The organism is Acidobacteriota bacterium, assembly GCA_016715115.1.
GTDB lineage: Bacteria > Acidobacteriota > Blastocatellia > Pyrinomonadales > Pyrinomonadaceae > JAFDVJ01.
The window spans coordinates 1095758-1153428 of record JADKBM010000011.1 but is presented as its reverse complement, the minus strand read 5'-3'; the positions used below and the strand labels follow the sequence as shown (position 1 = coordinate 1153428).

47 protein-coding genes and 1 pseudogene (2 of these 48 running past the window's edge) are annotated in these 57671 nt (G+C 55.1%); 34 read left to right on the top strand and 14 right to left on the bottom strand.

Annotated elements, in window-relative coordinates; genetic code table 11:
* From hflX to IPN69_13665, 3 genes are all read right to left on the bottom strand, one after another.
* On the bottom strand, window positions 1-660 hold the 5' end (the start) of the coding sequence (gene hflX / locus IPN69_13675) for a GTPase HflX (protein ID MBK8811766.1). Its footprint begins 1029 nt before the window's first position; only the first 660 of its 1689 coding nucleotides appear in the window; the start codon lies at window positions 658-660; its stop codon lies off the left edge, out of view.
* Between the two features lie 144 nt (window positions 661-804).
* Window positions 805-2874: a VCBS repeat-containing protein gene (locus IPN69_13670; protein ID MBK8811765.1), complete on the bottom strand. Its 2070-nt coding sequence runs from the start codon at window positions 2872-2874 to the stop codon at window positions 805-807.
* Between the two features lie 294 nt (window positions 2875-3168).
* Window positions 3169-3819: a methyltransferase domain-containing protein gene (locus IPN69_13665; protein ID MBK8811764.1), complete on the bottom strand. Its 651-nt coding sequence runs from the start codon at window positions 3817-3819 to the stop codon at window positions 3169-3171.
* Window positions 3820-4348: 529 nt separating this feature from the next.
* Between IPN69_13665 and IPN69_13660 the strand changes: the two genes are divergently transcribed.
* On the top strand, window positions 4349-4771 hold the full coding sequence (locus tag IPN69_13660; GenBank protein ID MBK8811763.1) for a hypothetical protein: 423 nt from the start codon (window positions 4349-4351) through the stop codon (window positions 4769-4771).
* A gap of 148 nt (window positions 4772-4919) precedes the next feature.
* Here the strand turns inward: IPN69_13660 and ybeY are convergent, their stop codons facing one another.
* Together ybeY and IPN69_13650 are read right to left on the bottom strand one after the other, a co-directional pair.
* A complete protein-coding gene (gene ybeY / locus IPN69_13655; GenBank protein MBK8811762.1) occupies window positions 4920-5342 on the bottom strand; it encodes an rRNA maturation RNase YbeY in 423 nt (140 codons plus the stop codon).
* Window positions 5323-6321 carry a PhoH family protein gene (locus IPN69_13650; protein ID MBK8811761.1) on the bottom strand — a complete coding sequence of 333 codons (999 nt, stop codon included), beginning with the start codon at window positions 6319-6321 and terminating at the stop codon, window positions 5323-5325. Before IPN69_13650 ends, ybeY begins: the two co-directional genes overlap by 20 nt.
* 209 nt (window positions 6322-6530) lie before the next feature.
* Here IPN69_13650 and atpD point away from each other — a divergent pair, with 209 nt between their 5' ends.
* Window positions 6531-8045 carry a F0F1 ATP synthase subunit beta gene (atpD, locus tag IPN69_13645; protein MBK8811760.1) on the top strand — a complete coding sequence of 505 codons (1515 nt, stop codon included), beginning with the start codon at window positions 6531-6533 and terminating at the stop codon, window positions 8043-8045.
* A gap of 82 nt (window positions 8046-8127) precedes the next feature.
* On the top strand, window positions 8128-8526 hold the full coding sequence (locus IPN69_13640; protein ID MBK8811759.1) for a F0F1 ATP synthase subunit epsilon: 399 nt from the start codon (window positions 8128-8130) through the stop codon (window positions 8524-8526).
* 230 nt (window positions 8527-8756) lie between these two features.
* Here the strand turns inward: IPN69_13640 and aroF are convergent, their stop codons facing one another.
* The 3 genes from aroF to argS all read right to left on the bottom strand — a co-directional run bounded on the left by aroF (window position 8757) and on the right by argS (window position 12529).
* Window positions 8757-9788: a 3-deoxy-7-phosphoheptulonate synthase gene (gene aroF / locus IPN69_13635; protein ID MBK8811758.1), complete on the bottom strand. Its 1032-nt coding sequence runs from the start codon at window positions 9786-9788 to the stop codon at window positions 8757-8759.
* Window positions 9789-9793: 5 nt separating this feature from the next.
* The gene (locus IPN69_13630; GenBank protein MBK8811757.1) at window positions 9794-10318 is read right to left on the bottom strand and encodes a ferritin-like domain-containing protein; all 525 of its coding nucleotides are present in this window, start codon (window positions 10316-10318) and stop codon (window positions 9794-9796) included.
* Window positions 10319-10540: 222 nt separating this feature from the next.
* Window positions 10541-12529 (bottom strand): arginine--tRNA ligase, encoded by a 1989-nt coding sequence (gene argS, locus IPN69_13625; protein ID MBK8811756.1) that lies wholly within the window; start codon window positions 12527-12529, stop codon window positions 10541-10543.
* Between the two features lie 631 nt (window positions 12530-13160).
* On the opposite strand from argS, the gene IPN69_13620 reads away from it, so the two are divergent.
* From IPN69_13620 to IPN69_13485, 28 genes are all read left to right on the top strand, one after another.
* Window positions 13161-13976: an RHS repeat protein gene (locus tag IPN69_13620; GenBank protein MBK8811755.1), complete on the top strand. Its 816-nt coding sequence runs from the start codon at window positions 13161-13163 to the stop codon at window positions 13974-13976.
* Window positions 13973-15604 carry a hypothetical protein gene (locus IPN69_13615; protein ID MBK8811754.1) on the top strand — a complete coding sequence of 544 codons (1632 nt, stop codon included), beginning with the start codon at window positions 13973-13975 and terminating at the stop codon, window positions 15602-15604. The genes IPN69_13620 and IPN69_13615 overlap by 4 nt, the downstream gene beginning before the upstream one ends.
* A gap of 350 nt (window positions 15605-15954) precedes the next feature.
* A complete protein-coding gene (locus IPN69_13610; GenBank protein MBK8811753.1) occupies window positions 15955-17760 on the top strand; it encodes a hypothetical protein in 1806 nt (601 codons plus the stop codon).
* Window positions 17761-18346: 586 nt separating this feature from the next.
* Window positions 18347-19369, top strand: a complete 1023-nt coding sequence (locus tag IPN69_13605; protein ID MBK8811752.1) for a hypothetical protein — start codon at window positions 18347-18349, stop codon at window positions 19367-19369.
* Window positions 19370-19399: 30 nt separating this feature from the next.
* Complete coding sequence (locus tag IPN69_13600) at window positions 19400-20014, top strand: hypothetical protein (GenBank protein ID MBK8811751.1); 615 nt, start codon at window positions 19400-19402, stop codon at window positions 20012-20014.
* Window positions 19992-21263 carry a hypothetical protein gene (locus IPN69_13595; protein ID MBK8811750.1) on the top strand — a complete coding sequence of 424 codons (1272 nt, stop codon included), beginning with the start codon at window positions 19992-19994 and terminating at the stop codon, window positions 21261-21263. The genes IPN69_13600 and IPN69_13595 overlap by 23 nt, the downstream gene beginning before the upstream one ends.
* Complete coding sequence (locus IPN69_13590; protein ID MBK8811749.1) at window positions 21254-21799, top strand: hypothetical protein; 546 nt, start codon at window positions 21254-21256, stop codon at window positions 21797-21799. Before IPN69_13595 ends, IPN69_13590 begins: the two co-directional genes overlap by 10 nt.
* Before the next feature lie 105 nt (window positions 21800-21904).
* Window positions 21905-22948 carry a hypothetical protein gene (locus IPN69_13585; GenBank protein MBK8811748.1) on the top strand — a complete coding sequence of 348 codons (1044 nt, stop codon included), beginning with the start codon at window positions 21905-21907 and terminating at the stop codon, window positions 22946-22948.
* Between the two features lie 576 nt (window positions 22949-23524).
* Window positions 23525-24058 carry a hypothetical protein gene (locus IPN69_13580; GenBank protein ID MBK8811747.1) on the top strand — a complete coding sequence of 178 codons (534 nt, stop codon included), beginning with the start codon at window positions 23525-23527 and terminating at the stop codon, window positions 24056-24058.
* Window positions 24059-24148: 90 nt separating this feature from the next.
* The gene (locus tag IPN69_13575) at window positions 24149-24982 is read left to right on the top strand and encodes a hypothetical protein (GenBank protein ID MBK8811746.1); all 834 of its coding nucleotides are present in this window, start codon (window positions 24149-24151) and stop codon (window positions 24980-24982) included.
* A 1381-nt stretch (window positions 24983-26363) separates the two neighbouring features.
* Window positions 26364-27716 carry an HK97 family phage prohead protease gene (locus IPN69_13570; protein ID MBK8811745.1) on the top strand — a complete coding sequence of 451 codons (1353 nt, stop codon included), beginning with the start codon at window positions 26364-26366 and terminating at the stop codon, window positions 27714-27716.
* Window positions 27717-28463: 747 nt separating this feature from the next.
* Window positions 28464-28823, top strand: a complete 360-nt coding sequence (locus tag IPN69_13565; protein MBK8811744.1) for a hypothetical protein — start codon at window positions 28464-28466, stop codon at window positions 28821-28823.
* A 1448-nt stretch (window positions 28824-30271) separates the two neighbouring features.
* Window positions 30272-30412 carry a hypothetical protein gene (locus IPN69_13560; protein ID MBK8811743.1) on the top strand — a complete coding sequence of 47 codons (141 nt, stop codon included), beginning with the start codon at window positions 30272-30274 and terminating at the stop codon, window positions 30410-30412.
* Window positions 30413-31237: 825 nt separating this feature from the next.
* Window positions 31238-32029 (top strand): NAD-dependent deacylase, encoded by a 792-nt coding sequence (locus IPN69_13555; GenBank protein MBK8811742.1) that lies wholly within the window; start codon window positions 31238-31240, stop codon window positions 32027-32029.
* Window positions 32030-32033: 4 nt separating this feature from the next.
* On the top strand, window positions 32034-33218 hold the full coding sequence (gene larC / locus IPN69_13550) for a nickel pincer cofactor biosynthesis protein LarC (GenBank protein MBK8811741.1): 1185 nt from the start codon (window positions 32034-32036) through the stop codon (window positions 33216-33218).
* Window positions 33219-33258: 40 nt separating this feature from the next.
* Window positions 33259-33900: a methyltransferase domain-containing protein gene (locus tag IPN69_13545; GenBank protein MBK8811740.1), complete on the top strand. Its 642-nt coding sequence runs from the start codon at window positions 33259-33261 to the stop codon at window positions 33898-33900.
* A 26-nt stretch (window positions 33901-33926) separates the two neighbouring features.
* Window positions 33927-34505: a GTP cyclohydrolase I FolE gene (gene folE / locus IPN69_13540; protein ID MBK8811739.1), complete on the top strand. Its 579-nt coding sequence runs from the start codon at window positions 33927-33929 to the stop codon at window positions 34503-34505.
* Window positions 34506-34719: 214 nt separating this feature from the next.
* Window positions 34720-36375 (top strand): M28 family peptidase, encoded by a 1656-nt coding sequence (locus tag IPN69_13535; GenBank protein MBK8811738.1) that lies wholly within the window; start codon window positions 34720-34722, stop codon window positions 36373-36375.
* Between the two features lie 221 nt (window positions 36376-36596).
* A complete protein-coding gene (metG, locus tag IPN69_13530) occupies window positions 36597-38630 on the top strand; it encodes a methionine--tRNA ligase (protein MBK8811737.1) in 2034 nt (677 codons plus the stop codon).
* Between the two features lie 5 nt (window positions 38631-38635).
* Window positions 38636-39898, top strand: coding sequence for a hypothetical protein (locus tag IPN69_13525; protein ID MBK8811736.1), 1263 nt, complete (start codon window positions 38636-38638; stop codon window positions 39896-39898).
* Window positions 39899-40714, top strand: coding sequence for a TatD family hydrolase (locus tag IPN69_13520; GenBank protein ID MBK8811735.1), 816 nt, complete (start codon window positions 39899-39901; stop codon window positions 40712-40714).
* 362 nt (window positions 40715-41076) lie between these two features.
* On the top strand, window positions 41077-41574 hold the full coding sequence (locus tag IPN69_13515) for a YajQ family cyclic di-GMP-binding protein (GenBank protein MBK8811734.1): 498 nt from the start codon (window positions 41077-41079) through the stop codon (window positions 41572-41574).
* The gene (gene lepB, locus IPN69_13510; protein ID MBK8811733.1) at window positions 41574-42035 is read left to right on the top strand and encodes a signal peptidase I; all 462 of its coding nucleotides are present in this window, start codon (window positions 41574-41576) and stop codon (window positions 42033-42035) included. The genes IPN69_13515 and lepB overlap by 1 nt, the downstream gene beginning before the upstream one ends.
* 37 nt (window positions 42036-42072) lie before the next feature.
* Window positions 42073-43497: a hypothetical protein gene (locus IPN69_13505; protein ID MBK8811732.1), complete on the top strand. Its 1425-nt coding sequence runs from the start codon at window positions 42073-42075 to the stop codon at window positions 43495-43497.
* A gap of 25 nt (window positions 43498-43522) precedes the next feature.
* Window positions 43523-44542, top strand: coding sequence for a polyprenyl synthetase family protein (locus tag IPN69_13500; protein MBK8811731.1), 1020 nt, complete (start codon window positions 43523-43525; stop codon window positions 44540-44542).
* A 26-nt stretch (window positions 44543-44568) separates the two neighbouring features.
* Entirely contained in the window at window positions 44569-45216 is a 648-nt protein-coding gene (locus IPN69_13495) for a hypothetical protein (GenBank protein ID MBK8811730.1), read from the top strand.
* Window positions 45217-45218: 2 nt separating this feature from the next.
* The gene (locus tag IPN69_13490) at window positions 45219-45590 is read left to right on the top strand and encodes a gamma-glutamylcyclotransferase (GenBank protein MBK8811729.1); all 372 of its coding nucleotides are present in this window, start codon (window positions 45219-45221) and stop codon (window positions 45588-45590) included.
* 13 nt (window positions 45591-45603) lie between these two features.
* A complete protein-coding gene (locus IPN69_13485) occupies window positions 45604-46518 on the top strand; it encodes a hypothetical protein (protein ID MBK8811728.1) in 915 nt (304 codons plus the stop codon).
* Window positions 46519-46806: 288 nt separating this feature from the next.
* On the opposite strand, the gene IPN69_13480 is transcribed toward IPN69_13485, so the two are convergent.
* Genes IPN69_13480 through IPN69_13465 form a run of 4 tightly spaced genes read right to left on the bottom strand, consistent with a single transcriptional unit; the run spans window position 46807 to window position 50589 of the window.
* Window positions 46807-47775 (bottom strand): TonB family protein, encoded by a 969-nt coding sequence (locus tag IPN69_13480; protein ID MBK8811727.1) that lies wholly within the window; start codon window positions 47773-47775, stop codon window positions 46807-46809.
* Window positions 47776-47778: 3 nt separating this feature from the next.
* Complete coding sequence (gene argB / locus IPN69_13475; protein ID MBK8811726.1) at window positions 47779-48669, bottom strand: acetylglutamate kinase; 891 nt, start codon at window positions 48667-48669, stop codon at window positions 47779-47781.
* 1 nt (window position 48670) lies between these two features.
* Window positions 48671-49669 carry an N-acetylornithine carbamoyltransferase gene (locus tag IPN69_13470; GenBank protein MBK8811725.1) on the bottom strand — a complete coding sequence of 333 codons (999 nt, stop codon included), beginning with the start codon at window positions 49667-49669 and terminating at the stop codon, window positions 48671-48673.
* The gene (locus tag IPN69_13465) at window positions 49666-50589 is read right to left on the bottom strand and encodes a homoserine kinase (protein MBK8811724.1); all 924 of its coding nucleotides are present in this window, start codon (window positions 50587-50589) and stop codon (window positions 49666-49668) included. The genes IPN69_13470 and IPN69_13465 overlap by 4 nt, the downstream gene beginning before the upstream one ends.
* 319 nt (window positions 50590-50908) lie before the next feature.
* Here IPN69_13465 and thrC point away from each other — a divergent pair, with 319 nt between their 5' ends.
* The 3 genes and pseudogenes from thrC to IPN69_13450 all read left to right on the top strand — a co-directional run bounded on the left by thrC (window position 50909) and on the right by IPN69_13450 (window position 56254).
* Complete coding sequence (thrC, locus tag IPN69_13460) at window positions 50909-52210, top strand: threonine synthase (GenBank protein ID MBK8811723.1); 1302 nt, start codon at window positions 50909-50911, stop codon at window positions 52208-52210.
* A gap of 22 nt (window positions 52211-52232) precedes the next feature.
* Window positions 52233-54681: pseudogene (thrA, locus tag IPN69_13455) on the top strand (bifunctional aspartate kinase/homoserine dehydrogenase I).
* Window positions 54682-55657: 976 nt separating this feature from the next.
* Entirely contained in the window at window positions 55658-56254 is a 597-nt protein-coding gene (locus tag IPN69_13450) for a hypothetical protein (protein ID MBK8811722.1), read from the top strand.
* 164 nt (window positions 56255-56418) lie between these two features.
* On the opposite strand, the gene IPN69_13445 is transcribed toward IPN69_13450, so the two are convergent.
* Window positions 56419-56991: a hypothetical protein gene (locus tag IPN69_13445; GenBank protein MBK8811721.1), complete on the bottom strand. Its 573-nt coding sequence runs from the start codon at window positions 56989-56991 to the stop codon at window positions 56419-56421.
* A 73-nt stretch (window positions 56992-57064) separates the two neighbouring features.
* Window positions 57065-57671, bottom strand: the 3' portion of a protein-coding gene (locus IPN69_13440) for an aminotransferase class III-fold pyridoxal phosphate-dependent enzyme (GenBank protein MBK8811720.1). Its footprint extends 557 nt past the window's final position; the window shows 607 of its 1164 coding nt (coding positions 558-1164); its start codon lies off the right edge, out of view — the gene reads right to left on this strand; its stop codon occupies window positions 57065-57067.

Here is a 57671-nt window from a genome sequence, read left to right as displayed (position 1 = left end):
CTCGGCGATCGACTCTTCGGCGTCCGAAACATAGCCGGTGGTGACGCCGACAAGGATCACGCGGTCGCGGTTGGTCTGCTTGCTTCGCGCCGTCAGACGGCCGCGCGCCATCTCGTTTTCGAGCGAGTTTATCAGCGCGAGAAAGTTCGCATCGAGTTGCGACGGAATATCCGGTTCGAGGAATTCATATGGCAGCGACTGCGCTTCGGTCTCGAGTTTTTCGGCAGTCGAAGGTACGAGATGTGCCGAGTAAACCAGATCGGGAAGTCCCGTGAGGGAATTGACCTGGATCGCCGACATCAGGTCGAGCCGGAGAAGCGCAAGATCGGTCAGGTCATCCGGCGTCAGTTTCTCGCCGTTGAGATGGGTGTGCACGCATCGCAGGCCGCGAAAACGATCCGCCGAAACGCGCGCGCGTCCGAAATCCGGCATTTCGATCTGCTTCGCGTTGCCGACCATAACGTACTCGACCTGTCCCTTGCGATTCAGGAGAACGCCGATCTGACGTCCCGTTTCGTGCGAGATCTCGGTCATCTGGCGGGCGAGTTCGGGTGAGACGATCTGCTCGGGAGCGACCCGTCGCGTGGCGAGCCGTTCGATACGGCGCAATTGGTTGTGCTTCAGGCCTTTGGTAAATCCGTGAACGTTGCTGATAGAAATACTCCTCCGAATTTCGAATTCTACCACAACGAATTTCTCAGACAACCAACTTGGGGCTGACGTCGCGCGCGAAGGCGACCGGGATTTGCGAATTGGAAGCCGCGGAGCGAACGCGAATCGGATTGCGTTAACTCCGCGAGACTGTTAGGGAACAAATGCTGCCGGCGTCGGCCGGTCTCCGGTCGCGCCGAACTGTTGGATCAGCAAACCTTGGCTCGATCGCGAAACGTACCAGGTGCCGCTGCTTCCACGAAAGACAGCGGCATCGAAAAGTCCGTCACCATCGTAGTCGGCCGGCGACGGAATGTCGCCGTTCGCGCCGAACGGAAAGCTGTAGAACGAGTAGTTCTCGCTTCGAAGAATGAACCACTCGCCGCTCGATGCGCGCCAAATCGCGATGTCGGACTTGCCGTCGCCCGTAAAGTCGCCCGGCACAGGCTTGTCGGTCGAATTGCCGAACGTCACCGCGATCACGCCGGCGCCCGAGCGCATCAGCCACCATTGGCCGAGGCTTGGACGGAAGATCGCGATGTCGGCCTTGCCGTCGCCGTCATAATCGGCCGGAACAGGAAGGTCGGTCGCTGCGCCGAAACCCTGGATCGTCGTTCCGCCGGAAGATCGCTGGATATACCACGTCGCGTTGGACGGTCGAAACACCGCCGCGTCCGTTCTGCCGTCGCCGTCATAATCGGCCGGGACCGGCACGTCGGTCGAGAGGCCGAATGGGAAACTGTAGAAAGAGTAATCCTCGCTCCGCAGGACGAACCACTCGCCATTTGAGGGACGGAACATCGCAACGTCCGACTTGCCGTCGCCGGTGAAATCGGCCGGGATGATCCTGTCCGAGGAGTTTCCGAAAGTGTGGGCGATAACCCCTGCCGTCGATCTGCTGAGCCACCATTGCCCGTTCGAAGGACGAAAGATCGAAATATCGCTTTTCCCGTCGCCGTCGTAATCGAAGATCGGCTTTAAGATCGCGTTCTTGTATCTTGCGACGACAAACTGGTTGTTTGACGTTCCACCGACGACGATTTTTCCGTCGGGTTGGAGTTTGACTGAACGCGCGTAGTCTATTCCGGCGAGCGCAGTCGTCACGAATCCGCCGGTTCCGAAGAGGCTTGCACCCGTCGCCGCTATCGCCGCGCTGTCCAGTGAGCCGTTCGCATTGTATCTCGCGAGCGCAAAATCGTCGTTTGTCCCGTTGTTCGAGGATCCGGCGAGAAGGATCTTTCCATTTGGTTGGATAGCGATCGAATGGGCCATATCCGAGCCGGAACCGATCGGCGTAATCGCCTTTCCGTCCGTATCGAACGATGTATCGAGACCGCCGTCGGAGTTGTACCGGATCAGTGTAAAGTCATTGTCCGTCGAGGCCCGCGAGAATCCGCCAAGCAGGATCTTCCCGTCCGGCTGAACTGCCACGGCGTAGGCCTCGCAATTGACTCCGATTGATGTGGTAACCTTGCCGTCGCCGTCGAATGCCGTGTCAAGGCTGCCGTTGGAGTTGTATCTAACGACGGCCATCGCATTCGGGCCGACGAGCCAGCCGCCGACGATGATCTTGCCGTCGGTTTGAACCGCGACAGAATGAGCCTCGTCGGTGCTTGTGCCAATTGGTGTGGTGACCTTGCCGTCGGTGTCGAACGAGGTGTCCAGATTGCCGTCCGAGTTATACCGTACGACGGCAAAGTCGTCGTCGGAGCCGCTGTGCGAGAAACCGGCGACGACGATCTTCCCATCCGTTTGCAGGGCTATGGCGCGAGCCTGATCGTCGGCCTGAATCGTTCCGATGTTGGTCGTCACTTTACCGTCGGTATGGAATGTCGTGTCCAGGTTTCCGTTTGAATTGTAACGGGCGACCGCGAAGTCGATGCTGCCGCCGGCAACGTTGGTCCAACCCGCGACCAGGATTTTGCCGTCGTTTTGTATTGCGACTCCGAAGGCGAAGTCGTTGGAACCTGAGGCAAAAGCGGTCGTCAGTTTGCCGCCGGTGCCGAATGACGAATCGAGGCTTCCGTCGGCGTTGTATCGGACCAATGCAAAATCATAATCGGTCCCGGAGTAAGTGTCGCCTGCGGCGACGATCTTTCCGTCCGTTTGAACCGCGATCTGCTTGACGTAAGCAGTGTTGCCGATCGGAACAAATCTGAAGCCGACAAAGTTGAATGTCGTATCGAGGTCCCCATCAGCGCCCGATACGTTGACTGAAATCACAACGGTCGCAAAAACAACCAAAAAAAATCGAAATAATCCAGTTAGTTTCATTTCACACCTCCACAAGGTGAATGATCCGGTTTTTCAAACAGCGGTGATCGCAAAACAAACTCACAAGCAGAGCATCTGCTTATATTTAGATGATAGTCCTGCGAGAACGTATTCTCAAGTTTCTCCGGGCGTCGCCACTTGTTCGCCGGACATCGCCGCGGGTTGCCTGTTGTGCCGGCCGTTCGGGTTGGGATCGTGCTCAAATACCTCACCGTCGGGCGGTCTAACGAGGATTTTGGAACCTTACAACTCGTAAAGATATTCTTCCGGCGTCGGGGCGAGTTTTTCGCCGAAGAGACGGGTGTTCATATATGCTTTCATCAGCGCCGAAGGGGTTTCGGGCGTGAAGATCCGGACCGGGAATTCGTAATCGGTGGCGATCACGTCAAAACCCATTTTCGTTCCGAAAAGCGCTGCAAGTGCGTCGCGCGAAAATCGATAATAGTCGTTTGGAACGCCGTGGATCGGATACGACTGATGGGTTTGAATGAACAGAAGTCCGCCGATCTTGAGGGTTTTCATTATCTCGTGCGCCGCGAGTTGGGGGTATTTGAAATGCTCGAACGACGAACAGGAGATAACGACATCGTACGTTTCAGCGCCGACGATCTCGCTGAGCCGGTGGACGTCGCCGACGATATCGGCGTCGATGCCTTCCTGGATGTCAAAGCCGTCGAACCGTTCGGCGTTCGGCAACCAATCGTCGTGTTTCGTTTTGACGGACTCGATCATCCGTTTTGTCCCGAGTTCAAGGACTTTCGGGCGCTCAAGCGCCGTTGCGCGCTCAATGAAGCGCTCGAAGAGCTCGTTTCCGGACGGATGACTCGGGCCGCTTCGCACGAGCAATGCGGTTGAAACGACACGGGTCACGAATTTTGCAATTGCAAGAAGCATTGGATTCCTCGGTATCAAGATCGTCGGCCGGCACCGTCGATTCGGAAAAATATACCACACGTTTTGTGGTCAATCCCGCGCGATCCGGCCGAATGCAACCGCCGCCAAAACCCGAGAACAACATTTTGCGCGAGATCACACCTCGCGGGCCGGAAATCGAAAGTCGCGAAATACTCCCGGGACCGACTTGCCGTTGCGGTTCGATTGACGCCGGAGAGGCGCACAAAACCTTCCCGTGTTTCCCAAGCGATGCGCTACAAACATTTGTAAACACAAAATTTAGTCTCCCGGTATGAATCCGGTTCAAAAAACGGCGATTTATTTTCACTCTGTGATGCCCCTTTTTTCAGACGAAACTCGTTTTACCCGGATGAGCGGTCAAGAATTGCCATTTTGACAATATGTTGCTGGAGACTTTGCGATATGAAATTTGACAGATACGGTTTGGGAATCGCACCATAGGCAGTTCAATGACCTAACGATTGATGTCAACAGCAGAAATCTATTAATGAAACGTCAGGAGAAAAAAATGAATAAGCTAGTAAATAACTTCTTGCGCAGCGCGATGGCGTTAGCGTTGTTCAGCGGAATGGTCTTTGTACTGCCAGCGAATTTGCAGGCGAAACCGAAGGGAAGTGTCAAGGTTGACGTTACCGTTACGGTCCACGGTTCGGACATCGGTGTATCGACCGATGTGATGGAAGAATCAGTTGAAAAACTGCTCGAAGCCGCCGAAGTGATCATCGTTCCGGAAGGTGACGGCGAAGGCATCATCGAATTGGAGATCGATATCTACAAGAACGACGACGGCGGATTCCGGGTTGATTGCGACTGGGACGACGATGACGAAACCGAAGCCCAGCAGATGGCCGATACTCAGGATGAGATCGACAACATCGTTGAAGGAATCGTTGATTCGTTCATCGACTTCATCGGATCGATCAAAGGTTGATCCTCAGGTATGAGGAGTCAGCACGAAATGGTTCGGCTAGACTCTCGCGCCTTCAGAAAGAGCCGATTGATTTAACGAAAAGAGACCGGGCGTTGGCAAAGCCGCCCGGTCTCTTTTTTTCAGTCAAGGTCTTAAGGTTCAGATCGGTTCAGATACCAAACATCTCCCGCAATCCCAATTCCCGCGAATTCATCTCGCCGTCGTCGGTTTCGTGGTCGTACCCGCAAAGATGAAGCACGCCGTGCAGGATCAGTTGCTTGATCTCGGATTCAAGGTCAAGTCCGTTCTCAGTCGCTTGCCGCGCCGCCTGTTCAACCGAGATCACGATGTCGCCGAGATTGTCGCCGGAATCGAATTCATCGGGTTCGAAAGGGAAGGAAAGAACGTCGGTCGTCGCGTCCTTGCCGCGAAAATCACGGTTGAGTCCGCGCATCTTGCGGTCGGAGACAAGCGCGATCACGGCCGATCTCGTCCGCGTTTCTTCGATCGAGTCAAAGATCGACTCAAGAAACTTCTCGAACGCCCGCCGCGACACCTTAACTTTCCTTTGATTATTGTAGATCTCGTGCATTGCGGTGCGGAGTGTCTTCGTCCCGGATTTGCGGCGCCTCGTTCTCGTAAGCCTCGACGATCAATTGCACCAACCGGTGGCGGACGACGTCCCGTTTGTCGAAATAAACGAATTCGATTTCGTCGATGTTCTGCAGAACCCGTTCCGCCTCCTTGAGACCGCTGCGCTGGCCGCGCGGGAGATCGATCTGCGTGACGTCGCCGGTGACGACGACCTTGGAACCGAATCCGATGCGCGTCAAAAACATCTTCATCTGCTCGCCGGTCGTATTCTGCGCTTCGTCGAGAATGATGAACGAATCGTTGAGCGAGCGCCCGCGCATAAATGCGAGCGGAGCGATCTCGATGATCCGTTTTTCAAGCATCTTGGTAACCTTCTCGGCGTCAACAAGATCAAAAAGCGCGTCGTACAGGGGACGAAGGTAAGGGTCGACCTTGTCCTGAAGATCTCCCGGAAGAAAACCGAGTTTCTCGCCCGCTTCGACCGCCGGACGGGTCAGGATGATCCGCGAAACCTGTTTCGTGAACAGCGCTTGGACGGCCATCGCGACCGAAAGATAGGATTTTCCCGTTCCCGCCGGTCCGATGCCGAACGTCAGATCGTGATCCTGGATCGCTTCAATGTACTTGCGTTGATTCGCGGTCTTCGGACCGACCTGCTTCTTGCCGGACGGATTGAAGCGCGATCGCGTGAAATAGTCCTTCAGCGAAAACGCCCGATCTTCCGCGATCTGCTTGAAAGCGTCGCGCAATTCCTTGTCGGTGAAATGATTGCCTTCGTCGAAAAGCTCGGCAAAGTCGCGCAGGATCCGCTCGACGGCGGCGATGTCCTGCGGGTCGCCGTCGAGGATGATCTCATTGCCGCGAGCACCGATCGAGATGTCGAGCAGCGTTTCAAGATATTTTATGTTTTGATCCTGAACGCCGAAAAGGGTCTTGAGACCAGCCGGCGGAAGTTCGATCTTTCTTAAATTGCTCAATACGCAAAGTCCTTGTCTGAAATTCTAAAGCGAGGCTACTAAATGGTCATTCGACTGTCAATCAAATCTACCGGATGATCAGCATTTCCGCGGGTGAAAGGGAAGTATTTCACAAGCGATCTTTGCGTTTCATCTGAGCGATATGATAATCTTTTTCCTTTGTTATACGAACGTTTTTCTTTTCTATCAAAGGAGCAGAACTTAATAAAATGGCTAAGAATGACACCCTACAGATCGGACAGGTAGTTCAGGTTATCGGACCGGTCGTGGACGTAGAGTTTTCAAACAATTATTTACCGCCGATCTATCAGGCGCTTCGCATCACCAGCGACGGTTTCGACGTTGAGTCGACGATCGACGTCATTGCGGAAGTTCAGCAGCATCTTGGCGAAGGCCGCGTCCGCGCGGTTTCGATGCTTCCGACCGACGGTATGGTCCGCGGAATGAAGGTCATCGACCAGGGCGGACCGATCACGGTTCCGGTCGGCGCGGCGACGCTCGGCCGCGTGATGAACGTTATCGGCGATCCGGTCGACGAACTCGGCGACGTCGTCAGCGACACGCGCGCCTCGATCCATCGTCACGCCCCGGCGTTTGACGAGCAGTCGACGGTTCTTGAGATGTTCGAAACGGGCATCAAGGTCATCGACCTCATCCAACCGTTCCTTCGTGGCGGAAAGATCGGCCTTTTCGGCGGTGCGGGCGTTGGCAAGACGGTTCTCATTATGGAACTCATCAACAACGTCGCCAAAGGCCGTGACGGTTATTCGGTGTTTGCCGGAGTTGGTGAGCGAACACGCGAAGGAAACGATCTTCTGCGCGAAATGGTCGAGTCCGAGGTCATCACGTACGGTCCGGAGTTTATGAAGAACTTCAAGGAGAACCACGCTTTTGATCTGACAAAGGTCGATCATGAATCGATCAAGGGGTCTAAGGTGGCGCTTGTTTACGGACAGATGACGGAACCGCCGGGAGCGCGCCTTCGGGTCGCGTTGTCGGGTCTGACCGTCGCCGAGTATTTCCGTGATCAGGGCAACGACGTGCTTTTCTTCGTCGACAACATCTTCCGTTTCACGCAGGCCGGTTCGGAAGTGTCCGCGCTTCTCGGGCGTATGCCTTCGGCGGTCGGTTACCAGCCGAACCTCGCGTCCGAAATGGGCGAAATGCAGGAGCGCATCACGTCGACGAAAACGGGCGCGATCACGTCGATCCAGGCCGTTTACGTCCCGGCCGACGATTACACCGATCCGGCGCCGGCGACGACCTTCGCGCACCTTGACGCCGTCACCGCTCTGTCCCGCCAGATCGTCGAACTCGGGATCTATCCGGCCGTCGATCCGCTGGCTTCTAACTCGCGCATCCTTGATCCGCAGATCGTCGGTGACGAACACTACAACGTCGCGCAGTCGGTCAAGAAGATCCTGCAGCGCTACAAAGACCTTCAGGACATCATCGCGATCCTCGGTCTCGACGAATTGTCGGAAGACGACAAACTGACCGTTTCGCGGGCCCGCAAGATCCAGCGCTTCTTCTCGCAGCCGTTCACGGTCGGTGAACAGTTCACGGGGCTCAAGGGCGAATACGTCAAGGTTCCGGACACGATCAAGGGCTTCAAGGCGATCCTCGACGGCGAATGCGACGATATGCCGGAACAGGCCTTCTATATGGTCGGAACGATCGAACAGGCGCGCGAAAAGGCCAAGAAGATGGCGGCGGCAGCTTAGCAATGTGTGATTGGGGATTTGCGATTTCGGAATACCGGGGCTGCAAATCCGCAATCACAAATCACAATTCCCAAATTGAGATATGTTGAATTTAGAAATCGTAACACCTGAAAAAAAGGTCCTTGACGCGACGGTCGATTCGGTGACGATTCCGACCGCTTCGGGCGATGTTGGAATTATGACGAATCACGCGCCGTTGATCTCTGCTCTTCGTTCGGGCGTTTTGAGTTACACCAAAGGCGGGCAGTCGGAAAAGATGGTGATTGCCGGCGGTTTTGTCGAGATCAGCAACAACAAGGTTTCGATTCTCGCCGATTTTGCCGAAACGACGGATGATATCGACGCCGAAAATGCCAAACAGTCTCTCGATGCGGCCGGAAGGGCTCTCTCCGGTTGGCAGGGAACGGCTGAGGAATACGAAAGCCACAAGGACAATCTCGACCGGGCTCAGGCGCGTGCGCAACTCGCTGCCGGCAAATAGAGATTGGTTCAAATCGAAAAAAGGGGTTGCCCGACGGCAACCCCTTTTTTCGTGCGATCACCCCGTATGCGTAACCCGTTTGAGTAACCGGTATGAGTAACCCGTATGAGTAACCCGTTTGAGTAACGCCTTTAGGCGTGACAGCGACAGTGGTCTGAAACCGCGATGATTCGACGAAACCGTTGGCTTAGCGCTGCGGATCACGCCTGAAGGCGTTACTCGTACGAGCGTTACGCTTCGGCGACCGCGAACGACGGCGCCGAAACAACCGTATGGATCGCCTGAACCTGCTCATAGAGTTCGGCATATTGATCGAGCGTCAAAGCCTGTGCGCCGTCGCAGAGCGCCTCTTCGGGACACGGATGGATCTCGATGATCAAACCGTCGGCGCCGACGGCAACGCCGGCACGCGCCAGGGGATTCACCATATAATTGCGACCCGTGCCGTGTGACGGATCGATGATTATCGGCAGATGCGTCAGGCGTTGGACGGCGGGAACGATCGATAGGTCCATCGTGTTGCGCGCGTGGTCCGCAAACGTGCGGATCCCGCGTTCGCAAAGTATGACGTCGTAGTTTCCTTCAGCCATAATGTACTCGGCGGCAAGCAGAAATTCATCGAGCGTCGCCGAAAGACCGCGTTTGAGCAGGATCGGTTTGCGGGTCCGTCCGACGTACTTGAGCAGCGAGAAGTTTTGCATATTGCGCGCCCCGATCTGGATGCAATCGCCGTATTTCTCGACGAGATCGACGCCGCGTTCGTCCATTGCTTCCGTCACGATGTTCAGCCCGTAACGCTCGCGCACTTCGGCAAGGATCTTCAAACCATCCTCGCCCTTGCCCTGAAAGGCATACGGAGAGGTTCGCGGCTTGAAGGCGCCGCCGCGGAAGAACTTCGCGCCGCTCTTCGCGACCGCTTCGGCCGCCGCGAAGACCTGCTCGACGGTTTCGACCGCGCAGGGTCCCGCGATCACCGCCAGTTCGCTGCCGCCGATGGTTGCGTTTCCGACCTTGACGATCGATTTTTCAGGCCGCAGATCACGCGAGATCAGCTTGTACTGCTTCGTGACGCGGATCGCATCGGCGACGCCCGGCAAATTCTCGAAATGCGCCGGATCGACCGCGCCCTGGTTGCCGGTGATCCCGATCGCCGTCCGCGACGCTCCCGGCATCGCGTGCGGGCGAAATCCAAGATGTTCGATGATTTCAAGGACGCGTTTGACCTGCTCGGCCGACGCATCCGGTTTCATTACAATAAGCATAAAATTCAATTCAACGCGATCTTTTTCGAGGCTTCAACCGACTTACCCCAGCCGAAGACGGCGGCGAAAAAAAGAAGCAACGGGTGTCCGTCGATCATTTCCTTGAGAACCCGTTCGTGTTCCGCCTCGGTCCGTTCCATTTCCCGGAACTCGTTCGCGAGTTCAGCCAGTCCCAGCGTTTCAGCGAGCCGCGCCGCCTCTTTGTACTCACAGACATTGACGCTCTCCAGAACGCCGGCGAAATAGGTCGCCTGAAAACGTCCGCAAAAACGGCATCCTAACGCGATGAACGTTCCGACCGCTTTGAAAACGAGTTCGCGTAACGCAAGCGGCCGGCAGCCGAACGCCGCAAGAATTCTCGACAACTGCCGCCGGTGCCGCCATTCGTCATTCTCGATCCGCTTCACCGCGGCGATCTCTTCCGGACGCGTAAGCGCCCTGATATGGCCGCGATATGCCAACGCCGCCGCACGCTCGCCGGCGTGAGCCTTCTGTGCCAGCCGGATCAGTCTCTGTTTCGCTTCGTCCATTTGCGTTTTGCGAATCCGTTTTCGCACTTTACCCAAGAAACATATGCCGCGATGCCGGTTTGGGCTGAAAATTCAGCGTCCACGTTTGCCACCGCAATTCGCTTGCCACGCAAAATAAACCCACATACGCATTGAAATCGTTCTCCCGCGAAAGACGCGAAATACGCGAAAACAAAATCGCATCGATTCGCGGGCAAATCTTTGCCATCGCCCGGATAAGAACTACATTCGCTCGGGAACTTCGATTCCCATCGTCGCCAACCCGGCCGTCAGAGCGCGGCGCGTGACGTCGGCGACGACCACCAGCACGGCACGTTTCACCGCGTTCTCCTCGGCGATGATCCGGTGGTTGTGATAGAAGAGATTAAAAGACTTCGCGAGACTGAAACAATATTTCGCGAGAATCGCGGGTTCGGCCGCCGTCACCGCGCCGGCGATCGCTTCTTCGATCCGCGACGCTGCCGCCGCCATCGACCAGATATCGTTTCCGATCTCGGAACCGAACAATTCCGAAACCTCGGCACGATTCGTCCGCAAAAGCGCGCGGGCGGCATCAAGATCGCCGGACTGCAGTTTGCGGAAGATGGAATTCGTGCGGACGGCGGTGTACTGGCAGTAAACACCAGTTTCGCCCTCGAACGACAGCGCTTCCTTGAAATCGAATACGACAACCGTGTTCTTCGTGAATTTCAGCAGAAAATATCGCAGCGCACCGACCGCGATCTGGCGGGCGATCAGCGCTTTTTCATCGTCCGAGACGTCGGGATGGCGCGATTCGACCTCGCCCCTGGCGTTCGCTTCGAGGCGGTCGATCATATCGTCGGCCTTGACGCCGAGCCCTTTGCGGCCCGACATTTCGATAAAGCTTTTGGCGCGGTCCTCATCGGAAAGCCTGAAACCGAGTTCTTCCGCCGCCGCCGGACTAAGCGCGACCATTTCGTAATTGAGGTGCACGCTCGCCGCCTCGCCTTTTTCCGGGAAGATCGTCGCGACGCCTTTTTTGACGACTTCCTGCGGATACGACTGCCGCGTGTCGATGACGTTGTAAACCGTGTCGCTATGGCCGAATGCGGGGACGCCCGAAGCGTCGGTTGCTTCGCCCGACGTGATCCAGACCTGCTTGCCGTCGGCGTAGGTCTGAAAAAGCTTGTAATTGAAATCGAGTCCGAGCAGCCCGAGCTTCCACATCTGATACGCGATGTCCTTGCCGGTATAGGTCACTGTCCCGTTCGAACGCACAAGGATCTTGTCGCTGTCGTGCTCGTCCGTCCCTTCGTGCGAATCGAACGGCATCACCCAACAGCCTTTGTTCTTGCCCTCGGTCTCGAGCCGGATGACGTCGCGTTCCTTCATCAACTCGAAAGCCTTTGCCCAGAAATTCAAATGTAGAATTTCCGACTCGCGCGGCAGCAGGTCGTAACGGATGCCGAGACGCTCCATCGTTTTGAGGATGCATTCGACGTTTCGCGTCGCGATCCAGTCGGCCAATTCGTAGATCTCTCCCGACCCGCGCTCGAGTTCGTGCAGCACTTCGGCCCGAAGTTGTTTGTTTTCTTCGGCTTCGGCGTAGAAACGGCCGACCTCGGTGTAGAGGTCCCAACAATAATAGTCGAAGGGTATCGCAAGTTCGGCGGCAAGTCGCCTGATCGCCGGAAGATCGAGTTTTCGCAAATGGACGAAACCGACGACGACGTCCGCCACCTGCACGCCGGTATTGTCGATGTAATTTTGGACTTCGACGGAGCGGCCGCCGGCGCGCAGGATCCGAACAAAGGTGTCGCCGAGAACCGAATTTCGAACGTGCCCGATATGCGCGGCTTTGTTTGGGTTCACCGACGTATGTTCGACGCACACTTTCGGGCCGGATTCGGTGCTTCGCAGAAAGTCGCGGTCGGAATTTTCGGCGAGCCATTTCGCGCGGTCGTAGAACACGTTCAAATATCCGGCGCCGGCAACTTCGACCTTGCCGACGAAGTCGAACGATTCGAGCGCCGCCTTCAGAGTCTCCGCGATCTCGCGTGGGTTGCGCTTTTCGCCCGTTGCCTGCTTGATCCGTTTCGCGAGTTCGAACGAGACGGGGAAGGCGAGGTCGCCGAGTTCCGTGCGCGGCGGAACCTCGCACGGGACGCTTTCGAGTTCGACGCCGAAATTCTTCAGAGCGCTCGCCGCGATCGCGGTGCGCAATATGTCTTGCAGTGCTAAAAAGCTCATATAAAGAAAAAGGAAAGTATATCGAATAAAGACCGAAGAACAAACCCCGCCCGTTCCGCGCGAAAACCGCCCGGAACGGGCCTGCGACAACCCGACAACGAAGTATTTCGAAATTTCCACGCTCTCAGCCATCGGCCCGCGCGCCGTTGAAGACAGTTTCAGAGAAAGCGGCTCGACCGGACGCCACCCTCGCTAATCCACCGCTGATTCGATCTACGGCCCCGATGAGCGTCCGGCAGGAATCGGTTCGGAAATCCGCCACGGCAACCGATTCCTTTTGACAGATAAAACGGGCTTGTCAATACATTATGAGAAAGTAGCTGACTTTGTTCGGGGGAGGGTACACAGTGGCTTTAGTTCCGACAAAATCCGGAGACGCCGAATGGCTATCCGATGAGCCTTGGGATGACCAAGACGATACAAATTGACGCAGGGCGCGGATTGCGGATGACCGCGCAGGATTTGTCTTGACGGCTCGCGAGGGTTGTCGATGAAACGTTTGCTCGGAATTGAAATGCCTGACTCCCAATAGTTCACGAATCCCGCAGGACGGGAACGAAAATGAGACGATCCGGACGGCCTTAAGAAAACGTGGGTACTTTCGACCGATCCGGCCGGAAAACAGCGCCGGATGCTGTACGACGCACTCGGCCGCGCGGTCCGCGTCGACGAACCGAATGCGTCGGGCGCGCTCGGTTCGGTCGCATCACCCAACCTACCGACCCATTATGAATATGATGCGAACGATAATCTTTCGAAGGTCACCCAGTCGGACGGAACCGTCACGCAGGAACGCCTGTTCAAATACGATTCGCTCTCGCGCCTGACGCACGAGCGGCAGGTCGAGGCGAATGCGACGCTCAACGACGCCGGGACGAAGGTCACCACGGGCGGTCTGTGGACGAAAGTCCTCACTTACAACGAAGACGGTCTTCTGACCGACGCGTACGACGCCAACGGAGTCCATACCGCGATGCAGTACGACGGTCTGAACAGGCTGAAGAAAGTGACTTACGAGGGAGAATCGGGCTACGAAACGCCCGACGTCGATTACTACTACGATCAGGCGCGTTCCGGATTCCACAATATCGGCGCGCTGACGAAGGTTACCACCGCCGCCGGAACCGGCACGCAGGCGACGCCCGCGACCGAGACGCTCTATGATTTCGATCTGATGGGACGGCTCGTGAAACACGTCCAGACGATCGGCGACCAGAGTTATCAGCTCGAATACGGTTACAATCTGGCGGGACAGCTCACCTCCCAGAAATATCCGTCGGGCCGCGTCGTCACGACCGGTTACGATTCAAAAGGACGGTTTTCGACCGTGGCGGACGCGCAGAGGACCTTCCTCGCTTCGGTCGGGTTCGGATCGGACACGCTTCCGTCGCTACTGACATACGGAAATTCGACGGTTCCTTCGATTTCAACGAACGGCTTCAGATGAAGTCGCAGGAACTGAAACGCGGCTCCGAGGTGCTTCAGAAATACGCATACACCTTCGGAGAGGTCACTTCGCAGGGCTTGGAGAACAACGGCAAGCTTGAAAGCGTTTCAAGCTGGATCGGAACCGCCCAGCAATGGACGCAGAAGTTCCAGTATGATTCTGTCGGGCGTTTGACGGAAGCCAAGGAACTGAAGGGCGATCCGACGACGAGCACGGTCAGTTACAAGCAGATTTTCGAGTACGATCGGTTCGGAAATCTTTTCCGGAAGGCGACGTCGAACCCGACGTCCGGACAGGACACGCCGATCGTCTTCACGCCGATCGAACCCGGCGACATCGACCCGGCGAAAAACCGCTTCACAACCGCCTCGGGAACGGCGTACAATGACAACGGACAGGTCGTCGCGGACGGCAAGTTCCGCAATCTCGGTTACGGGTACGACGCGAACGGACGAATGGTCCGGGCATCGCAGACGAACCAGCCCGATGCGGTTTCGGTTTACGACGCGATCGGGAACCGGGTTGCCGAGAAGGTGAATGATGTTTGGCAATTCGTGATCTATGACGCTTTCGGGAAGCTCGTCGCCGAGTACGGCGGGACCGTCCCGCAAGACGAGGGCGGGGTCAAGTATTACTTGCAGGACTGGCAGGGCTCGGTCCGCGCGGGTGTGAATGCCGCGGGATATGTTAAGTCGAGAACCGATCATCAGGCGTTCGGCGAGGACATCGGATCCGGCATCGGACTGAGAACGACGGCCCAGGGCTTCGGCGCACCGCAAGCGAACCGGCAAGGTTACGGCCTGACCGAAAAGGACTCGACGGGGCTCAACCACACGTGGTTCCGCAAAAACGAAAACCGTGCCGGACGCTGGACATCGCCCGACCCCTACAACGGCTCGGCCTCGGTCGGCAATCCGCAAAGCTGGAATCGGTATTCGTATGTCGAAAGCCAGCCGACGAATTTCGTCGATCCGAGTGGTCTGCGGATGGCGATTCCAATGTACAGTTGCGAACGAGTCCTATATATCGATTGGTTTGTTACCGTCTGCACACTGACCGGCTGGTGGATAGTCAACGATGATCCGGGCATCGGCACTCCAACTGGCGAACCGGGCGGCGGAGTAGGCGGCAGCGGCAGCGCATCCGCGGGCAATCCGGATTATGACGATTGTGTTGCTAAGGTCGAAAAGGACTTTTCTAAGCCTCCTGCCGCATCGGAAGCCGAAATCAGAGACTATAACCTTCAGACGAAGTTGGCTCGGGATCTCCGCGAAATTGCGATTGATGGAGGGGCAATTACGACAAAAGAAGCGATATTCTGGGGAGTATTGGCGGTTGCGGCCGGTGCTGCCATTGGTGCGTATTTCGGAGCCGGTATCCCTGGTGCAATTGTCGGCGCCGTCGTTGGGGCTGGTTTCGTAATAGTTGGGGCCACGCGATCTTACATCATTAACGAAACCCAAGCATGGAAGGCATATAACCTAACAATGGATGTTATTCGAAAGTCCTATCCGAATGCTGTTAAACGGGACGAGTTTTTCGCTGACAAACGGCGAGCATTGCAAAGATGCGATCGAAAATACAAACCGAAGCGCTTTTGGGATCGGCGACCGATTCTTCTTGGATAATGGCATGAAATCGGACTGCCACACATTCGTTTTGATGCCGATCAATGGAGCTTATATGAATTTTGCAAAAGAGACTATCGTGGAAGGGCTTACGATGACCCTGATAATGTTCTGCGCGATGTTATTTTGGCTAATAGTTGTGGATCTCGTTCGATGCCTGTTCGGGGAAGGTGCGTCGCCCTGTCGTTTCGTAATGCTCAACATTTTTGCTGATGATTTCGCTCGAATTATTCCACTTCTTCTCATACTGGGCTATTGCGTGGGCCTCGTTGCCCGATATAAGCGAGCGAAGCCGTAAATCTGGAAATAACAGGTCGAAGCGAATGCGACGCTGAACGAAAACGACACGAATGGGCCGGATGTCATCGGTCGCCGACGCCGATCGGACGTATTTGAGCGGCGTCACGTTCGGCGCCGCCACGCTGCCGACCCAGATCGCGCTCGGCAACGGGACGGTTCAGAACTTCGATTTCAACGAACGGCTTCAGATGAAGTCGCAGGATCTGAAACGCGGGACCGAGGTCCTGCAGAAATACGAATACGGATTCGGCGAACTCAATGCGCAGAGCCAGTTGAAAAACAACGGCAAACTCGAGAGCGTAGTCAGTTACATCGGCAGCCAAAAACAGTGGACGCAGAAGTTCAGTTACGATTCGGTCGGGCGTTTGAAGGAAGCGAGGGAAACGCGCGGCGACAACGAAGCGTTGTCCTACAAACAGGTCTTCGAATTCGACCGTTTCGGCAACCTTTTCAGAAAGGCGACGTCGAACCCGACGACCGGACAGGACACGCCGATCGTCTTCACGCCGATCGAACCCGGCGACATCGACCCGGCGAAAAACCGCTTCACAAGCGCGTCGGGGACGGCGTACAATGACAATGGACAGGTCGTTACCGACGGCAAGTTCCGCAATCTCGGCTACGGGTACGATGCCAACGGACGCACTGTCCGGGCGTCGGAAGCAAACAGGCCCGACGCGGTTTCGGTTTACGACGCGCTCGGGAACCGCGTGGCCGAGAAGGTCAATGATGTTTGGCAATTCGTGATCTATGACGCGTTCGGGAAGCTCGTCGCCGAATACGGCGGGACGGTTCCGCAAGACGAGGGCGGCGTCAAGTTCCATCTGCAGGACTGGCAAGGATCGGTCCGCGCGGGTGTGAACTCCGCGGGATATGTTAAGTCGAGAACCGATCATCAGGCGTTCGGCGAGGACATCGCATCCGGCATCGGCCTGCGAACGACGGCCCAGGGCTTCGGCGCCCCGACCTCGAACCGGCAAGGCTACGGCCTGACCGAAAAGGATTCGGCGACCGGCCTCAACCACACGTGGTTCCGCAAAAACGAAAACCGCGCCGGAAGATGGACATCGCCCGACCCGTACAACGGCTCGGCCTCGGTCGGCAATCCCCAGAGCTGGAACCGGTATTCGTATGTTGTAAGCCAGCCGACGAACTACGTCGATCCGAGCGGTTTGCAGTTGAGATATATCGATGTAAGGCAGGGGCTGGGTTGCGTGTTTAATCCGAACGACGGACGGTTTCATTGCACCGAATACATTAATAGATATTGGTATGACGACGGAACTGGCGGCGCGGATCCTGGGACACCCGGTGGCGATCCGGGCCTGCCGGGCGGAAGCGGTGGAGGAGGCGGTGGCGGGGCCGCCAGTTCGACGGCGGGTCTCACGCCATGTGTGAAGAATCTGTTGAAAAAGTTCTTTCCGAACCTTGATCTAAACGCTATTCGTGTTGAACTCGGGCTACCTGAGTGGGCTCCCACGAAGACGACGGCTGGGGGGACAATCGGAGGAATAACTGTTGGAAACACTATCCACACGTCCAGCTCAGCGGACTTTTTGAGCTTTCTCGGAGCGACTTGGGAGGCGCTGGAGTTTCTAGCCCATGAAATTACGCATTCTGACCAGTACCGACGGCTTGGAACAGTCGGATTTGTTATAGGTTACACGGTTGAAGGGCGGTTTCAAGCCCTGATTGCGCCCGGATCGAACGCGGCAGGCGCAACGTATGACGCTAACGCTTTCGAAACAAGAGCCCGGAACAATGCCTCGAGAATTATTCGACAGTTGAAACGAGAAGGCGCGACGCCGTGCCCTGTTGAGTTGGATACAATCGCAACGGTCACGGTGAAGGGTTGAGGATCCAGAATGTCGAGTTTTATTTATTTTTTTCAACGAACAGGCGCATTGACATGCTTGGGACATTTGGGGATCGGTGTGCTTGCGACGTGCATTGTGACCATTGTCGGCATCGCCGCAGACAAGCTTCAAATCCTTAGCGGGTATCCTGCGCGGATTTGTTTTTGGCAATCCTATTTACTATTGTCGCTGGTGGGTTCTGGGTTTGTTGATCGATACGAAAACGGGTCGCCCGTCTACGCGGGCTTACCGTTTATGATCGTGTGGCTGATTGGTGTTCTTAGCGGAATCCCGATCTACACGTTCGTAAGTATGTTGATTCATTATAGAAGGTCCACAAATGCGGATCGGAGATCAAGTCCCTAGGCGTCAGACAAGTTCAACATGTACGTGGATGATTCGGCGAAGTTGCCGTAGTCAGTAATTGGGTAGCGAGACAGGCTGCAAAGGAAAATCTGAATGCGATTCGTGTGAATGACTTGCCGTTTCCCTGATGTTTGTTGATAGATTGGGCGGTACAAGCCTGCAAGACGAACGCGGCGTCAAGTTCTATCTGCAGGACTGGCAAGGATCGGTCCGCGCGGGTGTGAACGCGGGCGGGTACGTCAAATCGAGAACCGATCATCAGGCGTTCGGCGAACCGATCGAATCCGGCATCGGCCTGAGAACCGGAACCCAAGGCTTCGGCGCCCCGCAAGCGAACCGGCAAGGCTACGGCCTGACCGAAAAGGACTCGACGGGGCTCAACCACACCTGGTTCCGCAAAAACGAAAACCGCGCCGGCCGCTGGACATCGCCCGACCCCTACAACGGCTCGGCCTCGGTCGGCAACCCGCAAAGCTGGAACCGTTATTCGTACGTTGAGAATCAGCCGACGAATTTCGTTGATCCGAGCGGGTTGTTGAGAATTTGGAGTTGCACCAGACCGTTTTTCGAATTGGGCGAAGGTAATCGGATCTATGGTGATTGGTCGTGCCAATTGGTTTACGATGATGGTGCGGGCTGGGACACTGGCAGACGCGGACCTTGGGACGGAGGCGCGGGCGCGGGCGGGGACGGTGCTGAAAGTCAAAATAAGCCGAAACAGTGCGCCGTCGCACCTCTAAGCCCGATAACCAATCCGGACGCACAGAAATACGAGAGTGGCGACAGAGTGAACCTGGGAGGATTGACTTCGGGCACACGCGACGCGCTACGCTGTCTGCAGAATCAGATTGTACCTGAATTGGCCTCGGTGGCACCGGGTCAGCCTCTCGAAACCGGTTCCACCGACGCGCGCGGGTTTACAGTGAATTCCGGCTATCGTCCTCAGGCATATCAGGATCATTTACTAGAGGTTTGGGACAAATGGCAGCTGCTAAAAAACAATAAGCAGCCAGAATGTCAAAATCTCAAGACCCAACTCCGAAAGGAGATAGGCAAAAGTGGCCATGACCTTGCTGAGCGTCCGTCTGCCAAGATAAGCAATCACACAAGGGGAACCGCCTTTGACATTTCAATTGCAGGCGTTACCGCTAGTCAAATCAAGGTTTTTGCAAAGAGGTGCAGCCTCGAGCAAGGAAAAGGACACGGTGGAGGGCATCATTTCAACTACCTCGGGGTTAATTGAGGTGCAGATTTCTTTTATTCGGAGTGATTTATGAAACGGATGATAATAGGATTCATCGTCGCGTTCGCGACGAGCTTAAGTTGTATGCAGACGAGCAAAACCGCTGATATCCGGTCACTCGATCCTGATCCGACTCCGACTCCAACTCAAACTAACGAGGTTTTCAGAAGTCCGGCACGGAAGTCGCCGATCGTCTTCAAAGGAACCTATACAAGCGTCCGCACCGATGGTGAACATCAGTGGGGGTATTCCATCTCGCTTTGGGAGCAGGCAGAAAATTACCGGGGGATCGCTTCCGGGTCCGACGATCTTCTGCCAATCGGAGATCCGCCGCTCGGCATTCTTGAGGATGTGAAGTATGACGGCAGCAGTGGCAATATTTCTTTTCGGACATCGTTGAAGATCAAGGGCGCACGGTCTAAGATCCGGTCGCACACCGTTGAAACCATTGTGTTTCGCGGAAAAATTAGAGGACTCACTCTAACTGGCAAGCTTCTGATTGTCAACGAGCAGTGTGGTTCTCCGTGCAATCGAACGATCGACGTTGTTTTACGATTCTCGAAGGAATTGAGTTCGATCGAACGAGATTTTGCCGACTCCGCGGAATGGAACAACTATGTGAATGAGATCATGGGATCTGGATGAACTTCGGAGAACGAATTCGAGTGTCGCAAACCGCTGGTTTGGAACGGCGTACAATGACAATGGACAGGTCGTCACGGACGGCAAGTTCCGCAATCTCGGCTACGGCTACGACGCGAACGGACGCACTGTCCGGGCGTCTGAGGCAAACAAGCCCGACGCGGTGTCGGTCTACGACGCGCTCGGGAACCGGGTTGCCGAGAAGGTGAATGATGTTTGGCAATTCGTGATCTATGACGCGTTCGGGAAACTCGTCGCCGAATACGGCGGGACGGTTCCCGGGGACGAGGGCGGCGTCAAGTTCTATCTGCAGGACTGGCAGGGCTCGGTCCGCGCCGGGTTGAATGCCGCGGGATATGTTAAGTCGAGGACCGATCATCAGGCGTTCGGCGAGGATATCGCATCCGGCATCGGCCTGCGAACGACGGCCCAGGGCTTCGGTGCCCCGGCAATACGGCACGGCTACGGCCTGACCGAGAACGACCCGGCGACCGATCTCAACCACACCTGGTTCCGCAAAAACGAAAACCGCGCCGGACGCTGGACATCGCCCGATCCATTAAGTGAATCCGCTAACGTGGATGACCCCCAATCTTGGAATCGATTCACTTACGTGCGAAATGATCCGACAAACTGGGTTGATCCGAGTGGTCTTTTTTATCAGGCCTCGGGTTGTCGAACTCTCTTTTACATAACGATTGACTTCGATACGCCGAGGCAACGGACATTTGAGGTGCAGTGGTGTCCGACGGAACAGGATACTGGTCGAACGGGTGATCGGGGTATCGTCGACGGCGGTGCAATAGGTAGTTCGGCAATAGGGCCCGTAGATATCATCGCGTGCGCTGCTGCGGCTGCCTTTACTCTTTTGGCGTTGAGATGCATCGGCGGCACAAACCCGTCAATTGCATGCCGGGCGCTAGTTGAAATGGCGCTGTTCTGGTGGTCAATATGTAGACCAGGAAGTTCTCCGCCAGAGTTGCCCCCGGGCGACCCGGACCGACCGCCAGATAAACCAAAGCCGCCGTCAAAGCCAAAGCCGAAACCGAAACCGAAACCGAAACCGAAACCGAAAACAGTTGGATTCAAGAGTCAAAAATCTCCGCGTGTTCTCCTAGGGTCGAGTCCCGGAGTTGCTCGTCCTAGTTCCCGTACTCGTGTCGCGTCGGCGGGGTTACGCGGAAGTGTGGTGTGGGACGGTTTTGGAGGAGGAGATTTGGGTGGCGGTGGAGCAGGTGGAAGTTGGGATTAACATCGATTTCATTGCTTCGAGAATTGGAAATACACTTGACGACTATGGCGAATCGTGCGGATGACGAATACAATGAGTTTGAACAAAACGCAATTCAGGCGTTCTTGTCTTGGGAGCGGATAATCAAATTTAAGTTCAATGACAATGAACCTCAACGCGATTCGTTCGTTTCAAAGCTAATGGTTTGCCTTTTTGAGACGGTGCTTGAAACTGCAACCGGACGCCTTTTGGACAAGCCTGACATCGTTGAGTTCCGGTCAAAAGCATCGACCGCCTTGGCGAATCGACAGATTCGCGATGCTTTGTGCCGCGAATTCGAAAAACTTGACTTCTCTGTCGCCGAAACGCGATATCAACGGATTCGGATCGTGAAGATTGTATCAAAACAGTGTTACTTAAACCCGCTGTTTGAGGATTGTACCGCACCCAATGGGGATCCGAGTCTGCCTCACATCATCGCGTTCATGACAATTCAAATTCTTGTCGATGGAATGGATGAGTTTTGTCGCGATTTGGATTTATCCGGTCGCCTGTAAATGGAGATATCGGCGTGATTTTCTCTCAACGAATTTTGCTTTCGCGAAGCTCGCCGCCGAATACGGCGGGATTCACCGCAGGACGAGGGCGGCGTCAAATACCATTTGCAGGACTGGCAGGGATCGGTCCGTGCGGGAGTCAATGCCGGCGGTTTCGTCAAATCGAGAACCGACCATCAGGCGTTCGGCGAACCGATCGCCTCGGGAATTGGCCTGAGAACGACGGCTCAGGGCTTCGGCGCCCCGACCTCGAACCGGCAAGGCTACGGCCTGACCGAAAAGGACTCGACAGAGCTCAACCACACGTGGTTCCGCAAAAACGAAAACCGCGCCGGGCGCTGGACATCGCCCGACCCGTACAACGGCTCGGCCTCGGTCGGCAATCCGCAAAGCTGGAACCGTTATTCGTACGTCGAAAGCCAGCCGACGAACTTTGTTGATCCGAGTGGGCTTGACGACGAAGTTCCGATTTTCAGGATGGAAGTCCACACTTGGGCTTCTACTTTCGCAAGTTGGTGGTGGATATTCTTTGGAGTTTCTCCAGTTCGCAATGGCGGCTACATTGGGGAAGGGGGCGGCGGGTCTTTCGGCGACAAATGTGATCCTGATTTCTTTGCCGATGATTTCATTTGGAAAGTGAGAAATCTTGAGATCACGGGCGAAGATCTGAACTATGCGGCCAGAGTGGTTTTTGCTGAGGCATCGTCAATTTGGATTCCCACGAACGGCCCTGCGGGAGCGGCGATGACAATTCGACCCCAATCAACCGATGAATACGATGCGATGGCGAGCGTTTTGTATTTGAGATTGGGGGAGGCAGGTTATCCATCGGCTCCAAACAATACGTTCTTTGCCGTTGCAAATGCGCCAAATCAGTTCGAATCGGTCACCACTCCAGGGAAGACCGCCAAGTTCGCGAGTTCTGCACCGGGAAATTATCAGAACCTCTCTGTCGGTGGCCTGCAGGAAGTCTTGACCAAGGACAAACGGAAATTGTTCAACTTCGTTCCCGGTGAGTGCGACAACCTGATTGCGGCGGTTCAAGCGATCCGGCGGTTGGTGAATAGTGGCCCTCAGTTTGGGTTTCGGTTCAATCGTGGGGGCACGAGCGGGCGAGGCACGGTGATTGGCGGCAGCAGATTCTGGTAAGGAGGTGTCGAAATGATTTTTCCATCGATGAAGTTCACGCACCTGACTTTTTTGCTTCTGTTCGCGCTTCTGTCAGGGGCATTAGTCTTCGGGATTAGAAAACAGCTCGGGCCGCATCAGAACCTGGCGGATAATGGCCGCCTCCTCTTGGAGACAAACCGGGCCGGGAACGAAGTGAAGGGTGCTCGCAGACTAATTCGCCCGTTCGCCGTAGATGCTGACTTCTTTGTTGCTTTCGATTCGGAAGGCAAATCGTTGGTACGAACCTCGGATTCGGGGAAGCACTGGGAGCAGATATCGTTTCTTGGTTCGGATGACGAACTATCGAGGCACGGCAGAGACTACGCTGCCCGATTGTTTTTTGTTGACCGCATCCATGGTTGGCTCTCGGGACTATATACTTGGGAGACGTTCGACGGTGGTTCTACTTGGCGCAAAACAGATCTTGGGGCCATCAATTCGATAGTTTTTCCGAGTCCAGAAATCGGATGGTTGAATCGCGGACCGGAATTGGAGAATCTTGTATCCCGTGACGGCGGGATAACTTGGAGATCTTGCGGCACGAAAATTCCCGATATGTACCTGATTTCGGCAGCGTTCGTTACCGCGGACGAAGGATGGGTGATGACCGAATCCCAGACTGAGGATCGAAGCCGGCGTTACTCGTTGTTTAGGACGAACGATGGCGGTTGCAGTTGGAATTCAATCTGGGCCAGCAGACGGTCGTCAGACTTGGCTCAAGTTACACAACTTAAGTTCATCGATGATCGGCACGGCTGGTTCTCAACACGCCTCGAAAACCGAATCTTCCGAACGGACGACGGCGGACGAAAATGGCACCCGATTCAAATCCCCAGCGCAGCGCGAGAAATCGCGGCGTTCGATTTCGTCAGTCCCGATAACGGTTGGATATTCTTCTTTTCCGATGAGAATGATCCGCTTTATTTCGAAACGCGAAATGGTGGCCGTTCGTGGAAGAAGTTCGGCGCGGAGATATTGCAGCAATCACTCTTGAATGCAATCTCCAAACCGGTGCCAAGCGATGATGTACGGCTTTCGGTTGTTGAGTACGCCGTCAGGATTCGTTCGGTTCTAGAACGGAATCAGTAGTTTGACGATCGTTGCCTCTTGGAGCGGGCGATCAGAACGATTGTATTTCTACTGAGAAACGCTTTTCCATTTCCCTAGTTGAGGTTCGTTATGGAGATTTCACTTGCCTCACGAACAGAGACCACTTCCTGGATCCGGTATTTTTGGATTTTCGCGTACGATGAGTTCGTTCCGATTTGGAGCATTTTTGAATTGCCTTCTTGTTTGTCGGAGGATCCAGCGCGAATCCATCAGATTTGCAGGAGCTTTATTAACGGGCCCGGTGGAATGCTTCCCGTTGATGGAATTCTCAAATCCCAAAGCGCCGTTGACTCATATCTCGAAGCAAGACGCATGATTGATGTTGGCAGGCTATATGTAAGTTTTGGTGAGATTCAGGTTGCTTACGGTGATTCGGCTGCTCGTTGCCTCCTTGACCTTGGAGAACTCCATTTCACCAAAAAGATCGCAAGAACCTGGAATTCTTGGCAAACGCTGTTCGAACGTGTCGCTGATTTGCGAATTACACCTTGCAATGCCATTGGGTCTGAGGTTACTGATGTGTTGCTCGGATCAATTGCTCGAAGAAACCAAGAGAAGGAATCGAAGTTGGAAGAACTTCAACGAGTACTTAAACCCATACATACAAGGCTAGTGGCGCAAAATGAAAGCGGGAATAATAGGCTGGTCGATCTCCTGCGTTTTATTGGAGACGAAAATCAATTTGATTTGCGCACCGGTTTTGATAATTATTTCGCGTTTGATTCGTTGTTGGACCAAATATGTGCCAGTAACATCTGGTTGGACTTAAATAGGTCCAGCGATTTGGAGACCCGTTCACTCTTTTTCGACTGGTCTATTCAAGAACTAACGAAAATTGACAACTACTATTCGGGTTACGTGGGTTTTAAGAGCGAATTTTTGAAAATCGGACGTTCTTGCTGACGAAATGAACCCTCGTCATTGAGCTTTGCCCCGCGGGAAACTCAAGGAACCAGAAGGCGTATCGGGAAAAGGTCGAGAAAGCAGTCAACAAGGCGTTTAAAGATAGTGGGGCTGGCTCGAAGTACGATTATGCCCTCGCAACCGTCATCCACGAGTTTCTTCACGCGATAGGAACGTTCAAGCCGGACGTTTCCGAGGACATATTTGGCAATGTTGATGGGTCCGATAGCCTGGAGAACCAAAAGGAGGTAATCAAGAAATGCTTTACCGAGAAAAAGTGAAACTGGCTGACCCAAATCCTTCCCTTTGCAATCGGACTGTTTTGCGCTGCGTCAAGATTGATTTTCGACGGATCTTGCTACTAACCAGCTTGATATTTTCAGCCTGGAACGCAGCTGCTTCCCAGACAATCCCAAAAGAACTGTGCGAGGCGATCGAAAGTTCGGTAAAGCAACAATTCGGCAAAATCAAAGTGAACCGGAGCGATAAGTACTCAAGCGATTGTCGGTTTCATTTTGATCTGACAGTCAACGACCGCCTTTTGGTTTCGATCGAGCGATACTCCAGCACCAAAATTAGTCGACGCGAATTCAAGAGCGACTCGAATTACTTTCTCGCCTTCAACAACTTGGGCGACACGCCGAAATTCACGCGGGTGCGGTTGAAATCAGGTCGAGCTTGGGACAAAGTTCTGGCATATCGTTCGAATGTAAGGGACAATTTTGTTTTGATACGAAAGGGCGAGTATGTGATTACGCTCATTTCCACGCGCTTCGATGTCTTGGTTAATCTCGAGAAGGAACTCAGAGGCATCGATTTTGGGGAGGAAGTCAAATAACCGAACGTAATGGCGTGAAGGAAGCTCGATTCGGCCAACCTCTCTGCCGCGATTCGCTTTGGACAGCGTGCCACGAAATGGTGTGAGGGTCCCGCTTACGGACGATGGAGAGAGAGAAACGGAAACCGGTGACAGGTGAAATCAAACCGCAATCAACAACGAGCGGAGCTAGTTTTGGAAAGAAATTGCTTCGGATGTGCTCAGTTGGGGCACTTGTTGGCTCAATAGTGCAGTTCGCTGCGCTGATTTTGATGCAAACGACAGATCCTTGGTCGTATTTTGGACGAGGCTCAGTCCTTTTGTTTTTATCCCTGCTTTTTTGGGGCGCGTCGAAAGCGAGGTGACATCAGATCAAAAGCAAGAGACTCGTTCGACAAGATCGCGTTGCGAATACGGGTCGCGAAAATGTTGGGATGTTGATCGACGTGGCCTTCTGAGCACCTGCCTCGCCTTGGCGAGTTTCTTGAGCAGGATCGGCGTTCGCCGTAACCAAAACAATTAGTGCGTAAGCAATTCTAGAATGCTCATCGGAGTCGAAATCCGATGAGCATTTTGCATAAAGATCACAAAACCGACGAATCCGAGATCAAATTCAAGTTTCTTTCGGACTCTGTATTGAAGGCCTTCGAAAGGGATGGTCGGAAGTATTGCCGGCTGACGGCGTCTTCGAATGCCGAGGATCTTGTCGGCGACGTCATGTCGCAGAAGGCTCTTGAGCAGATGAAATCATCGGCGGTCGGGACGGTGATGTTCATGAACCACTCGACCAACGTGCCGGAGGATGTCTTCGGAACCGTGGCCGAAGCGACGGTAGAGAAGAAGACCGCCGATCTCGTCGGCGGAGGTTCGGGCGACGTCTATTGTCTTGAATACCTCGTCGAGGTTCAGACCGACAACGAGCGGGCGGTCAAGACCTGGCAGATGATCGGGTCGGGCACGAAGCTCGGGGCGTCGGTCACCGTCCTTGTCCGCGACAAGTCGCCGAATCCCAAACGCAACAAGGGCATCATCATCGAAGAGGTCGAGTACATCGAGACTTCGATCGTCGGCGTTCCGTGCAACCGCCAGTCCTGGGTAACCGCCGCGCAGAAAGCGCTGCGGCTTGCCGAAAAACGCGCATCCCGCGCGGTCCCTGAATCCAACACAGAAGAGGAAGAAGTTATGTCGAAAGAAAACGCCGGCGCCGCGCCGCGTCAGTTGTCGGTCGCGTTCCCGCTGACCGTCGCCGCAATGGAAAAGGGTCGTGCGATCCGCGACGCGATCGCGAATGGCGAAGCGGTGACGCTCGAACCGGTCGTCGTCAAGGGAATGTTCAACGACATCCTTGCCCAGGAACCGACGCTCTGGGAATTGTACGACATTCTGTGGGAAGTCCGGTGGCAGCTCAGCTATCAGGTCTGGAACCTTCAGGCGCTCGGGCAGACCGATTTCACGGAAATCCTCGCCCTCTGGGCCGAGGCGCTCGACGAGTTCAAGTCGGCCGCGATCACCTCGTTCATGTTCTGGAACGATATCGCAAACGCGGAACTGGAAATCGAAACCGACGACGAAGCGATGAGCTACGCCCTCGAACTCGAAAAGTCTCTAAAAGCCGTCGCAGGCGCGATCGAAAGCGCGCCCGACGGCGACGCGCGGAAACATCTCCGCGCGGCCGGCGAGCGGATCATCGAACTCGCCAAATCGATCGATATTCTGCCGGAGGATTCCGCGGCCGGTGCGCCGCAGATACCCGAGGCCGATCAAACGGCGAACCGCTGGCTGCCGAAGAATATCCGTCGGGCCGCGTCGTCACGACCGGTTATGATTCGAAGGGACGGCTTTCGACCGTGGCGGACGCGCAGCGGACTTTCGTCGCTTCGGTCGGGTTCGGCTCAAACACGCTTCCGGCGCAACTGACATACGGAAACACGACGGTTCAGAACTTCGTCTACAACGGCCGTCTGCAGATGGGGTCGGCCCGCGCCCGGAAAGGTGCCCACGGCGACAAGAAACGAAGTCGGCAGTTATGGTCCGAACCGATCATCAGGCGTTCGGCGAAACGATCGGGATCTTCGCATTCGTCGCGTTGCTCGCGAGAGGTCTTCGAATCTTGAGTCCTATGTCGCGGGAGCGACGGCAGATGTTAGCCGTGGGCGTGAGCCCACGGTGAGCCGGCAACATATCCCTGAGCCGCAGAGCGGCGACAGAACTTTCCAACGGTAGAGCGATGTTCAGATTCGTTAACGCGGCAGCCAATCGCAGACAATTGGCTTCGGGGAATCATTCAAACACTTCGCGATCGATTCTGGCGCCGCTGCCGCGGCTCGGCAATCCATTGCGATCATCACCGTGGGCTTACGCCGCACGGCTAACATCTGCCGTCGCTGCCGCGACTCGTTCCTGGTCGGAATGACGGAGAATCGGAGTCCAAGCATGGCGATGATCCACGTCACATCCCTGAACGAACAATCGCTTCACAACCGCCTCCGGAACGACTTATAATGATGCCGGGCAAGTCGTCGCGGACGGCAAGTTCCGCAATCTCGGCTACGGGTACGATGCCAACGGACGCTCTGTCCGGGCGTCGGAGGTTGCTTCCTAAGTTTGACGTGGTAATCAAGAGAGTGAAGGATTTCGGTTCCAAACTGAAAAGATAGAAGCGTCGTGGGATTCAACGAAGGAGGTACTGCAAAAATGATAACGATCGGTATTGGTGGAGTTCTCCTGTTGCTCTTTCCAATCGGTCCCTTTGTGGCCGCGATTCTGATGAGATCAGTTGAAAAGGAGCGGCTCCAAATCTGGATATTCGTAATCAGTGCTGTCTTGGCAGTCGCTTTTTCGGTTGCCTACAGCAAATTGCTAGGTTTTGCAGACGAACGATCGACCGGAATTCTCGATGACCTTTTCGTAAAGTTTTACGGCAACCTAACCTATCCATTGTTGTACTACGGGATGATTGCCGGTTTATTGGTTCTTGGTCTCAAAATGAAACGAGATCGGACGGAGCCATCGATCAATGAATAATCGGCGAAATGAGGTCCCGGTTAATCGGCATCACGCCGATGCGATCCGCGGATTACGCATTTGGGACCACGGTCCAGGCGGAATTGTTGTTCAATCGAAATAGCCAATACAACAAAACAGTTGTTGCTGGCATGGCCGTCGCAGTTTTTGGCGCCCTCGGTGGCAATCCATTTACCGCTTTCAGTGGTGCCATTGGAACGGTCACCGGAATTAACCCAACAAAGCATCCCCGAGGCGGTTGCCCGGTTCTTTCGAAGTGGACACAGAGCAATTTCAGATTACGCTAAGGCGACGGGAAATTGCGATAAGAAACATCTGTAACTTTGAAAGCAGTCCAACGCGAGTCTCTGGACAGCATTGGGCGTTCATATGGAGGTAGCTTGAATGATGTCGGTTATTACGAGATTCTTAGGATTCGTGTTCATTCGTCCGGATCGTGTCATCCCGATCGCGAGACGCAATCCTGCGATCTTTCTGCTTCTTGGGATCGTCTTGCTTCTGACGGCGGGTTCAGCACTAATGGACTGGAGAACTGGTGAAACGAGCGGATGGTATCTGTTTTTTGCTGCCGGCTCATTGTTTTTTGCATTTTCGTGTTTCGTGACCTGGATTCAATTGCGCAAGGATGTCCGTTGATCGGAAAAGAAGACCCGAATTGCACGGTGCCGGATCTGGGCGCTGGCATCGGCTGCAAGCGTGGCCCAAGGTCAATCTCAGACTCGGAAGCGCCACCATCTCAAGCGAGAAGACTTGAGATGTTGACGCGCGCGCCAATTCTGAATTCTAGAGTATCCAACGGGAGATCCGGTGGATACTTTGACCGTTTTTATTCTACCCGTTGCTCGAGGGAATCTGTTCAATTCGTACTCTAAAAGGTGTTCTGCCAATGCTTTTTGTTTTTTATGAGACACTCTAAGTATAAGTATTGGCATTTAGGTCTTGTTCTGGGAATCGTGATACCTATTTACGATTTTGCAACCAAGGGCGAGTTCGACCTCGGTAGAATCGTTGCGATGTTGCTCCTCTTGATCTTCTTTTCATCGATTTTAGATAGGCTTGAACATGAATCAGGCAAACGTGCTAATTCAAAACCTCCAGATCGATGACCAACAATGGGTGTAGCCCAGATAAGAATAGACTGACAGACGGCTCCGTGATAATTCTAATGCCAAGTTGTGATCAGCCCCAATGAAGTTTAACTTCGGACGACTACGGCTACCTCGAAAACGGCGAGGAATACGAACCGGCGAATTGTCCGTGCGTCTGTGGCCTAGAAGGTACGCCGATGCGATCCGCGGATTAGAGATTTGGTGGGACGACGTCGGCCATCAGAGACCGAAAAGATTGGGTCTGGGGTCGATGTTCCGTTCCGTGGTCGTAGCCTCACGCGACGCGACTAACAATAATAGAAGTGCATCAAGTAACCTGCTCATCGGAGTCGAAATCCGATGAGCATTTTGCATAAAGACCACAAAACCGACGAAGCCGAGATCAGATTCAAGTTTCTTTCGGACGCGGTACTGAAGGCCTTCGAGAAGGACTGGGCGATTTTGGATTTTGGATTCGCGGATTCTCGATTTGCAATTTGAGAGCTTTGATAAACCCACGGGTTCTTTGTATGCGGGGTCGGGACGAGTCGGTACCATCTGCGGTAGCGGATGGTTGAAGATAGGTTGGTATCAATACTGCGGTCCGCGAGTGCCGCAACCAACCATCCGCTACCGCAGATGGTACCGACTCGACGCGATTCGGGATTTCCAGTCTGGAACCATTGAAATTCCAGAATCCGGAATCCCAGATTCGGGAGCTTTGAAAAACCTGCCGGACCGCGCTTCCCGAGCTGTTTCCTGCACGGTTATCAATCTCATCGATTCGGAAGACAGTGATTTCGGAGTAGTTGATGGCGGATATCTGATAGTTGTTAGTATGCGAATGAACACGACTTTCGAATCCGCTGTATCCCGTCTATCTGTGTTTATCCGGGAGAGAACGACGATAGTTTTCCTTGAACCCGGTTTTTCAAAGCTCCCGATTTGCGATTGGTCGAAACTGCGAGTTTCGATCGGGACCATCGGTGATCTCCGAAAATCCAAAATCCAAAATTCGCAATCCCAGATGTGTGGGCTCCGCGCGTCAGCGACGCTTGACTCAGCCGTCGCTGACGCGACGAGATACGAATCAACGAGATCGCGTGGGTTGAAACCCACGTCTAATTTCAGCGCAACGCTACGCGATTCGGATCTTGTCGGCGACGTCAGGTCTCGGAAGGCGCTGAAGCAAGATGAAGTCGGCGACGGTCGGCACGTTGATGCTCTGAACCATTCGACGAACGTTCCGGAAGATGTTCAACGTCGATTTTGGATTTTTTCCGCGCCGCTTGCTCAAGAAGTTGCAACGATGGTTGGGGACGTCGAATGAGGCAGCCGCAACCATCGTGCGCGGAAACTTTGACGTTTGTCGCTCTGCCAATTAGACTTGCTGGTATCGTGAAAGTTCCGCAGACGTTGATTTCGGCGATCGAAAATGCGCGGTCGGTCGTGGTTTTGACCGGCGCCGGGATCTCGGCCGAGTCCGGCGTTCCGACATTTCGCGGCGGCGGGAACTCCGCGGTTTGGAAGGGAATGCCGTTCGATCAGATTTCCTCGGCGCGAATGGTCCGCGAGAATCTTTCAGAGGTCTGGGAATGGTTTGACTATAGGCGCGGCGTTTTGCGGGATTGCAAACCGAATCCGGCGCATTTCGCGCTTGCCGGCTGGGACGAGAGATTTGTCGATTTTACGCTTGTGACGCAGAATATCGACGGCCTCCACGCCGCGGCCGGATCGCGAAAGGTGATCGAACTTCACGGCAATATACACCGTGCGGTCTGCACACGTTGCGGCAAGAAATTCGACATCACGGGGGTCGTGCCGCATTCGCCCGACGATTGCGACGGTTGCGGATCGAAAGTTCGTCCCGACGTCGTGCTGTTCGGCGAGATGCTCCCGATGGAAGCGTTCGCGACGGCGGAACGGAAAGCACGCGAGTGCGATCTGTTCTTGATCGTCGGCACGTCGGCGCTCGTTTATCCCGCGGCCGGGCTCGCCGAGATCGCGAAGCGGCACGGCGCCTTTCTGGTCGAGGTCAACCCCGAAGAGACGCCGATGTCGGACGTCTGCAACATCACGGTCCGCGCGCGGGCCGGAGAGTTTCTGCCGTTGCTCTAGAATTATGAAGACACTCTATTTCGATTGCTTTGCCGGCGCGAGCGGGAATATGATCCTGGGCGCGCTTGTCGCGCTCGGCGTGCGGGCGGACGCACTCCGCGCCGAGTTGGCGAAGCTCGATTTGCCGGAATTCACGATCGAGTTTGAAACGCGGGACAAATCCGGGATTTCGGCGATCCACGCGAGCGTCCGGATTCCGGATGAAAAAACGCACCGGCATTTGCACCAGATCGAAAAGATAATTTCCGAATCGGACCTTTCGGAAGCGGTCAGGTCGCGCGCCGTCGCGATCTTTCGAAAATTGGCCGAAGCGGAAGCGGCGGTCCATGGCATTGATGTCGAAAAGGTCCATTTCCACGAGGTCGGCGCGCTTGACGCGATCGTCGACATCGTCGGCGCGTGCATCGGATTCGAGATGCTCGGCGTCGAACGCTTCGTCTGTTCGAAGATCCACGTCGGCAGCGGCTTCGTGACGATGGCGCACGGGAAATTCCCGGTTCCGCCGCCGGCGGTCGCGGAACTCCTCCGAAACGCTCCCGTCTATTCGACTGAAATTGCCGGCGAACTGATGACGCCGACCGGCGCCGCCATCATCGCGACGGTTTGCGACGAGTTCGGGGCAATTCCGGAGATGACGATCGAAAAAACGGCGTACGGTGCCGGAACCCGTGAATATGATCGTTTTCCGAATGCCTTGCGGCTGATTCTGGGACGGTCGGAAGCAGTTTCGCGAAGCCCCAAACTGCTCGTGATCGAGACAAATCTTGACGACATCACGGCGCAGACTCTCGGCTACGTGATGGAGAAAGCGTTCGCCGCCGGCGCGCTCGACTGCTGGTTTACTCCGATCCAGATGAAGAAAAATCGGCCGGCGACCCAGATCACGATCCTCAGCGATTCCGGCAGGAAAGACGAAATGCTTGAGCTGCTGTACACCGAGACAACGACGCTCGGCGTCCGTATCAACGAGGTCGAGCGCGATTGCCTCGCGCGAACCCTCCATCGGATCGGAACGCGGTTTGGAGAAATCGATGTCAAGGTCGCAAAATACAAAGAGCAAGTGGTAAGTGCGAAGCCTGAATATGATCAGCTCAGAGAATTTGCGGCGTCTGCCTGTCAACCGCTGTTGGTGATCGAGGCCGAAGTCGCCGAAGACATTCGAAGATTCCTAGCCGAAAATGAATTTTAGTGTCCCGAAGACTATTCTCGGCCTTTCAAGGAAAGCGCGAATGCGGCGTGCGCGATGGTTTCGCGAGACCTTTCGGATCGGACCGGATACGAAGATACTCGACCTAGGGTCGGAATCCGGCGATAATATAAGTTCCGTTCTTGACGGATTGAGTTACGAACCGTCGAATATCTATATCGCCGATATCGACAATGAGGCGGTCTTGAGGGGAGCGGATCGCTATGGTTTCGTCCCGGTGATCCTCGGTGAGCAGTCGTTGATACCGTTTGACGACGGATTCTTTGACATCGTGTTTTGCTCATCCGTGATCGAGCACGTGACCGTGGAAAAGACGGAAGTTTGGGAGGTCCGGGACGCGCGCCGCTTTGACGAAATTGCGGTTGGCGCTCAGAAGCGTTTCGCCGACGAGATCAGACGGGTCGGCAAAGGCTACTTCGTTCAGACACCGGCGCGGAGTTTTCCGATCGAGAGTCATTCGTGGCTTCCGTTTGCCGGTCAACTGCCCCGACGATTGCTTTTGCCCGTTTTGAAGCTGACGAACAGGTTTTGGATCAAACGCACGATCCCGGATTTCGCGTTGCTCAGCCCGCGTGAGTTGGCGGCGTACTTTCCGGATGCGGAACTGAGGTCCGAGCGTTTTTGGGGACTCGTAAAGTCCGTTACGGCGATCAAAACGAATTAGATTATTCTGTGGCTAAAGAGGGAAAATTGGCTGAAAACGTTAGAAAGATAGACCTCGAAAAGATCGCGCGCGGCGTACGGCTGATGCTCGAAGGAATGGGCGAGGACGCGGATCGCGACGGATTGCAAAAAACCCCCGAACGCGTCGCGCAGTTCTATGCCGAACTGACCGAAGGAATGTGGGAAGACGCAAGGGACCATATCGTCGCGCTGCCGGGCGATTCGCACGATGAGATGGTGATCGTCAAGGATATCTCGATCGCCTCGGTTTGCGAGCACCATTTGGCGCCGTTCGTCGGCAAATGCCATATCGCTTACATTCCGAAGGGCGGACGGATCGTCGGGCTTTCAAAACTCGCGCGGCTCGCCGAGATCTTCGCGCGACGGCTCCAGGTTCAGGAACGTCTGACCCAGCAGATCGCGAAAACGCTTTTCGAGGCGCTGGATCCGCTCGGCGTGATGGTCGTGATCGAGGCGGAGCATACGTGTATGACGCTCCGCGGCGTAAAGAAACCGGGAGCAAAGACGATCACGTCGGCGGTTCTCGGCGGTTTCCGGCGCGACCCGCGGACGCGCGCGGAGGCGATGGCACTCATTAAAGGGTGACAGGATTTGCGATTTGCGATTTGTGATTTGCGATTGCGCAAGCGGCGGCCGACGAGTCAGCGCTGCCGGCGGGCTCTTCGAAAAGGTTTTCTGCACGAGGCGCCTCGCGCAGGCCAAAGTCCGGGACTTCGGGCACATTGAACGCACCGGCAACGGAAAAGCCCGTGAGCGACTTGCATTGGACATCCAAAGACATTGGAGTGGTGAATAAAGTATGAAAAGATTTATTGCATTTGTTTTGCTGATTACACTTAATTCCATTTTTGTTTTCGCGCAAAAAGGTGACTACAAGGGACTCTTCAACGAGAAGAAGTTGAAGGATATCGTGAAGTTCCTGTCGGACGACGGGTTCGAGGGACGCGCGCCGGGATCCAGAACCGGCGAATTGGCGGCGAAGTTCCTCGCTCTCGAACTCGAACGAATCGGCATCAAACCCGGCAACAACGGATCGTATTTCCAGCCGGTCTCGTTGGTTGCGGCGAAGGCCAGCCGCGAAACGAAACTTCGTGTTTCGAACCGAAACGCGACGTTCGATTACAATTTCGGCGACGATTTCGTCGCGACGACCGGCGCGCAAACCGACTACGTGAACGCCGATGCGGAACTCGTCTTCGTCGGTTATGGCGTTGACGCGCCGGAACAGAAGTGGAACGACTTCAAAGGCGACGACTCGGACTACCGCGGAAAGATCCTGGTGATGCTGGTCAACGATCCGCCGGCCAACGACAAGGAACCGAACCTCTTCGGCGGAAAGGCGCTGACATATTATGGGCGCTGGACGTACAAGTTTGAAGAAGCTGCCCGGCGCGGGGCCGTCGGCGCGATCTTGATCCACACGACCGAATCCGCCGGCTACGGTTGGAACGTCGTTCGCACCTCGAACGGCAACTGGCGCTACGAGGTGGCGCGCACGCCGCAGGACAAAACGCCGTTTTTGCAGTTCAAATCCTGGATGACGAACGACACCGCGAAGCGCGTATTCTCGCAGGCAAATCTGAACCTCGACGATCTTCGGGAAAAGGCGAAAGACCGCAAGTTCAAGCCCGTCAGTCTCGGCCTTCGCGCGAATTTGAATCTCAAGAGCGAGATCAAGCGGCTCGAGTCGAATAACGTCGTCGGTTTTTACGAAGGGAGCGACAATCAACTGAAGAACGAGTATGTCGTTTACACCGCGCACTGGGACCACCTCGGCATTGGCGAGCCGAATGCGAAAGGCGATGCGATCTACAACGGCGCGCTCGATAATTCGACGGGCTGCGCGCAAGTGCTGGCGGTCGCGGAAGCGCTGACCAAATTGCCGAAAAAAGAACAGCCGAAGCGTTCGCAGGTGTTTCTCTTCACGACCGCCGAAGAGCAGGGACTGCTCGGCGCTGAATGGTACTCACGAAATCCCGTCTATCCGCTCGACCGGACGGCCGCGAACGTCAATATCGACGGAGGCAACATTCTCGGCCTGACGAAGGATTACGGCGCGCTCGGCGCGGAGCGTTCGAATCTTTGGGAGATCGTTCAGAAGGTCCTCAAATCCAGAAACTTGAGTTTCCTTCCGGATGCCTACCCGGAACAGGGCTTTTTCTTCCGCTCGGACCATTTTCCGTTCGCAAAGAAGGGAGTTCCGGCGCTCAGCATCCAGGACGGCGACGAGTATGTCGGAAAGCCGAAAGATTTCGGGAAGAAGTTCTTCGAGGAGTTCAACAAGAACAACTACCATCAGCCGTCGGATGAGTTCAGCGACGATTGGCGTTACGACGGTATGATCCAGTCGCTTGACGTGACGTTCGCCATCGCGCTGGAAATTTCGAATATGAAGAAACTGCCGCGCTACAACAAGGACGACGAGTTCGCCCGCGCGCAGCCGAACAGGAAGTAGTGTGCTCAGTGCATAGTGCTGCAAAGTGCAAAGTGCTGCACAGTGCACAGTGCATAGTGCATAGTGCATAGTGCATAGTGGAGAGTGGAGAGTGGAGCGTGGAGAGTGGATAAAGCAAAGTGCACTCTGCACTTTGCACTGGGTTGCACTCTGCACTTTGCACTGGGTTGCACTCTGCACTTTGCACTGGGTTGCACTCTGCACTGCACTGATCTAACCGGATGAAGACCTTTTACATCACAACTCCGATCTATTATGCGAACTCGTTGCCGCATCTCGGTCATCTCTACACGACGATCGTCGCGGATGCCGTCGTTCGGCACAAACGCCAGCGTGGATTCGAGACTTTCTTTCTGACCGGGACGGACGAACACGGCGTCAACATTCAACGTGCCGGAGAAAGGGCCGGCCGGACGCCGCTGCAGCAGGTCGATTACATTTCGGGCGAACTGAAGCGGATGTTCGCGGACTTCGGACTCGACGGCTACGACATCTTTATGCGCACGACCGAACCGTTTCATTACGAAGCGGCGCAGAAGTTTTGGTTGAAGATCGCCGCCAACAAGACGCCGAAGGGCAACGACACGATCTACAAAGGCTTTTACGAAGGTTGGTTCTGCGCGCCGTGCGCCGAGTTCAAGACCGAAACGGATTATAAATTGGTCGAAGGCTCGGAAGTTCCGGTTTGTCTGGTCCACGAACGGCCGCTTGACCGCGTTTCGGAAGAAAGCTACTTTTTCAGGCTTTCCGACTACGACGAAGAGCTGTTGAAGATCATTGAGAACGAGCCGCAACGCCTGCGTCCCGAAGCGCGGCGAAATGAGGTCGCGGCCTTCATCCGTCAGGGTCTTCAGGATCTCGCCGTCTCGCGCGAAAAGAAAGCCGTAAGCTGGGGCGTTCCCGTTCCCGGCGACGACAATCACGTGATGTACGTCTGGCTCGACGCGCTTTCCAACTACGTCACCGCACTCGGCTGGGGCAACGACGCGCGTTCGGGATTCGAGAAATTCTGGCCGTCGGCGCATCACTTGGTCGGCAAGGACATTCTCCGTTTTCACACGATCTACTGGTGGTCGTTTCTGCTGGCGGCGGGAATCGAATTGCCGCAGATGGTTTACGCCCACGGAATGTGGCTCGATGCGGACGGCCGCAAGATGGGCAAGACGCTCGGGAACATCGTCAGTCTCGACGTTCTCAAGAGGCATTTTCAGACCGATGCGATCCGTTATTTCGTCTTGCGCGAGATGGTCTTCGGACAGGACGGGAATTTCGGCTATGAGAATCTGATCGACCGTTCAACGGCCGACCTCGCCAACGGGCTCGGCAATCTTTCGTCACGGACGCTCTCGATGATCACGAAGTACCGCGACGGGAAGGTTCCGTCCGGCTCGATCAGCGATGCGAATTATCTTTACGCGAAACGCATCGGACTCGCGACGGACGATCAGGAACTCGCGACGGTTCTCGCACACGCGCGCGACGAATACCTCAGGCGCTTCGACAATTTCGAGTTTTCGCACGCGCTTGAAGCGCTCTGGGCCGTGATCGCGCGGATCGACAAGATGATCACGGATTCGAAGCCCTGGGAGCTGATCAAAGACCCGAATCAGACGGAGTCTTTGAGCGCCGTCTTGTACCGCTCGACCGAAACGCTTCGCTGGCTGTGCGTCCTGCTCTTTCCGGTGATCCCCGAAGCGGCGCGCAGCATTTATCGGCAGATCGGTCTTGAAGGCGATCTTGCAGCGATGAATCCGGAAGATCTCAAATGGGGCGGACTCGTGCCCGGAACCGCGATCGGCGAGACGCTTCCGGTGTTTCCGCGCCTTGATAAGCAAAAGATTATGAGTGAAATTCAAGAACAGAAGATTGAAACTGCCGCACCGGCCGAACCGGTTGCCGCCGAAGCCGTCGTCGAGGAGAACTTCATCACCATCGACGATTTTCTCAAGGTCGAACTCAAGATCGGCGAGGTTCTGGTTTGCGAACGCATCCCGAACGCCGACAAGCTTCTGCGCTTTGAGATCGACCTCGGCGAAGAAAAGCCGCGCCAGATCCTGGCCGGTTTGGCGGAGTATTACGAACCCGAAAAACTGATCGGCCGCAAGGTCGTCGTCGTGGCAAATCTCAAGCCGCGGAAGATGCGCGGCTTCGAGTCGCAGGGAATGATCTGCGCCGCTTCGCTTGACGGTGACGACACCGCGCCGGCGATGGCGACGTTCGTTGAAGACGTGAAGAACGGCGCGCGGCTAAAATAGAAACGATGGCAGGTCGATTTGTTCACATTTTTGCGATATTCGCGCTCTTTGTCTTTTGGGGCCAGGCGACGGCCCAGAGGACACGGCCGAAACCGGCGCCGACGCCACGTTTGTCCAGAAAGAGCAAGCCGGTTGAACCGGAGATCGACTCCAAGACTCGATTTCATCAGGAGCTTGTTCGAATACAGCTTGAAGAAGACGAAAACTGGCGCGAGTTCGAGTTTCCAGATTTCAATTTCAAGGCATCATTCCCGAGGACTCCGGCACAGAATTCCGAAACCTTCGTTGACGAAGTCTTCGGGACCACAAAGCTTGAGATTTTCCTCGGACTTGGCGACAGTACGGCATTCGGCATCGGACATATGAAACTGCCGTACGCCGTAACGGACCCGGAAGCGATGACGGCGATCTATCGGGAGACGGCCGACGCGTTTCTCGAGGACGGGGAATTCAAGGTTCGGGAAACGGCCGATGTAGAGGTCGGCGGCGGACCCGCTCTCAAATTGACCGGCAAGACCGGCGAGAAGTTTCAGGACGAGTTCGTGATGCACGTCTTTCTGGTCAAGCGAGACGTGTATTTCTCGATCGTCGTCGATAACTCGGTCGCCGATTTGGAAAACCCGAAGGACAAAGGCGAGTTTGAGAAACTGGCGGCAAAATTTCTGGATTCCTTCAGCGTGATTGCAAAACCGGAACCCGAGATCGAGGCGCCGGTGCCTCCGGTTTTTCGATCGACACTCGTTGAATCGGTTTTTCGGAGCGAGTTTTTCCGGTTCACGATCGACATCCCGAAGTCTTGGCATCGTATTTCACGCGATGAAGCGGCGCGATTGCTCGAGGTTAGACGTGGCGTTGTCAATCGAAACGCCGGCTCCAAACTGGTGGTTCCGAAGACCGAGAACCCGAATCTGCTGACCTTTACGTTGAAACCGGTCGGGCTCGATTCGAACTCGTCGCTGGAGTGCAACCTTTCGAAGCTGTCCGGACGAAACGCGACGGCGTATCAGTCTGCAATGCTGGTTTATACAGGATTCTCGAAGCTCGGCTTCTACAATATGCCGAACAAACCGGTTCGCGAAATGATCGGTGGAGTCGAGTTCATCCGGCTCGAGGGAACTGCCGATTTGGCTGGAACGAGATACAGGCAAAAGATCTATTTTCTGGCTCGCAACGGCTACACTCTCGCGTTCACTCTGACGGCTTTCAGCGACGATGATGAAAACGAACTGATTGAAGCGTTCAAGACGATCAGATTCGAAACGAAATAGATGCTCGTAGATTCACACTGCCACATCGACGGCGAGCAGTTTGATGCCGACCGGAACGAAGTGATCGAGCGGGCGCTCGGCGCCGGTGTCGTGGCAATGCTCAACATCGGGTCCGGAAGTCCGAAGGGCGATTCGTTTGAAAAAACGGTCTCGCTTGCGAAGGAATTCGATTTTGTTTACGCCGCGGTCGGGATTCATCCGCACGACGCGGTCGAGTATGATGAAAGCGTCGAGCGGCGTTTGATCGATCTGACGCGTTCAAGTTCGAAGGTCATCGCCTGGGGCGAGATCGGGCTCGACTTCTATTACGATCACAGCCCGCGCGATGTACAGATCGAGGTTTTTCGGCGCCAGATCCGCGTCGCGAATGAGATCGGGCTCCCGATCATCGTCCATAGCCGGGACGCGAACGACGAAACCGTCGGGATAATCCGTGACGAATGTTCGAATGACGGATTTCGCGGCGGAGTGATGCATTGTTTCGGCGGGACGGCGGCGATGGCCGAAGCGCTGATACCGCTTGGATTTATGATATCGTTTGCGGGAAACGTGACCTTCAAGAAGGCCGACGATCTGCGAGATGCGGCCCGGGCCGTTCCGCTCGAACGGCTCTTGATCGAAACCGACTGCCCGTATCTCGCGCCGGTCCCGATGCGCGGAAAGCGCAACGAACCGGCATTCGTCGCTCACACGGCTGAGTTCCTCGGCGAATTCTACGGCGTCGGCGGGGAAGAGTTGGCCCGCCGAACAACTGACAACTTCTACCGGTTTTTCAGACTGAGAACGGAGAAATGGAAACTGAGAGCTGAGAAATGAGAAATGAGAACTGAGAACTGAGAACTGAGAACTGAGAGGTGAGAACTGAGAGCTGGAAGCTGAGAACTGAGAACTGAGAACGGAGAACTGGAAACTGAGAGCTGAGAGCTGAGAGCTGAGAACTGAGAACTGAGAACGGAGAACTGGAAACTGAGAAATGAGAACGGAGAACTGAGAACGGAGAACTGGAAACTGAGAACCGAGAGATGAGAACGGAGAACTGAGAACGGAGAGCTGAGAACGGAGAACACGACTCACCGCTCACCGCTCACCGCTCACCGCTCACTGCTCACCGCTCACTGCTCACCGCTCACCGCTCACCGCTCACAGCTCACTGCTCACCGCTCACTGACAAAAGACTTATGGCAAAAGAAAATTCATTCGACATTGTTTCAAAAACGGACTACGCAGAAGTTACAAACGCGATCAACCAAACTACGAAAGAGGTCTCGCAGCGCTTCGACTTCAAGGGCAGCAAGGCAACCGTCGAACTCGTCGCGAAAGACCTCGTTCTTTCGGCCGAAGACGAAACGCGTCTGCGGAATATGAACGACATCTTTCAGGGCAAGCTCGTCAAGCGCGGGATTTCGCTCAAGGCGCTCGATTATCAGAAGATCGAGCCGGCCGCCGGCGGAACCGTTCGGCAAACGGTGAAGATCCAGCAGGGAATTCCGACCGAAAAGGCGAAAGAGATCGTCAAATTCATCAAGGACGAGAAGATCAAGGTGCAGGCGTCGATTCAGGGCGAGACCGTTCGGATCTCCGGAAAAGACCGCGACACGCTTCAGGATGTCATCGCCAAACTGAAGGCGAAGGATTTTGGGATCGATATGACCTTCGATAATTATCGGAGCAACTGATGCGGCGCAGTTCGCTGATCGTCATTTCATTGATCTTCGCCGCGTGTGTGGCACCCGTGCGGTTTGAAGGCACGTCGATGATGCCGACAATTAAGGACGGCGATCGGCTTTTCATCGATACGAACTTCGGAGAACTCGCCCGCGGCGATATCGTGATGCATCGGTTTCCGCCGAATCCGGCAAAGTTCTACATCAAACGCATAGTCGGGCTTCCGGGCGAACGAATCGAGATCAGAAACGGCGCGGTCTCGATAAACGGGAGCCGGATTGATGAGTCTTACGTCGATCCGCAACATAATAGTGGAAAGCATTCGGACGTCGATCTCATCATTGAACCCGGCCATTATTTCGTGCTTGGCGACAATCGCGACAACTCGAGCGATTCACGTTCGTGGGGGGCGGTCGAGCGTTCGCTTATCGTCGGAAAATATCGATTGACGTACAAGTCGTCGCCGAACTAGAATTTCGGAAAACTTCAGATTCGTGAGGTCCTCGAAAATGCCCGATAATGTACTCGCGTTCAGCAAACTACCGTCCGAACTTCAGGCCAGGCTGATTGAACTTCAGACGCCGTCGCCGGATCGTTTCGTATTTCTGAAAACGCCGTCGATCCTGAATTATCTCGCGATCGCCGCCGGAATCGGCTGGGTCGCGTATATGTTCACCGCGACCGCTGATTATCTTTGGGAAAACTGGATGATCGGGGTCTTTACCGCGGTGACGTTGATCCTCATAACGCTCGCGCTCTGGTCGCTATCGACGATCGTCCGTGCGTTCTCCGGAAAAACCCGCGACGGTTGGGTGTTCACGCGCGACGAATGCGTAAGTTATCGGGGCGACCGGATCGGTTTTCGGAGTCTGAAAGAGCTTGAGAGTTTTCAGTTCCTGGAACATATCAATACGATCGAGATCTGGATCGGCGACGTCGTCGAAAAGATCAAGGTCCGGGATGCGTCCGAAGCGGTAAAACTCGACTCCGTTTTTCTCGACTGGCAGAATAGTTCCGGCGAGCCGTTCTTGACTCCTTGCAGGAAGGCGGAAATGCTTTTCAATCCGCTTGCGAGAAGAACAGTGACCGTCGGGTTGCTGCTTGGATTCGTGCTTTTGGCGGCCGGACTCAGTTATTCGGCGACGCGTTTGAACCGAAGTTACGACGACGATCAGTCCTGGAAGCGTTCGGAAAACGGTGAGACCGTTGCCGATGTCGTCGCCTACAAGACGCGCCATCCGAACGGCAACCATCTCGCCGACGCCGACCGGAAGATCGCCGAGCTGATCGTCCGCGCCAAAGAGGATTACACGAAGAACATCAAAGCGTCGGCAAATCAGGCGGCCGTCGCGGCTCTGTCCCGGCTGCTCGACGAAATGAACTCGAATCCCGATCGTAAGGTCTATGTGAAGTTCACGGAGGTGCGCGAACTTGACGATGCGGTCGTCAAGAAGATGAAGTCCAATACCGGACTTTCGATCAGTTCGTACGACTTCACAATTCCGACGACCGCTCTGCAATACCGCCGAGAGAAGATCCTGAACGATGTCAGCGTGCTCTTTCTTCCCGCGACGCGGAGCGCTTCGGTAAACTTCGAACTCGCCGACGACCCGCCGCCCGGAACTCCGGTCGTCGAGATCCGGTCGGTGATGAAATCGATCGAGTTCTTTTACCGCTACGACTGGTGGTCCGGGGGATCATCGACGACTTATTACAATCCCGGAGCGAAATTCGAGTTCGATTTTGAGCTGCGGCCGTCGGACACGTCGAAAGCGTTCAAAACGCAGTACGTTTCGCAGTTCACTCGCGGATTGAACACGGGACTGATCGATCAGCGCGACGCCGCGAACTACAGTTTTGACAAACTTTTCTTCAGTTCGGTCTCAGAAGACTTCGCGAAGTTTCTGCAACGCGAATTCGGCTTTATCGAATGAAGATGGCAAAATAATAAGCTGTACGATGCAGACGTTTTCACCAATTCGCGAAAAACTGAACCCGCCGACCGCGGCGAAGCAGATCTTCGGATTGATCAAGGCCGAAATGGCGCTTGTCGAGGCGGAGTTTGAACGCCAGGCGAGTTCGAACATTCAGGTCATCAATTATCTCGGCGATTATCTGCGAGCGTCGGGCGGCAAGCGACTGCGGCCCGCGCTGCTTTTGCTTTCGAACCTCGCAAGCGGCGGAACGGCATCGAGCGAAAGCGTTATCCGTCTGGCGACGGTGATGGAAATGCTGCATACCGCGACGCTCGTTCACGACGACATCATCGACAATGCGGTGACGCGCCGCAACCGCGTTTCGGTCAACGCGCGTTTCGGAAATCAGTCGGCGGTGCTGATGGGCGACTGGCTCTATATGTCGGCGTTCGAAACGTCGCTCAAGGAACGGAGCCTCGAAATTCTCGACATTCTGACCCGTTTGACGCGAAAGATGACCGAGGGCGAGTTGATCCAGTTGACCGTACTCGGCCGCTCGGACATTACCGAAGCCGAGTATTTCGACGTTTTGCAGCGCAAGACGGCGTTCCTGTTCTCAGCCTGCTGCGAGATCGGCGCGATCCTTGGCGGCGCATCAAAGCAATCTCAGACGGCACTCCGCGACTACGGAATGAACCTCGGAACGGCGTTTCAGCTTGCCGACGACGTGCTTGATTTCACGGCCGACGAAGAGATTCTCGGCAAGGCGGCCGGCGCCGACCTCCTCGAAGGGAAGTTGACCTTGCCGCTGATTCTGCTCGTCCAAAAGCATCCGCGCGTGAGGCCCGAACTCGACAAAATAATGTACGACGGTGAGTACGACGGAGAATCCAGGTCGCGTCTTTTGGAGTCGCTCGAGCAGTTCGGGACGATCGAGGAGACACGTCAGCGGGCCTACGGTTACGCCGGCGAGGCCCGGAAAAATCTTGCAGTTTTGGGCAAAAGCGAGTATTGTTTAGCGTTGGAGAACATCCCCGAGTTCATGATCGAACGCAATAAGTGACAACGGTCCCTGCATTCACCGAAATTATGTTAGACGAGAATCTGATCGCCACGCTCGAGCAAAGCCTGCGGCAAACGCGGAACGCCCAGAACCGTTTGCTTGTGCGCCTGCGCGAAGTCGAATCCGAAGCGCACCGGTTGCGTCAGGAGATCGAAGCGCTCGAGAACAGCGCGGCGCAGACTGAACAGGCGATCTACAGTCTTTTGGCGACGATGGGCTCTGGAAATATCACCTGGAACATTCCGAAGAACTTGAAGCTTGAAGACGATTTCGATCAGCAGTCGAACGAAATGACGCATCGGCGTTCGAATCTGCCGAAGAACAACCAGATCCCGACGCAGTATCCGTCCACGAACAGCAACAACAATCCGGTGTCGTATATGAACAACAACAGCCGGAACATTCCTTCGATCAGCCCGACCGTCGAACCGATCAGCAATCGCTTCGCCGACCGGACGATCACGCAGGCCTGTACGCTGCTGTTGCGTGAGCACGGGCGTCCGCTCCACGTCAACGAACTCTACAATATGCTCGTCGCGGGCGGTCTGCCGTTCACCGGCAACAACCCGACGATCTCGATCGCCGTCTCGCTCAACCGCAACCGCCGTTTTCGCAAGGTCGCTCCGGGAACCTTCGATCTTGTGATGCGCGACGCGTCGCAAGCCGCATCTTAAGTTTGCAGGAATATCTTTTCGCATACGGAACTCTGAATCCGGATCTTGCCCCGCCGGAGATCGCGGACATCGTCGCGCGCTTTGAATTCGTCCGATCGGGAACCGTACGCGGACTCCTTTTCGATCTTGGCCCGTACCGCGGCGCCGTGCCCGACGCGGAGTCTGACAGGCGAATCTGTGGAAATCTGTACCGTGTCGCCGGTCTGGAATCGGTCATTGACCGTTTGGATGAATACGAAGGCTTTAGGGCCGGCGATCCGGACCGAAGTCTTTTTGTGCGGAGCGAAGTGACGGTGGAGCTTGCCGAACGGAGCGTCGATGCACAGATCTACGTCTACAACGGCGACATATCGGATCTTGAACCGGTGAATTAGCGAGGTTCGTCAAATGTTTGCACATCGTGTCCTGCTTCTGATCGCGATTCTGTTTTTTGCCGGATGCGCGGCCGCCCCGATCGAGCAGCCGTCGATGCCCGCCGCAGATGTTCCGCCAAAATATGCCGCGCTCAGGAGCCGGCTTGAAACGTTTTTTGTTCGAATGGGCAAGCCGCAACCGGGCGACTGGTTGTCTTCCTTCCCCGAAAACGGACAGACGTTCGAGGAATACATTCGCTCCTCGCCGACAACTCCGACTGCCGACCGAAATACGATCTATGTCAAGCCGCTCGGAGAATTCGCGTCCGGCGAATTGAAAGCGGTCAAAAGCGCCGCCGGATTTCTCGGCGTTTTCTACGGGTTGCGTGTCACGGTTCTGCCCGCCGAGAACTTCCGATTCCCTTTGTCACCTTCCGACCAACGCGTTAGCAGCCAAACCGGGAAACGGCAGATACGATCCGGTTTCATCTTGAGCGAGATTCTAAAGCCAGCGTTGCCGGACGATGCCGCCGCCCTGATCGCTTTTACAACGGAAGACCTGTACCCGGATGAATCGATGAATTTTATTTTTGGCCAGGCGAGTCTGGTAGACCGCGTCGGAGTCTGGTCGTTGAGTCGATTGAAGGACAAGAAACCGGCTACTTTCCTCGAGCGCACGTTGAAGGTCGGCGTTCACGAAACGGGACATATGTTCTCGATCGCTCACTGCACCAAGTATGAGTGCGTTATGAGCGGTTCGAACCATCTTCCGGAGCGCGATTGGCTCCCGCTCGACGCGTGCCCGGAGTGTACGGCGAAGATCTGCTGGATGAATGATTGCGATCCCGCGTCGCGATTCGCGAAGCTCGCGGAAACGGCCCGTGGTTTCGGGCTTGAAAAGGAGGGAAGTTCGTTCGAGCAGAAAAGGCTGGCAGTCATTTCGGATTGAGCAGACTCGGTTCTAACACAGTTGAACACGGATAGATCGGATGCGAGAGAATGATTCGAACCCCGCGCTTCCGGAGATCCTTTTCTATCGATTGCTACAAATCCGCTCCATCCCGTTAATCTGTGTTCATCCGTGGAGGGAAAGCGATTTGCTTCCTTCACGTCAGTTTTTCAAATCTCCCGAATCCGAGATCTCGAATGCGAATCGCCAATCAGCAATGGAGTTTTCGACCGCGAAATGACGCGAAAAAACGGGAAACCATCGACTCGGTCACGGCTGATCCCGTGTTCACTCGCTGACCGGCAATAGCTTGTAAGTCAGCACTCGCATCGATTCCTGGAGGAAGAGCGCAAACTCACCGCGCGAAAGCACACGGTTTTCGGTATCCTTTTCTTCGAAATTTACGGGAATCGCATCGTCGCCGAAAACTCCTTTCCAAATGCTGATAAGTTCGCCGCGGCGAATAACATCTCGGCCCTTGAATTCGTTCTTTTCGTCAAAAAGCGAGACCTGGTGGTCACGAACAAGGATCTTGATCGATTCGACGTAAGCGGCATTCGGGTCGGCAAATTCGAATCGGTCCTCGATAGTCACGCGCCGCGGATTCATAGGCCTGTATACATTTGCCGGGTCGACCTTGGCGATCGCGGCCTGCTTTCTAAGCAGGTCGAGGGTGAGGCGCAGCGAATGGGCAAAGTCACCGAGCGGCATTGGAAGATCAGGATAAAAATTCCGGTCGCCGTAACCGAAAGTGATACGGTAGTTCTCCGTCAGATCTAGAATAGCTTCATAGTAGGGCGATTCTTTCGAGACGTCTTTGAAATCATCGATGTTCCGGGCGACGAAATACCGTTCGTTCGGCGCAAGCGGAATAAAACTGTAACTCAAGACCCCGGTGATCCGCGCCGGGCGGTTGTCGCATAAGGTCGGCGCAAAACGCGCCTTCAAGGCCGCTTCCACCGTTACTCCGTGAAGTGCCCGAGGACCGTCGATGGTTTTTACCTCCGTTACACGCCCGGTCTCGTCGATCCAGACCGTGACATCGACCGCCCCGCCGATCTTCGCGGAACGCGCTTCCGACGGGTATTTCGGAGCGGGCATCGATTCGACCTTTCCAATCTCCAAACGTGTGCATTTTGTCGACGCTTCGGCCCGCAGAACCTGCGACGCGGTCTCGACCTTTTCCTTTTTCTGCGCACTCGCACCAAGCGGCGCGAAACCGACGGCGACAAATAAGAATATAATCAATCTCTTCATACATTAGTCGGCAACGATCATCGTGCCCGTTCCCTCATCGGTAAAGACTTCCGAAAGCAACGCATTTCTCTCGGATCCGCTGATGATGTGCGCCGATTTCACACCGCTTTCGACGAGTTTGATCAGGCTCTGGAGTTTCGGGATCATTCCGCCCGTCGCCGTGCCCGAGTCGATCATCGACCGCGCCTCGCTCACCGTCACGCGGGAGATCTTGGTCGAAGGATCCTTCGGATCGAGAAAGATACCGTCGACATCGGAAAGCAAAACGAGCTTCTCGGCGCCGAGTTGGACGGCGATCTCGGCGGCGATCGTATCGGCGTTGATATTGAAAACGCGGCCTTCGGAGTCGGCGCCGAGAGATGATACAACCGGCAGATAGTCGTGATCGAGAAGCAGTTTCAGAAGATGCGTGTTGATCTCGAGAACATCGCCGACGTTGCCGAAATCGACCGTCGTTGTCAGTCCGGTCTGCTTGTCGAGGATCTCTTTCGGCGGTCGTTTCTCGGCGTGTACGATGTTGCCGTCAACGCCGGAAAGGCCGACCGCATTGGTTCCGCGAAAGCGCAGAGCCGAAAGGATGTCAGTGTTGATCTTCCCGGCAAATATCATTTTCGCGAGTTCGAGAGTGTCGTCGTCGGTGACGCGGCGGCCCTGGATGACCGTTTGCGCGACGCCGAGTTTCGCGGCGAGTTCTGTCAATTGCTTGCCGCCGCCGTGAATCACGCAAACCCTGATGCCGACCTGATGGAGCAGCGCAAGTTCTTCGGCGAGAGATTCGAGATTCTCGCGGTTTTCGGTGACCTTGCCCGAAAATTTGACCACGAACGTTGTTCCTTTGAACCTTTGAATGTAGGGAAGCGCCTCGCGCAAAAGGTCTAGTCGTTTTTGGAACATATTATTTTACCAACATCGAAAGTATCGCCTTCTGAACGTGAAGCCGATTTTCGGCCTCGTCGATAACCGTCGACCGCGGCGAGTCGATGACGGCATCGGTCACGACAACGTTCCGCCGGACGGGCAGGCAATGCATAAAGATCGCATTGTTGGTCCGCTCCATCTTCGCCTCGTCGACGATCCAATGTTCGCGATAAGCGGCGCGTTCGCGGACATCGCCTTCAGCGTCGCCGTAATGCCGAAAGCTTCCCCAGCTTTTCGCGTAAACCACGTCAACTCCCTCAAACGCAGCATTTACGTCATTGACGATCTCGATGCTTCCGCCGTTCTCGCGCGTTTGATTTTCGATCTCGCCGATCAGTTCGCCATCAAGTTCATAACCTTTTGGATGCGCGATGCGAAGGTCGTGGCCGAACTGCGCCGCCGCGAGCGCGAAACTGTTCGGGACCGCCATCGGCAAAGGCTTCGGATGAAACGCCCACGTCAGGAGAACCTTTTTCCTTTTCACGCCGAAGTTCTCGCGGATCGTCATCATATCGGCAAGTGCCTGACACGGGTGATGCATCGCCGACTCGAGATTTATCACCGGTTTTGACGCATATCGGGTGAAAGCACCAAGTATCGGATCGACGCGCTCCTCGGTCCAATTCTTGAGATGGGCGAACGTGCGCACACCGACCGCCGACACGTACCTCTCGACGACGCGAACAAACTCCGAAAGGTGTTCCGTCTTGTCGGCGTCCATTACGACGCCGTCGCGATGTTCGAGCGTCCAACTCGTGCCGCCCGGTTCAAGCGTCACGGAATTTCCGCCGAGTTCGAAGATGCCGACCTGCATCGACGCGCGCGTCCTGAGGCTCGGGTTGAAAAAGACGAGCGCGACCGATTTGCCGTCGAGCGGTTTGACCGAACTTTGTCCGTGTTTGAAGCGCAAGGCCGACTCGACGAGCGCGTCGAGTTCGGCTCGCGAAAAATCAGAGGTTTTGAGAAAGTTGTTCATTCTGCGATAGTTACGCCGCTGCGTTTGATTCCTGACCGGTAAATGTTGAATTCAATTCCGCTCTTCGAATAAACCCCGCGCATTGCGTCGGCGACGTCGGAAGCGGCCACCTCGGACGCCGAGAGCATAAAAACGCTCGGCCCTGACCCCGAAATTCCGCCGCCGAGCGCGCCTGCCATCAAGCTCTTGAATTTGAGATCGTCGAAATGCGGGATCAGCGCTTTGCGGTAGGGTTCGGCGACAAAGTCCTCGAGAGAGCGCCCGATGAGCGCGTAATCGCCTTTCGCGAGGCCGGCGACCAATGCACCGACATTTCCCCATTGCCGCACCGCGGTCGCGAGCGGAACCTCTTGTTTCATTACGGCCCGGGCGTCCGCGGTTTTGATCTCGATCTGCGGATGAATCACCGTCACGAACAGCTCAGGAAAGTCGAGCGCGATCACGTCGGCGACTGGCTCCGTCGCGCGGACGAGCGTGAAGCCCCCGAAAATACAGGCCGAAACGTTGTCCGCGATGCGCGATCCGCAAGCGGTGAACTCACCGTCACGGGCGAATTCGACGAGTTGATTCTTGGTAAATCGTTCGCCCAGCAGATGGTTTGCAGCAACCGCCGCGCCGGCCGCGCTCGCCGCGCTTGAACCGATTCCGCTTCCGGGCTTGATATGTTTTGTGATCTCGGCGACGAATCCGACATCTGCGCAGGCCGCTTTGGCCATCGACATCAGAACGGTCCCGACGACGTTTCGTTCGGGCTCGACGGGCAGACCGAAACCGTCATTATGAACGATCCGAACGCCCGGCTGATCGGAGATACGAAGCGTTATCTCGTCGAACGGTTCGCCGAGCGCGAACCCGAGGCAATCGAATCCGCACACGACATTGGCGACCGTCGCCGGAGCTCGAACCGTAATTTCATTCATAGTTTCGCATTTTTTTTCACGGTTGTTTTTGCCACGCGGATACTTTTGCCGTGCGGCCAATTCGGCCACGAATCGCATGGATCTCACGAATTCGATCGCGTGTTGCCGGCGTTCATTGGATCAAGGTTGCTTTCCAAAGTTCCGCGATCTATTTTGCCCACGAATCGCACGGATCTCACGAATACGACGAATCGCGTTCTGATGTCGATCGAACTGCAAGTTCATTCATAGTTTCGCGATTTCGATAACATTTATTATCATTGGTAAAGGACTTGGAAGTTACTCAAAAAGCAAGCCTTCCGTCGCGTTTTACCCGATAATGCAATACTTTAGCACAAACCGAAAATCGCCTCACGCGTCGTTCCGCGAAGCGACGCTCAACGGGCAGCCCGATGATCGCGGTCTTTACTTTCCGGAGCGCATCCCGAAACTGAGTGACGACTTTTGGAGCCGTTTCGGAGCGATGGACAAGGCATCGGTCGCGTTCGAAGTGATCCGCCCGTTCGTCGCCGGCGAGATCGCCGACGAACGCCTGTTTGAGATCTGTTCGGAAACGGTGAGTTTCGATTTTCCGCTGGTGCGCATCGATGAACGGATATCGACGCTCGAACTGTTTCACGGCGCGACGCACGCGTTCAAAGACGTCGGAGCGCGATTTATGAGCCGTTGCCTTCGGGAGTTTTCGGGACAGACGACCGGCAAAACGGTCGTCGTCGTCGCGACTTCGGGAGACACGGGCGGCGCGGTCGCGAACGGTTTTTACGGGGTCGACGGCGTCGAGGTCGTGATTCTTTTTCCGAAAGGCAAGGTTTCGCGCGTCCAGGAACTTCAGTTGACGACGCTCGGGCAAAACATTCACGCGTTTGAAGTTACGGGCGATTTCGACGCTTGTCAGAAACTTGCGAAAACCGCGCTCGCCGACGCCGATCTGAAGCGGGAAGTGTTTCTGACGTCCGCCAATTCGATCAACGTCGCGCGCTGGCTGCCGCAGCAGTTCTACTATTTTTACGCCCATCGCCAATGGCTCGAATCGGGCCGGACCGAACCGCCTGTGATAAGCGTCCCGAGCGGGAATTTCGGGAATATCTGCGCCGGCATTCTGGCCCACATTTCCGGACTTCCGGCGGCGAAATTCATCGCCGCCTGCAATGCAAACGACGTCGTGCCGCGGTTTCTAGAGACCGGAGAAATGATAGAAAAGACCGCCGTCGCGACGCTCTCGAATGCGATGGACGTCGCGAATCCTTCGAACTTCGTCCGCATTCTCGAAATGTTCGATCGGGATTACGTTCGTTTGAAAGACCTGTTGGTCTCGGTCAGCGTTTCGGACGATCAGACGCGGGCGACGATGCTCGATGTGTACAAGCGATTCGGATACGTTCTCGATCCGCACGGCGCCGTCGGATTCCGGGCGCTGGAGGATTATCTTTCCGCGACCGAGGGCGCGGGATACTTTCTCGAAACGGCGCATCCGGTGAAATTCGATTCCGTGCTTGAGATCACCGGAACGTTCGGGACGATTCCCGATTCGGTCGCCGAACTTGAATCGCGACCGAAGAAAAGCACCGAAATCGGAGTCGACTACGAAGATTTGAAATCGATATTGCGCAACCTGATCTGAAGCGATCAACCACATAACTTCTATGAAAGTTCTCAAATTTGGCGGTTCCTCGGTTGGAAGCGCGGAAAACATCGAAAAAGTCATCGCGATCGCGCGTGCGGCGTCGGCGATCGAGCCGTGCATTCTCGTGCTTTCGGCGATGCAGGGAACGACCGACGCATTGATCGATTCGGCAAAGCTCGCCGAGGCCGGCGACGAGATGTTTCGGGTAAAACTGCGCGAGATCGAATCCAAGCACACCGAAGCAACACGCGCGCTGCTCGGCGCAAATTCGCAGGACGGCGTCTACGATTTCATCGAGAACCGGTTTCACGAACTGCGCAGCATATGCGAAGGCGTCTTTATGCTTCGCGAACTGACCGCACGGACGCTCGACCGCGTCGTCAGCTTCGGCGAGATCCTGTCGACGAAGATCGTTTCCGCAAAACTCACCTGCGACGGCGTCGAAAACCTCTGGAAGGATTCGCGCCAACTGATCCGGACCGACTCGAACTACGGATTCGCGGCGGTTGATTTCGAAACGACGAACGATCTGATCCAAACCGAAATCCGCAATCCCAAATCCCCAATCCCAAATCTCGTCGTTTTTCCCGGATTCATCGCTTCCGACGCCGAAGGTCTGACGACGACGCTCGGCCGCGGCGGTTCGGATTATACCGGGGCGATTATCGCCGCCGCGCTCGACGCGAGCGTGCTTGAGATCTGGACGGACGTTTCCGGAATGATGACGGCCGACCCGCGGATCGTCAAAAACATACGCAAGAATCTCGCACATCACTTATCGCGAGGCGATGGAATTGTCGCATTTCGGAGCCAAGGTGCTCTATCCGCCGACGATCCAGCCGGTTCTCAAAAAGAACATCCCGGTTTTTATCAAGAACACGTTTGCGCCCGATGATTACGGGACTCTGATCGAATCCGTAGTTGACGACGAAACCGATATCATCCGCGGAATTTCAAGCATCGACAAGATCTCGGTCGTGAATCTCGAGGGAAGCGGGATGGTCGGAATCCCCGGATTTTCGAAGCGTCTTTTTGACGCGCTGTCGCGTGCACAGATCAACGTCATCCTGATCACGCAGAGTTCGTCGGAGCATTCGATCTGCGTCGCGATCGAGGACAAATTCGGCGCGCTCGCCAAGACGGCCGTCGACAGGGAATTTGAATACGAGATCGCGGTCGGCAAGATCGACCCTTTGCGCGTCGAGAACGGTTTTTCGATCCTCGCGCTCGTCGGCGACAATATGAAGGCGCACACCGGAATTTCGGGCAAAATGTTCGCCGCGCTCGGACACAACGGCATCAACATCTCCGCAATCGCGCAGGGGTCGTCGGAGCGCAACATTTCGGCGATCATTCGTTCGGAAGACGTCAAAAAGGCCGTCAACACGCTTCACGAGGAGTTTTTCTCGGACGGCAAGAAACAGATCAACCTTTTCATCGCCGGCGTCGGGACGGTCGGCAAACGGCTTCTCGCGCAACTTGCGCAGCAGGCGGATTATCTGAGCGAGGATCTCAATCTGAACGTTCGCGTCGTCGGTCTCGCGAACAGCAAGCGGTTTGTGTACTCGGAAGATGGCGTTTCGGCCGGCGATCTGGCGTCGGGCGTTGAATATGATTCGAGCGGGACCGAACTCGCAGGCCTGATAACCGAAAAGAATCTGCGCAATTCGGTCTTCGTCGACGTTACCGCGAACGACGCGATCATCGCCAATTATCCGAAACTGCTCGAACGGTCGGTCGCCATTATCGCCTGCAACAAGGTTGCGGCCTCGGGCGAATACGCGAACTACAAGCGTCTGAAAGACCTCGCGCGCGAGTACGACACGCCGTTTCTGTTCGAGACGAACGTCGGCGCGGGATTGCCTATCATCAATACGCTCAATGATTTGACCCGGAGCGGCGATCGCGTGAACCGCATCGAGGCGGTCCTTTCGGGAACGCTCAACTTCGTTTTCAACAATTACGACGGAACGAATTCGTTCGCGTCGATCGTTCGCCAGGCGCAGGACGAAGGCTATACTGAGCCCGATCCGCGGCTCGATCTGAGCGGAACGGACGTTGCCCGAAAGATCCTGATTCTGGCGCGCGAGGCGGGCCATCCGCTCGAGATGGGTGATATTTCGAACGCCGGATTTTTGCCCGAATCCTGCACGAAGGGAAGCGTCGATAACTTTTACAAGGCGTTGGCCGACGAGGAATCGTACTTTCTCGATCTTCTCGAATCGGCGCGCGAGGAAGGCTTGAAATTGAAATACATCGCCAAATTCGAAGATGGCAAGGCATCGGTCGGACTCGAGCGCATCGGACCGGAACATAATTTCGCGAATCTTTCCGGCAAAGACAATGCCGTGCTTTTCTACACGAACCGCTACGCCGATCTGCCGCTAGTCGTCAAAGGCGCCGGCGCCGGCGCCGACGTCACCGCCGCCGGTGTTTTTGCAGACGTGATTCGCGCGGCGCGAAGATAGGGAATCGTTCGGTTTTTCAGCCCTCGGCAACTGCCGAGTTGGTCGATTCGGTCGACTCTAGTCAGGAACGCTTTCCGACCACGGCCTCGATGAGCCTGCATTATGCAACCGCCGTCCAATCGGGCTGATGCCGTACGGCGCGCCCAAGAAACACTAGTTGAGCGTCTGGCGAAGAACATTGGCTGGTTTGAAGGCTGTTTGATTGAAGAATGGCGCTCAGCGGCGATTTTCGCGGTTTTCAGCCCTCGTAGAGGGCGACGGCGTGTAGCCACGGGCGACAGCCCGTGGTGAGCCGCCGTTCGTTTTGAGCCCTCGGAGAGGGCGACAGAATGTGAATGCCTGGTTTCACTTGGGGCCGGCAGCCGCTTCGACGAGGACTCAGAAAGAACTCAACTTGTTCTGTTCGCTTTCCAGTTCGCGCCCGGCATCACGCCTTATGCCCAAATTACGCGCCCGAGACTTCGCGTTGTTTCACGTCATTTCGCGCTCAGACTAAAACATCGGCCGTGAAGCGACGCGAATCATCCGCTCAACCAGTCGCGTAGAGACGGCAAATTTTGGCCGTGGTGCGTAAGCCCACGGAACAGGGTGGTAAAAGGGTCCGGAGTCGCGTGAGCGACGACTCATCGCATTTGGGAATGGCGATTTTCGTTTTGGATTTCGGCATCCCGCAAGAATCACACTGTCACGCAACCCGCAGGAGCTACGCGTTTACGCGTGACGCCCGATTCGGGAGGAATCACCTAACGCAACCGGAAGATCTTTGATTACGACCAATCCAAAATCGAAAATCGAAAATCCGAAATCGCTATGCCGTCGCTCCGCGACTGGTTGACTCCGGCAACTCACCTGACCGATCGCTCGTCGGAAAGGTCTTGTTGTCGAGCGCAAGCCGCGTTCACCGAGCTTGCCGCGTCAGCGGCAATTGAATCAGACACAGGCGTGAAGTAACATACGAAATGCCGAGAACGACGAAATGAAGAACATCAAATATCTAACAGTAACGTTATTGCTGACACTCAGTTTTGCCATCGTTGTGAGGTCTCAATCCCAGCCGGTTCAGCCTAATTTGACATCGGTTATTCAGACCTCCGGGGACTCGGTTGAGAACGGTATTTTCACATCAATCAATGGCAAGTTTTCGATTGCTATTCCCGCATTACCAAAGCAGACGATCGATTACGCAACGGAAAAGGCTAAAGCAAAAGGTGTAGACGTCGGAAAGCAGTTTGTGTGGCTGTTTGAAAAGACTCTGTACACGCTCTATTACAATCCCCCGTTCGATTTCGACGGTAACCCTTCGCCTCAGGTCTATGCGGACATTGAAAACGGGACTCGCAAAGGAATTCTTAACTCAAATGCCACGTTGATTTCTGAAAAACCCATCAAACTCGGTGAGTATCGCGGAACTGAGTTTCGTTACGTCATTTCCAACGGCGTTAGATATATCAACAGAATCTATCTTGTCGGTGATATGGGTTACCAAGTCGTTGGCGGATATGCCGATGAGAAAGAGGAACGAGCCGTAATTGCAGTTTTGGATTCTTTTACGCCACTGAAAAGCAAGCCATAGCAAACGGCGGCGTCAGCGGCAATTCAAAGGACTAAATCATCGGTCGCTTAATTGACGAATAGTCGCGCAGTTATGTCCGAACAATATGCGAATGCGAATCCTGGGGTGTGGAATGAATCGAAAAGCACACCGGCGATCAAGTTTTGCTTCGGATAATATCGTAATCAAAAATCGTTCAGTTCGTCGATGACCGCAGGGAAGATCTGTTGACGCAATCGGCGAAGAAACTGTTTCGTCTGAGTGATCTCATATTCGGTCTCGCGGATCGAGTTTTCGATTCCATTCAGAAGATCCAGAAGATCAGTCTGTTGTGTCTGAAGATCCCGCCGGCGTTTGACGCGCACCTCTTCAGCATTCAGGGCTCCCGCAAGGGTTCGTTCGATGTTTTCGGATCGGAGTTCTTCTTCGATCGCAACCATTCTTCGTTTGTTGCTCAACTCGCGTTCGCCGAGTTGAACCTTCAGAGTCTCAAGCGTTGAGAGTCGGGATTCACCGCGATTCAGCATTTCGAAGGCGAAAAGCAATCGCTGTTGCTTCTCGCTCAAGCGCAGTCCTTGGTTGCTCGAGAACGTCTCGGCGAAACTGCCGAGTTTCTTGTTCAGCTCGTCAAGCGATTTCGTGATCTTCGAGATATCGGTTGAGATCTTGACAACCGCCGCCTCGGCATCGGCGGTTTGACCGAATACCACTCCGACGCTGAGCAAGACAAAAACGGAAAAGGTGAACACAGACTTCATCGATTGGATCCTCCGTCGGGAAACTTATTGGTCTTTCGATTGTTCGATGCGTCAAACTATCCAACGAGTTTTCTCAACGGCCAAATACATCGACAAACAAATCAATCTCATCCCGCGTTACGCACAGAGGCGAAAGCAAGCGCAAGACGTTCGGATTGCTCGAAGTGCCCGTAATTATCTTGTGTTCCAATAACTTAGCGTGAACGGGCTTGGCATTCTCGGCAAATTCGATCCCTATCAACCCGCCTTTGCCGTGGACGGCGATGATTTGTTCGATCTCGCGGAGACGTTCGCGCAGATGGGTTTCGACCGCGACGATGTTCTCTCGCATACGGTCGTTTTCGATCGCTTCAAGCGTTGCCGTGACCGCCGCCATTGCGAGCATCCCGCCGCCGAAGGTTGTGCCGAGATCGTTGGTCTTGACCGCGCTTGAGATTCGATCGTTGACGAGACACGCGCCGACGGGAATGCCGCTGCCGAGCGATTTGGCGAGTGTGATGATGTCGGGTTCGACGCCGCCGGCGAGTTCGCTGCCTCCGAAAAACCAGTTTCCCGTGCGTCCGACGCCGGTCTGGACCTCGTCAAAGATCAGGATCATTCCGAATTCGTCGCAAACCGCGCGTAAATCGCGGAAGAAATCCGGCGCCGCTTCAATCACGCCGGCCATCGACTGGATCGGT

Bases quoted from the DNA above. Each gene is read 5' to 3' on its own strand.
- IPN69_13560 (MBK8811743.1), top strand. From the start codon at position 30,272: ATGAGCATTTTGCATAAAGACCACAAAACCGACGAAGCCGAGATCAGA.
- IPN69_13595 (MBK8811750.1), top strand. From the start codon at position 19,992: ATGAGATCATGGGATCTGGATGAACTTCGGAGAACGAATTCGAGTGTC.
- IPN69_13485 (MBK8811728.1), top strand. From the start codon at position 45,604: ATGTTTGCACATCGTGTCCTGCTTCTGATCGCGATTCTGTTTTTTGCC.
- IPN69_13535 (MBK8811738.1), top strand. From the start codon at position 34,720: ATGAAAAGATTTATTGCATTTGTTTTGCTGATTACACTTAATTCCATT.
- IPN69_13505 (MBK8811732.1), top strand. From the start codon at position 42,073: ATGCCCGATAATGTACTCGCGTTCAGCAAACTACCGTCCGAACTTCAG.
- IPN69_13620 (MBK8811755.1), top strand. From the start codon at position 13,161: ATGCTGTACGACGCACTCGGCCGCGCGGTCCGCGTCGACGAACCGAAT.
- IPN69_13630 (MBK8811757.1), bottom strand. From the start codon at position 10,318: ATGGACGAAGCGAAACAGAGACTGATCCGGCTGGCACAGAAGGCTCAC.
- argB (MBK8811726.1), bottom strand. From the start codon at position 48,669: ATGTTCCAAAAACGACTAGACCTTTTGCGCGAGGCGCTTCCCTACATT.
- IPN69_13600 (MBK8811751.1), top strand. From the start codon at position 19,400: ATGAAACGGATGATAATAGGATTCATCGTCGCGTTCGCGACGAGCTTA.
- IPN69_13610 (MBK8811753.1), top strand. From the start codon at position 15,955: ATGGGCCGGATGTCATCGGTCGCCGACGCCGATCGGACGTATTTGAGC.
- IPN69_13555 (MBK8811742.1), top strand. From the start codon at position 31,238: ATGAGGCAGCCGCAACCATCGTGCGCGGAAACTTTGACGTTTGTCGCT.
- IPN69_13580 (MBK8811747.1), top strand. From the start codon at position 23,525: ATGTACCTGATTTCGGCAGCGTTCGTTACCGCGGACGAAGGATGGGTG.
- IPN69_13570 (MBK8811745.1), top strand. From the start codon at position 26,364: ATGAGCATTTTGCATAAAGATCACAAAACCGACGAATCCGAGATCAAA.
- lepB (MBK8811733.1), top strand. From the start codon at position 41,574: ATGCGGCGCAGTTCGCTGATCGTCATTTCATTGATCTTCGCCGCGTGT.
- thrC (MBK8811723.1), top strand. From the start codon at position 50,909: ATGCAATACTTTAGCACAAACCGAAAATCGCCTCACGCGTCGTTCCGC.
- IPN69_13500 (MBK8811731.1), top strand. From the start codon at position 43,523: ATGCAGACGTTTTCACCAATTCGCGAAAAACTGAACCCGCCGACCGCG.
- IPN69_13615 (MBK8811754.1), top strand. From the start codon at position 13,973: ATGAAGTCGCAGGAACTGAAACGCGGCTCCGAGGTGCTTCAGAAATAC.
- metG (MBK8811737.1), top strand. From the start codon at position 36,597: ATGAAGACCTTTTACATCACAACTCCGATCTATTATGCGAACTCGTTG.
- argS (MBK8811756.1), bottom strand. From the start codon at position 12,529: ATGAGCTTTTTAGCACTGCAAGACATATTGCGCACCGCGATCGCGGCG.
- larC (MBK8811741.1), top strand. From the start codon at position 32,034: ATGAAGACACTCTATTTCGATTGCTTTGCCGGCGCGAGCGGGAATATG.
- aroF (MBK8811758.1), bottom strand. From the start codon at position 9,788: ATGCTTATTGTAATGAAACCGGATGCGTCGGCCGAGCAGGTCAAACGC.
- IPN69_13545 (MBK8811740.1), top strand. From the start codon at position 33,259: ATGCGGCGTGCGCGATGGTTTCGCGAGACCTTTCGGATCGGACCGGAT.
- IPN69_13640 (MBK8811759.1), top strand. From the start codon at position 8,128: ATGTTGAATTTAGAAATCGTAACACCTGAAAAAAAGGTCCTTGACGCG.
- IPN69_13465 (MBK8811724.1), bottom strand. From the start codon at position 50,589: ATGAATGAAATTACGGTTCGAGCTCCGGCGACGGTCGCCAATGTCGTG.
- IPN69_13515 (MBK8811734.1), top strand. From the start codon at position 41,077: ATGGCAAAAGAAAATTCATTCGACATTGTTTCAAAAACGGACTACGCA.
- IPN69_13445 (MBK8811721.1), bottom strand. From the start codon at position 56,991: ATGAAGTCTGTGTTCACCTTTTCCGTTTTTGTCTTGCTCAGCGTCGGA.
- IPN69_13450 (MBK8811722.1), top strand. From the start codon at position 55,658: ATGAAGAACATCAAATATCTAACAGTAACGTTATTGCTGACACTCAGT.
- IPN69_13660 (MBK8811763.1), top strand. From the start codon at position 4,349: ATGAATAAGCTAGTAAATAACTTCTTGCGCAGCGCGATGGCGTTAGCG.
- IPN69_13480 (MBK8811727.1), bottom strand. From the start codon at position 47,775: ATGAAGAGATTGATTATATTCTTATTTGTCGCCGTCGGTTTCGCGCCG.
- IPN69_13525 (MBK8811736.1), top strand. From the start codon at position 38,636: ATGGCAGGTCGATTTGTTCACATTTTTGCGATATTCGCGCTCTTTGTC.
- atpD (MBK8811760.1), top strand. From the start codon at position 6,531: ATGGCTAAGAATGACACCCTACAGATCGGACAGGTAGTTCAGGTTATC.
- IPN69_13470 (MBK8811725.1), bottom strand. From the start codon at position 49,669: ATGAACAACTTTCTCAAAACCTCTGATTTTTCGCGAGCCGAACTCGAC.
- IPN69_13575 (MBK8811746.1), top strand. From the start codon at position 24,149: ATGGAGATTTCACTTGCCTCACGAACAGAGACCACTTCCTGGATCCGG.
- IPN69_13495 (MBK8811730.1), top strand. From the start codon at position 44,569: ATGTTAGACGAGAATCTGATCGCCACGCTCGAGCAAAGCCTGCGGCAA.
- IPN69_13665 (MBK8811764.1), bottom strand. From the start codon at position 3,819: ATGCTTCTTGCAATTGCAAAATTCGTGACCCGTGTCGTTTCAACCGCA.
- IPN69_13520 (MBK8811735.1), top strand. From the start codon at position 39,899: ATGCTCGTAGATTCACACTGCCACATCGACGGCGAGCAGTTTGATGCC.
- ybeY (MBK8811762.1), bottom strand. From the start codon at position 5,342: ATGCACGAGATCTACAATAATCAAAGGAAAGTTAAGGTGTCGCGGCGG.